The 55,901-nt window shown below is 71.4% G+C and carries 52 protein-coding genes and 1 tRNA gene (2 of these 53 cut by a window edge); 32 read left to right on the forward strand and 21 right to left on the reverse strand.

All coding sequences use genetic code 11. The annotated features are described in order from the left end of the window. The 6 genes from ACFVYL_RS05880 to ACFVYL_RS05905 all read left to right on the forward strand — a co-directional run. On the forward strand, window positions 1-162 hold the 3' portion of the coding sequence (locus ACFVYL_RS05880) for a CGNR zinc finger domain-containing protein (RefSeq protein WP_389713149.1). Its footprint begins 432 nt before the window's first position; the window shows 162 of its 594 coding nt (coding positions 433-594); its start codon lies beyond the left edge, outside the window; the stop codon is at window positions 160-162. A 223-nt stretch (window positions 163-385) separates the two neighbouring features. Then, window positions 386-967, forward strand: coding sequence for a sigma-70 family RNA polymerase sigma factor (locus ACFVYL_RS05885; RefSeq protein ID WP_361723814.1), 582 nt, complete (start codon window positions 386-388; stop codon window positions 965-967). Further along, window positions 964-1,755, forward strand: coding sequence for an anti-sigma factor family protein (locus ACFVYL_RS05890; protein WP_389713150.1), 792 nt, complete (start codon window positions 964-966; stop codon window positions 1,753-1,755). The genes ACFVYL_RS05885 and ACFVYL_RS05890 overlap by 4 nt, the downstream gene beginning before the upstream one ends. Before the next feature lie 109 nt (window positions 1,756-1,864). After that, window positions 1,865-4,270 carry a HelD family protein gene (locus ACFVYL_RS05895; protein ID WP_389713494.1) on the forward strand — a complete coding sequence of 802 codons (2,406 nt, stop codon included), beginning with the start codon at window positions 1,865-1,867 and terminating at the stop codon, window positions 4,268-4,270. Window positions 4,271-4,674: 404 nt separating this feature from the next. After that, window positions 4,675-6,105 (forward strand): NAD-dependent malic enzyme, encoded by a 1,431-nt coding sequence (locus tag ACFVYL_RS05900; protein WP_389713152.1) that lies wholly within the window; start codon window positions 4,675-4,677, stop codon window positions 6,103-6,105. A 297-nt stretch (window positions 6,106-6,402) separates the two neighbouring features. Continuing rightward, a complete protein-coding gene (locus tag ACFVYL_RS05905) occupies window positions 6,403-6,684 on the forward strand; it encodes an HU family DNA-binding protein (protein WP_016645140.1) in 282 nt (93 codons plus the stop codon). Window positions 6,685-6,778: 94 nt separating this feature from the next. On the opposite strand, the gene murA is transcribed toward ACFVYL_RS05905, so the two are convergent. Then, on the reverse strand, window positions 6,779-8,125 hold the full coding sequence (gene murA / locus ACFVYL_RS05910; protein ID WP_389713153.1) for a UDP-N-acetylglucosamine 1-carboxyvinyltransferase: 1,347 nt from the start codon (window positions 8,123-8,125) through the stop codon (window positions 6,779-6,781). 253 nt (window positions 8,126-8,378) lie between these two features. Here murA and ACFVYL_RS05915 point away from each other — a divergent pair, with 253 nt between their 5' ends. Then, the gene (locus ACFVYL_RS05915) at window positions 8,379-8,978 is read left to right on the forward strand and encodes a YqgE/AlgH family protein (RefSeq protein ID WP_389713154.1); all 600 of its coding nucleotides are present in this window, start codon (window positions 8,379-8,381) and stop codon (window positions 8,976-8,978) included. Here the strand turns inward: ACFVYL_RS05915 and ACFVYL_RS05920 are convergent. Beyond that, window positions 8,951-9,847, reverse strand: coding sequence for a LysR family transcriptional regulator (locus tag ACFVYL_RS05920; protein ID WP_389713155.1), 897 nt, complete (start codon window positions 9,845-9,847; stop codon window positions 8,951-8,953). The genes ACFVYL_RS05915 and ACFVYL_RS05920 overlap by 28 nt on opposite strands. Window positions 9,848-9,976: 129 nt before the next feature. On the opposite strand from ACFVYL_RS05920, the gene ACFVYL_RS05925 reads away from it, so the two are divergent. From ACFVYL_RS05925 to ACFVYL_RS05950, 6 genes are all read left to right on the forward strand, one after another. Beyond that, window positions 9,977-11,173, forward strand: coding sequence for an MFS transporter (locus ACFVYL_RS05925; RefSeq protein WP_389713156.1), 1,197 nt, complete (start codon window positions 9,977-9,979; stop codon window positions 11,171-11,173). 15 nt (window positions 11,174-11,188) lie between these two features. Then, entirely contained in the window at window positions 11,189-11,485 is a 297-nt protein-coding gene (locus ACFVYL_RS05930; protein WP_389713157.1) for a DUF3039 domain-containing protein, read from the forward strand. 99 nt (window positions 11,486-11,584) lie between these two features. Beyond that, window positions 11,585-13,210 carry a beta-N-acetylhexosaminidase gene (locus ACFVYL_RS05935; protein ID WP_389713158.1) on the forward strand — a complete coding sequence of 542 codons (1,626 nt, stop codon included), beginning with the start codon at window positions 11,585-11,587 and terminating at the stop codon, window positions 13,208-13,210. 354 nt (window positions 13,211-13,564) lie between these two features. After that, window positions 13,565-14,470: an FAD binding domain-containing protein gene (locus tag ACFVYL_RS05940; RefSeq protein WP_389713159.1), complete on the forward strand. Its 906-nt coding sequence runs from the start codon at window positions 13,565-13,567 to the stop codon at window positions 14,468-14,470. Next, window positions 14,467-16,359, forward strand: coding sequence for a 2Fe-2S iron-sulfur cluster-binding protein (locus ACFVYL_RS05945; RefSeq protein ID WP_389713161.1), 1,893 nt, complete (start codon window positions 14,467-14,469; stop codon window positions 16,357-16,359). The genes ACFVYL_RS05940 and ACFVYL_RS05945 overlap by 4 nt, the downstream gene beginning before the upstream one ends. Then, window positions 16,356-18,653 (forward strand): xanthine dehydrogenase family protein molybdopterin-binding subunit, encoded by a 2,298-nt coding sequence (locus ACFVYL_RS05950; RefSeq protein ID WP_389713162.1) that lies wholly within the window; start codon window positions 16,356-16,358, stop codon window positions 18,651-18,653. Before ACFVYL_RS05945 ends, ACFVYL_RS05950 begins: the two co-directional genes overlap by 4 nt. Before the next feature lie 72 nt (window positions 18,654-18,725). Here the strand turns inward: ACFVYL_RS05950 and ACFVYL_RS05955 are convergent, their stop codons facing one another. The 5 genes from ACFVYL_RS05955 to ACFVYL_RS05975 all read right to left on the reverse strand — a co-directional run bounded on the left by ACFVYL_RS05955 (window position 18,726) and on the right by ACFVYL_RS05975 (window position 24,070). After that, on the reverse strand, window positions 18,726-19,409 hold the full coding sequence (locus ACFVYL_RS05955; RefSeq protein ID WP_389713163.1) for a hypothetical protein: 684 nt from the start codon (window positions 19,407-19,409) through the stop codon (window positions 18,726-18,728). After that, on the reverse strand, window positions 19,406-19,975 hold the full coding sequence (locus tag ACFVYL_RS05960) for an RNA polymerase sigma factor (protein WP_389713164.1): 570 nt from the start codon (window positions 19,973-19,975) through the stop codon (window positions 19,406-19,408). The genes ACFVYL_RS05955 and ACFVYL_RS05960 overlap by 4 nt, the downstream gene beginning before the upstream one ends. Next, complete coding sequence (locus ACFVYL_RS05965) at window positions 19,972-20,211, reverse strand: hypothetical protein (RefSeq protein WP_389713165.1); 240 nt, start codon at window positions 20,209-20,211, stop codon at window positions 19,972-19,974. The genes ACFVYL_RS05960 and ACFVYL_RS05965 overlap by 4 nt, the downstream gene beginning before the upstream one ends. Window positions 20,212-20,362: 151 nt before the next feature. Continuing rightward, complete coding sequence (locus tag ACFVYL_RS05970) at window positions 20,363-23,698, reverse strand: S8 family serine peptidase (RefSeq protein WP_389713166.1); 3,336 nt, start codon at window positions 23,696-23,698, stop codon at window positions 20,363-20,365. 300 nt (window positions 23,699-23,998) lie between these two features. Beyond that, window positions 23,999-24,070 (reverse strand) — tRNA-Cys (locus tag ACFVYL_RS05975). Window positions 24,071-24,356: 286 nt separating this feature from the next. Here ACFVYL_RS05975 and ACFVYL_RS05980 point away from each other — a divergent pair. Then, on the forward strand, window positions 24,357-24,842 hold the full coding sequence (locus ACFVYL_RS05980) for a nitroreductase family deazaflavin-dependent oxidoreductase (RefSeq protein WP_389713167.1): 486 nt from the start codon (window positions 24,357-24,359) through the stop codon (window positions 24,840-24,842). 196 nt (window positions 24,843-25,038) lie between these two features. Then, window positions 25,039-26,052: an NADPH:quinone reductase gene (locus ACFVYL_RS05985; RefSeq protein WP_389713169.1), complete on the forward strand. Its 1,014-nt coding sequence runs from the start codon at window positions 25,039-25,041 to the stop codon at window positions 26,050-26,052. A 130-nt stretch (window positions 26,053-26,182) separates the two neighbouring features. Here ACFVYL_RS05985 and ACFVYL_RS05990 read toward each other — a convergent pair whose 3' ends face one another. Beyond that, window positions 26,183-26,935: a VOC family protein gene (locus ACFVYL_RS05990; protein WP_389713170.1), complete on the reverse strand. Its 753-nt coding sequence runs from the start codon at window positions 26,933-26,935 to the stop codon at window positions 26,183-26,185. 1,286 nt (window positions 26,936-28,221) lie between these two features. Continuing rightward, window positions 28,222-28,671, reverse strand: a complete 450-nt coding sequence (locus tag ACFVYL_RS05995; protein WP_389713171.1) for an ATP-binding protein — start codon at window positions 28,669-28,671, stop codon at window positions 28,222-28,224. 157 nt (window positions 28,672-28,828) lie between these two features. Between ACFVYL_RS05995 and ACFVYL_RS06000 the strand changes: the two genes are divergently transcribed. The 6 genes from ACFVYL_RS06000 (at window position 28,829) to ACFVYL_RS06025 (ending at window position 35,460) form a co-directional block, all read left to right on the forward strand. After that, on the forward strand, window positions 28,829-29,680 hold the full coding sequence (locus ACFVYL_RS06000; protein WP_389713173.1) for a helix-turn-helix transcriptional regulator: 852 nt from the start codon (window positions 28,829-28,831) through the stop codon (window positions 29,678-29,680). Then, window positions 29,677-29,895 (forward strand): DUF397 domain-containing protein, encoded by a 219-nt coding sequence (locus ACFVYL_RS06005; protein WP_389713175.1) that lies wholly within the window; start codon window positions 29,677-29,679, stop codon window positions 29,893-29,895. Before ACFVYL_RS06000 ends, ACFVYL_RS06005 begins: the two co-directional genes overlap by 4 nt. 71 nt (window positions 29,896-29,966) lie before the next feature. Next, window positions 29,967-31,472, forward strand: coding sequence for an MFS transporter (locus ACFVYL_RS06010; RefSeq protein WP_389713177.1), 1,506 nt, complete (start codon window positions 29,967-29,969; stop codon window positions 31,470-31,472). 213 nt (window positions 31,473-31,685) lie between these two features. After that, on the forward strand, window positions 31,686-33,485 hold the full coding sequence (locus ACFVYL_RS06015) for a DEAD/DEAH box helicase (RefSeq protein WP_389713178.1): 1,800 nt from the start codon (window positions 31,686-31,688) through the stop codon (window positions 33,483-33,485). A gap of 338 nt (window positions 33,486-33,823) precedes the next feature. Further along, window positions 33,824-34,465 carry an IclR family transcriptional regulator gene (locus ACFVYL_RS06020; RefSeq protein WP_389713179.1) on the forward strand — a complete coding sequence of 214 codons (642 nt, stop codon included), beginning with the start codon at window positions 33,824-33,826 and terminating at the stop codon, window positions 34,463-34,465. A 188-nt stretch (window positions 34,466-34,653) separates the two neighbouring features. After that, entirely contained in the window at window positions 34,654-35,460 is an 807-nt protein-coding gene (locus ACFVYL_RS06025) for a S16 family serine protease (RefSeq protein ID WP_389713180.1), read from the forward strand. Window positions 35,461-35,608: 148 nt separating this feature from the next. Here ACFVYL_RS06025 and ACFVYL_RS06030 read toward each other — a convergent pair whose 3' ends face one another. The 6 genes from ACFVYL_RS06030 to ACFVYL_RS06055 all read right to left on the reverse strand — a co-directional run bounded on the left by ACFVYL_RS06030 (window position 35,609) and on the right by ACFVYL_RS06055 (window position 40,614). Continuing rightward, window positions 35,609-36,199, reverse strand: a complete 591-nt coding sequence (locus ACFVYL_RS06030; protein ID WP_389713182.1) for an ArsR/SmtB family transcription factor — start codon at window positions 36,197-36,199, stop codon at window positions 35,609-35,611. 74 nt (window positions 36,200-36,273) lie between these two features. Next, on the reverse strand, window positions 36,274-37,239 hold the full coding sequence (locus ACFVYL_RS06035) for a glycine betaine ABC transporter substrate-binding protein (RefSeq protein ID WP_389713183.1): 966 nt from the start codon (window positions 37,237-37,239) through the stop codon (window positions 36,274-36,276). Further along, complete coding sequence (locus ACFVYL_RS06040) at window positions 37,236-38,108, reverse strand: ABC transporter permease (protein WP_389713495.1); 873 nt, start codon at window positions 38,106-38,108, stop codon at window positions 37,236-37,238. The genes ACFVYL_RS06035 and ACFVYL_RS06040 overlap by 4 nt, the downstream gene beginning before the upstream one ends. A gap of 26 nt (window positions 38,109-38,134) precedes the next feature. Next, window positions 38,135-39,439, reverse strand: a complete 1,305-nt coding sequence (locus ACFVYL_RS06045) for a betaine/proline/choline family ABC transporter ATP-binding protein (protein ID WP_389713184.1) — start codon at window positions 39,437-39,439, stop codon at window positions 38,135-38,137. After that, window positions 39,432-40,079 (reverse strand): ABC transporter permease, encoded by a 648-nt coding sequence (locus ACFVYL_RS06050; protein ID WP_389713497.1) that lies wholly within the window; start codon window positions 40,077-40,079, stop codon window positions 39,432-39,434. Before ACFVYL_RS06050 ends, ACFVYL_RS06045 begins: the two co-directional genes overlap by 8 nt. A gap of 64 nt (window positions 40,080-40,143) precedes the next feature. Then, window positions 40,144-40,614: an Lrp/AsnC family transcriptional regulator gene (locus tag ACFVYL_RS06055; RefSeq protein ID WP_361723912.1), complete on the reverse strand. Its 471-nt coding sequence runs from the start codon at window positions 40,612-40,614 to the stop codon at window positions 40,144-40,146. A 121-nt stretch (window positions 40,615-40,735) separates the two neighbouring features. On the opposite strand from ACFVYL_RS06055, the gene hppD reads away from it, so the two are divergent. Then, entirely contained in the window at window positions 40,736-41,884 is a 1,149-nt protein-coding gene (gene hppD / locus ACFVYL_RS06060) for a 4-hydroxyphenylpyruvate dioxygenase (RefSeq protein WP_389713185.1), read from the forward strand. Between the two features lie 118 nt (window positions 41,885-42,002). Here hppD and ACFVYL_RS06065 read toward each other — a convergent pair whose 3' ends face one another. Then, a complete protein-coding gene (locus tag ACFVYL_RS06065) occupies window positions 42,003-42,884 on the reverse strand; it encodes an NAD(P)-dependent oxidoreductase (protein ID WP_389713186.1) in 882 nt (293 codons plus the stop codon). Between the two features lie 49 nt (window positions 42,885-42,933). Here ACFVYL_RS06065 and ACFVYL_RS06070 point away from each other — a divergent pair, with 49 nt between their 5' ends. The 4 genes from ACFVYL_RS06070 (at window position 42,934) to nthA (ending at window position 44,666) form a co-directional block, all read left to right on the forward strand. Next, window positions 42,934-43,338, forward strand: coding sequence for a MerR family transcriptional regulator (locus ACFVYL_RS06070; RefSeq protein WP_389713188.1), 405 nt, complete (start codon window positions 42,934-42,936; stop codon window positions 43,336-43,338). A gap of 185 nt (window positions 43,339-43,523) precedes the next feature. Next, window positions 43,524-43,805, forward strand: coding sequence for a hypothetical protein (locus ACFVYL_RS06075; protein WP_389713190.1), 282 nt, complete (start codon window positions 43,524-43,526; stop codon window positions 43,803-43,805). Beyond that, the gene (locus ACFVYL_RS06080) at window positions 43,798-44,082 is read left to right on the forward strand and encodes an SH3-like domain-containing protein (protein ID WP_389713191.1); all 285 of its coding nucleotides are present in this window, start codon (window positions 43,798-43,800) and stop codon (window positions 44,080-44,082) included. The genes ACFVYL_RS06075 and ACFVYL_RS06080 overlap by 8 nt, the downstream gene beginning before the upstream one ends. Further along, window positions 44,079-44,666 (forward strand): nitrile hydratase subunit alpha, encoded by a 588-nt coding sequence (gene nthA / locus ACFVYL_RS06085; RefSeq protein WP_389713193.1) that lies wholly within the window; start codon window positions 44,079-44,081, stop codon window positions 44,664-44,666. The genes ACFVYL_RS06080 and nthA overlap by 4 nt, the downstream gene beginning before the upstream one ends. A gap of 14 nt (window positions 44,667-44,680) precedes the next feature. On the opposite strand, the gene ACFVYL_RS06090 is transcribed toward nthA, so the two are convergent. Then, a complete protein-coding gene (locus ACFVYL_RS06090) occupies window positions 44,681-45,244 on the reverse strand; it encodes a quercetin 2,3-dioxygenase (protein WP_389713194.1) in 564 nt (187 codons plus the stop codon). 36 nt (window positions 45,245-45,280) lie between these two features. Between ACFVYL_RS06090 and ACFVYL_RS06095 the strand changes: the two genes are divergently transcribed. Beyond that, window positions 45,281-45,757, forward strand: coding sequence for a MarR family winged helix-turn-helix transcriptional regulator (locus ACFVYL_RS06095; RefSeq protein ID WP_389713195.1), 477 nt, complete (start codon window positions 45,281-45,283; stop codon window positions 45,755-45,757). 110 nt (window positions 45,758-45,867) lie between these two features. Here the strand turns inward: ACFVYL_RS06095 and ACFVYL_RS06100 are convergent, their stop codons facing one another. Beyond that, on the reverse strand, window positions 45,868-47,370 hold the full coding sequence (locus ACFVYL_RS06100) for a tetratricopeptide repeat protein (RefSeq protein ID WP_389713197.1): 1,503 nt from the start codon (window positions 47,368-47,370) through the stop codon (window positions 45,868-45,870). A 98-nt stretch (window positions 47,371-47,468) separates the two neighbouring features. On the opposite strand from ACFVYL_RS06100, the gene ACFVYL_RS06105 reads away from it, so the two are divergent. Further along, window positions 47,469-48,839: an FAD-binding oxidoreductase gene (locus ACFVYL_RS06105; RefSeq protein ID WP_389713199.1), complete on the forward strand. Its 1,371-nt coding sequence runs from the start codon at window positions 47,469-47,471 to the stop codon at window positions 48,837-48,839. Between the two features lie 34 nt (window positions 48,840-48,873). On the opposite strand, the gene ACFVYL_RS06110 is transcribed toward ACFVYL_RS06105, so the two are convergent. Then, window positions 48,874-49,353 carry an SsgA family sporulation/cell division regulator gene (locus tag ACFVYL_RS06110; RefSeq protein WP_389713200.1) on the reverse strand — a complete coding sequence of 160 codons (480 nt, stop codon included), beginning with the start codon at window positions 49,351-49,353 and terminating at the stop codon, window positions 48,874-48,876. A 269-nt stretch (window positions 49,354-49,622) separates the two neighbouring features. Between ACFVYL_RS06110 and ACFVYL_RS06115 the strand changes: the two genes are divergently transcribed. Both ACFVYL_RS06115 and ACFVYL_RS06120 read left to right on the forward strand, forming a co-directional pair. Next, window positions 49,623-51,137, forward strand: a complete 1,515-nt coding sequence (locus ACFVYL_RS06115) for an RDD family protein (RefSeq protein WP_389713201.1) — start codon at window positions 49,623-49,625, stop codon at window positions 51,135-51,137. An 89-nt stretch (window positions 51,138-51,226) separates the two neighbouring features. Beyond that, window positions 51,227-51,913: an RDD family protein gene (locus ACFVYL_RS06120; protein ID WP_389713202.1), complete on the forward strand. Its 687-nt coding sequence runs from the start codon at window positions 51,227-51,229 to the stop codon at window positions 51,911-51,913. An 80-nt stretch (window positions 51,914-51,993) separates the two neighbouring features. Here ACFVYL_RS06120 and ACFVYL_RS06125 read toward each other — a convergent pair whose 3' ends face one another. Then, window positions 51,994-52,287 (reverse strand): hypothetical protein, encoded by a 294-nt coding sequence (locus ACFVYL_RS06125; protein WP_389713204.1) that lies wholly within the window; start codon window positions 52,285-52,287, stop codon window positions 51,994-51,996. A 489-nt stretch (window positions 52,288-52,776) separates the two neighbouring features. On the opposite strand from ACFVYL_RS06125, the gene ACFVYL_RS06130 reads away from it, so the two are divergent. Then, window positions 52,777-55,188, forward strand: coding sequence for an immune inhibitor A domain-containing protein (locus ACFVYL_RS06130; protein ID WP_389713205.1), 2,412 nt, complete (start codon window positions 52,777-52,779; stop codon window positions 55,186-55,188). A 147-nt stretch (window positions 55,189-55,335) separates the two neighbouring features. Next, window positions 55,336-55,659 (forward strand): hypothetical protein, encoded by a 324-nt coding sequence (locus tag ACFVYL_RS06135; RefSeq protein WP_389713206.1) that lies wholly within the window; start codon window positions 55,336-55,338, stop codon window positions 55,657-55,659. Between the two features lie 181 nt (window positions 55,660-55,840). On the opposite strand, the gene ACFVYL_RS06140 is transcribed toward ACFVYL_RS06135, so the two are convergent. Next, window positions 55,841-55,901: the 3' end of an isochorismatase family protein gene (locus tag ACFVYL_RS06140; RefSeq protein WP_389713207.1), read on the reverse strand. 524 nt of this gene lie beyond the right edge of the window; only the last 61 of its 585 coding nucleotides appear in the window; its start codon lies off the right edge, out of view; its stop codon occupies window positions 55,841-55,843.

Here is a 55,901-nt window from a genome sequence, read left to right on the forward strand (position 1 = left end):
GTGGCCCGCGCCCTGCTCCGCCAGTGCGAGGGCGACACCTGCCCCCTCGTCTATCTCGACACCTCCCGCGGCCGCCGTCGCCGCTGGTGCTCCAGCGAGGTGTGCGGCAACCGCGAACGGGTGGCCAGACACCGCCGAAGGGCCGCGCTCGCCCGTACGTGACCCCGTACGTGACCCCGTACGTGAGCCCCGTACGTGGTCCCCGTACGTGAGCAGGGCCCCGGACGGGACAGGCGAGGCGGACGGGACACGCGAGGCGGGCGGGACAGGCGGGGCGGGGCGACCTCGCGACCAGGAACGTACACGGGCGTTGAACGCCCGTCGCCCCTCGTACGTACCTCCGACGTGAGACCCGCCCGACCGCGCCAAAGCGCGGACACCGGAGGTGCGCGTGCGCAAGGATTCCGCCGTGGCCGATGAGCGCCCACAGCCGCACCGGCATCGCCTCGGCCGGCCCCCGGGCCCGGACGAGGAGCTGATGCGCGCCCTCTACCGCGAGCACGCGGGGCCCCTCCTCGCCTATGTGCTCCGGCTGGTGGCGGGTGACCGCCAGCGCGCCGAGGACGTCGTGCAGGAGACGCTCATCCGTGCCTGGAAGAACGCCGGTCAGCTCAACAGGGCGACCGGTTCGGTACGCCCCTGGCTGGTGACGGTCGCACGGCGCATCGTCATCGACGGCCACCGCAGCCGGCAGGCCCGGCCGCAGGAGGTCGACCCGTCGCCACTGGAGGTCATTCCCGCGGAGGACGAGATCGACAGGGCGCTGTGGCTGATGACTCTCTCGGACGCACTGGAGGACCTGACTCCCGCGCACCGGGAGGTACTTGTCGAAACCTATTTCAAAGGGCGTACGGTCAATGAGGCGGCCCAGACGCTGGGTATACCCAGCGGGACGGTGCGTTCACGGGTGTTCTACGCACTTCGCTCGATGAAGCTGGCGCTGGAGGAGCGGGGGGTGACGACATGACCGGGGCCCACGGCCACCACGACGCGCGCCGGGACGACGAACTCCATGAGACCGTCGGCGCCTACGCCCTCGGGATCCTGGACCAGGCGGACGCCACCCGGTTCGAGGAGCACCTCGCCGGGTGCGGCGCCTGCAGGCACCAGCTGGAGGAGTTCTCCGGCATGGAACCGATGCTGGCGGCGCTCGCGGCGGGCCCGCCCGGCGTACCGGCGCCCGCCGAGCCGCTCGGCACCCGGCCCGGCCCCCGCCTCGCCGAACGCCTCGCCGACGAGGTGGCGGGCCACCGGGAGCGCCGGCGCAGGCGCGGCCTGTACCTGGTCGCGGCGGCGGCCGTACTGATCGTCGGCGGCCCGCTCACCGTTCTCGCGCTGACCGGCGACGGCGGCGGCTCGAAGGACGCGGTGGCCGATCCGCACCCCACCAGCCCCGCCGAGGACGCCTTCTTCCACCACATGTCGCGAAAATCGCGCGGCACGGACCCGTCGACGAAGGTCAGCGCCACGGTCGGCACGGAGGAGAAGGCGTGGGGCACGCACGCCGTCCTGGAGCTGAAGAACGTCAAGGGGCCGCTCAAGTGCTCGCTGATCGCGGTCGGCAAGGACGGCGAGAAGGAGACGGTCACCAGCTGGTCGGTGCCCGAGTGGGGGTACGGCATCAAGGACAGTCCGAACAAATGGGCGCGCGGCCCGCTGTACGTCCACGGGGGCGCCGCCATGGACCGCAACGACATCGACCACTTCGAGGTGACCACGTTCGACGGCAAGCGCCTGGTCGAGGTGGCGGTGTAGCGGGCGACAAGTGCACAGGAGGGGCCCCTTTCGCCTAAGGTGGACGGCTGCTCGGTACGGGCAGCAGCACGGTGCGAAAGGGGCCTCGGTGGCCGACGTCAACGCAGTAATGCCGTCAGGCACACGCGACCGCGAGATCAGCGTCGAACAGGACCATCTCGACCAGGTCTACCGGCGCCTCGAGGAGAAGATCCACGAGGCCGAGTTCCTGATGAACGACGCCGCCAAGCGCTCCCAGGTGGGCACGCCGGGCGCGCTCGCCGAGCGCGACGCGCAGGTCTTCCGGGCGGGTGTCCATCTCAACCGGCTCAACAACGAGTTCGAGGACTTCCTCTTCGGCCGCATCGACCTGCTCCAGGGCAAGGACGGCAAGAAGGGCCCCGACGGCGCCTACACGGCGGTGGAGCCCGCCGAGGGCGCCGTCCGCGAGGACGAGAGCGGCAAGTACGCGGACATCGCGGAGACGCTGCACATCGGCCGGATCGGCGTCCTCGACGCGGACTACTCGCCGCTGGTCATCGACTGGCGTGCGCCCGCCGCCGCGCCCTTCTACCGCTCGACCCCCGTCGACCCCGGCCGCGTCGTGCGCCGCCGCGTCATCCGCTCCAAGGGCCGCACGGTCCTCGGCGTCGAGGACGACCTGATGCGCCCGGAGCTCACCGCCCGCCTCGACGGCGAGGAGCTCCCGGTGGTCGGCGACGGCGCCCTGATGGCCGCGCTCGGCCAGGCCCGCAGCCACTCGATGCGGGACATCGTGGCGTCGATCCAGGCCGAGCAGGACATGGTGATCCGGGCGCCCGCCGCTTCGGTGACGTACGTGGAGGGCGGCCCCGGCACCGGCAAGACGGCGGTGGCCCTGCACCGCGCCGCGTACCTGCTCTACCAGGACCGCCGCCGGTACGCGGGCGGCATCCTCATCGTCTCCCCGACCCCGCTCCTGGTCGCCTACACGGAGGGCGTCCTGCCGTCCCTCGGCGAGGAGGGCCAGGTCGCGATCCGCGCGGTCGGCTCCCTGGTCGACGGGGTGGAGGCCGATGTGTACGACTCTCCGGCGGTGGCCCGCGTCAAGGGTTCGTCCCGGATGCTGAAGGTGCTGAGGAAGGCGGCGCGCGGCGCGCTGGAGAGCGGGTCGGTACCGGCCCCGCGGGGGCGCTCGCGCGAGTCCGAGGGGCAGCTGTCCTTCGGCGACGTGAGCGATGCGGGCGATGAGGGCGACGAGGGTGACGACACGGACGAGGCCGGTACGGGGCGGACGCAGGCCCACGGCACCCCCACCCGCCTGCGCGTCGTCGCCTTCGGGCGCCGCCTGGAACTCGACGCGGGGCAGCTGAACCGTATCCGCGGCAACGCCCTCGGCGGCACCGCCCCCGTCAACCTCCTGCGCCCGCGCGCCCGCAAGCTCCTCCTGGACGCCCTGTGGTCCCAGTCCGGCGCGGCGGGCCGCCACACGGACCCCGAACTCGCCGCCGAACTCCGCTCCTCCTTCGACGACGACGTCTCGTCCGAGGACGACTTCATCCGCTTCCTGGACGCCTGGTGGCCGGAGCTCACCCCGCGCGGGGTGCTCGCCGCGATGGGCGACGAGCGGCGCCTCGGCCGCTGGGCCCGCCGCGTCCTGAACCCCGGCGAGGTCCGCAAGGTCGCCCGCTCCCTCAAGCGCGACGCCCTGTCCGTGCACGACGTGGCGCTCCTCGACGAGCTCCAGGCGATCCTCGGCACCCCGCACCGGCCCAGGAAGAAGCGCGAACTCGACCCCCTCGACCTGCTCACCGGCCTGGAAGAGCTGATGCCGCAGCGCGAGGAGTCCCAGCGCGAGCGCGCCGAGCGCCTCGCGGCGGAGCGCACCGAGTACGCCCACGTCATCGTCGACGAGGCGCAGGACCTCACCCCCATGCAGTGGCGGATGGTGGGCCGCCGCGGCCGGCACGCCACCTGGACGGTCGTCGGCGACCCGGCCCAGTCGTCCTGGTCGGATCCGGACGAGGCGGCCGAGGCCCGCGACGAGGCGCTCGGCACCCGCCCGCGCCGCCGCTTCACGCTCACCGTCAACTACCGCAACCCGGCCGAGATCGCGGAGGTGGCCGCCAGGGTCCTGGCCCTGGCGATGCCGGGCGCCGAGTCCCCGTCGGCGGTGCGTTCGACCGGGGTGGAGCCGCGTTTCTGCGTCGTACGGGACGGGGACCTCGGCGCGTCCGTGCGCGAGGAGGCGGCCCGGCTCCTGGAGCGGGTCGACGGCACGGTCGGCGTCGTGGTGGCGATGAACCGGCGCGAACAGGCGGCCCGCTGGCTCGCGGGGCTCGGGGGGCGCGTGGTGGCGCTCGGCAGTCTGGAGGCCAAGGGCCTGGAGTACGACGCGACGCTCGTCGTCTCGCCCGCGGAGATCGCCGACGAGTCCCCGGCGGGCCTGCGGGTCCTGTACGTGGCGCTGACGCGGGCGACGCAGCAGCTCACGGTCCTGTCGGGGGAGCGGGACGACCCGGACGCGAACGGGGTCGCGGATCTGCTCAGGGACTGATCCCGGAGCGGCTCCGATGCCGGGTCGTGGAGTCGCCGCGAGATTGACCGGAGCGGCTTTACGGGACGGGAATTGCCTTACGGGGATCGTTTGTTACCTTGGATGTGGCACCGGCCCGATCCAAGCCCCCGGGCCCAACCTTCGTCGCTACGAGCGACCACTTGCCGCGAGGCGAGCATGGCGGGTCGGTGTCATGAACGTATGAGAGAGGCCCACGTCACCGAGTGACGTGGGCCTCTTTCTGTTTCGTTCAACTTCTCGTATGGTGGAAACAGGTTTCCGAAAACGCAGCGCACTGGCCGGTGAACACAACGTTCTCAATCCGGGGCGACTACCACGTACTCGGCGGTAGGTGCGACCATCGGACGGCAAGAGCTACAAGGTGAAAGCAGAGGAAGTCGGCCATGGCAACGGCGCCCAGCGTCTCCTACTCGATGACGGTCCGGCTGGAGGTGCCCGCGAGCGGAACAGCGGTCTCCCAGCTCACCACGGCCGTCGAGTCTTCCGGGGGCTCGGTCACCGGCCTCGACGTCACGGCCTCCGGCCACGAGATGCTGCGGATCGACGTGACGATCGCGGCGTCCTCCACCACGCACGCCGACGAGATCGTCGAGCAGCTGCGCACCATCGAGGGTGTCACCCTCGGCAAGGTCTCCGACCGTACGTTCCTGATGCACCTCGGCGGCAAGATCGAGATGCAGTCCAAGCACCCCATCAGGAACCGTGACGACCTCTCCATGATCTACACCCCGGGCGTCGCCCGGGTCTGCATGGCGATCGCCGAGAACCCCGAGGACGCGCGCCGCCTCACCATCAAGCGCAATTCCGTTGCGGTCGTAACGGACGGCTCGGCCGTGCTCGGTCTCGGCAACATCGGCCCGAAGGCCGCGCTGCCGGTCATGGAGGGCAAGGCGGCCCTCTTCAAGCGCTTCGCGGGCATCGACGCCTGGCCGCTCTGCCTGGACACCCAGGACACCGACGCCATCGTCGAGATCGTCAAGGCCATCGCCCCCGGCTTCGCGGGCATCAACCTGGAGGACATCTCGGCGCCCCGCTGCTTCGAGATCGAGGCCCGGCTGCGCGAGGCCCTCGACATCCCGGTCTTCCACGACGACCAGCACGGCACGGCCATCGTCGTCCTCGCCGCCCTCACCAACGCCCTGCGCGTGGTCGGCAAGAACATCGGCGACGTGCGCGTGGTCATGTCGGGCGCCGGCGCGGCCGGCACGGCCATCCTCAAGCTGCTGCTCGCCGCCGGTGTGAAGAACGCCGTGGTGGCCGACATCCACGGCGTCGTGCACGCCGACCGCGAGGACCTGGTCTCCCACGAGGCCGACTCGCCGCTGCGCTGGATCGCCGACAACACCAACCCCGAGGGCCTCACCGGCACGCTCAAGGAGGCCGTCGTCGGCGCCGACGTCTTCATCGGCGTGTCGGCCCCGAACGTGCTGAACGGCGACGACGTCGCCGCCATGGCCGAGGGCGCCATCGTGTTCGCGCTCGCGAACCCGGACCCCGAGGTCGACCCGGCCATCGCGCGCCAGACGGCGGAAGTTGTGGCCACCGGACGCTCGGACTTCCCGAACCAGATCAACAACGTGCTGGTCTTCCCCGGCGTCTTCCGCGGCCTCCTGGACGCCCAGTCGCGTACGGTCAACACCGAGATGATGCTGGCCGCCGCGGGCGCCCTCGCGGACGTCGTCGCCGAGGACGAGCTGAACCGGAACTACATCATCCCCAGCGTCTTCAACGACAAGGTCGCGGGCGCCGTGGCCGGTGCCGTGCGCACCGCCGCGAAGGCCGCGGGAGCCGCTGTGACGGGTGCCACGGCCTAGCGGCACGGCGCGTCGCTGAACCCGGGCCCGAAAGGCCCCTCTAGGGTGGCTTGGCAGCAAGCCCCCGGCCCCCCGCCATTCAGGGGCGGCGGACGCTTTTCGTGTGCCCCCCAAGGGCGCCGGATTGGCTTTCCCGCCGCAGGTGGGGGCAGGATGCGTAATCGGGCGCGAGGGTCTGACGTCAGACCCGGGTCCGGGGACTGTCCGAGGACCCTGGCAGCATCGTCTTCGCTGTGCCCATCATGCGGCCCTGCCGCGTGGCACGCCTCAACGGCAAAAGAACACGGGAGTACAAACATGAACCGCAGTGAGCTGGTGGCCGCGCTGGCCGACCGCGCAGAGGTGACCCGCAAGGACGCCGACGCCGTGCTGGCCGCGTTCGCCGAGACCGTCGGCGAGATCGTTGCCAAGGGCGACGAGAAGGTCACCATCCCCGGCTTCCTGACCTTCGAGCGCACCCACCGTGCCGCTCGCACCGCCCGCAACCCGCAGACCGGTGAGCCGATCAACATCCCGGCCGGTTACAGCGTCAAGGTTTCGGCTGGTTCCAAGCTGAAGGAAGCGGCGAAGGGAAAGTAACCCTTTAGCAGCTGAAAGGGGCGCCACCCGGTTCGGGTGGCGCCCCTTTCGTACACCGCTGAAAGATGGCCTCAAACGCCGGCCGGGCTGGAAACTAGAGCGCCGCCCTGCCCGGGAGCTCGACCTTCGCGCCGAGCTCCTGGAGCTTCTCCATGAAGTTCTCGTAGCCGCGGTTGATCAGGTCGATGCCGTGGACGCGGGACGTGCCCTGCGCCGCGAGGGCCGCGATGAGGTACGAGAAGCCGCCGCGCAGGTCGGGGATGACCAGATCGGCGCCCTGCAGCTTCGTGGGGCCGCTGACGACCGCCGAGTGCAGGAAGTTGCGCTGGCCGAAGCGGCAGTCGGAGCCGCCCAGGCACTCGCGGTAGAGCTGGATGTGCGCGCCCATCTGGTTGAGCGCGGAGGTGAAGCCGAGGCGCGACTCGTAGACCGTCTCGTGGACGATGGACAGGCCCGCGGCCTGCGTCAGGGCCACGACGAGCGGCTGCTGCCAGTCGGTCTGGAAACCGGGGTGCACGTCCGTCTCCAGGGCGATCGCGTTGAGCGAGCCGCCCGGGTGCCAGAAGCGGATGCCCTCGTCGTCGATCTCGAAGGCACCGCCCACCTTCCGGTAGGTGTTCAGGAACGTCATCATCGAGCGCTGCTGGGCGCCGCGGACGTAGACGTTGCCTTCGGTCGCCAGGGCCGCGGAAGCCCACGAGGCGGCCTCCAGGCGGTCCGAGAGGGCGTGGTGGGTGTAGCCGCCGAGGCTGTCGACACCGGTGACCCTTATGGTCCTGTCGGTGTCCATGGCGATGATCGCGCCCATTTTCTGCAGGACGCAGATCAGGTCCTCGATCTCCGGCTCGACCGCGGCGTTCGAGAGCTCGGTCACACCCTCCGCGAGGACGGCGGTGAGCAGCACCTGCTCGGTGGCGCCGACGGAGGGGTACGGCAGCTTGATCTTCGTGCCGCGGAGCCGCTGCGGGGCCTCCAGGTACTGGCCGCCCTCGCGCTTCTCGATGGTCGCGCCGAACTGGCGGAGCACCTCGAAGTGGAAGTCGATCGGCCGGCCGCCGATGTCGCAGCCGCCGAGGCCGGGGATGAAGGCGTGGCCCAGCCGGTGCAGCAGGGGGCCGCAGAAGAGGATCGGAATGCGCGACGAGCCCGCGTGGGCGTCGATGTCGGCGACATTCGCGCTCTCGACGTGCGACGGGTCCATGATGAGCTCGCCCGGCTCCTCACCGGGGCGGACCGTCACGCCGTGCAGCTGCAGCAGGCCGCGTACGACGCGGACGTCCCGGATGTCGGGGACGTTGCGCAGCCGGCTCGGGGCGCTGCCGAGCAGCGCGGCGACCATGGCCTTTGGCACGAGGTTCTTCGCGCCGCGGACACGGATCTCGCCCTCCAGCGGGGTTCCGCCATGGACAAGCAGTACGTCTTCGGTGCCGGTGACGGTCATGAATCTCGCGTTCCGATTGGATGGACAGGGGACCAAAGGGCCAAGCGTAATGGCCGTGTACCCCCCTTCCGTAAGGCCAAGGGCGCCTGGAACGGGTCATGAGTTCGCCACAACACGAACCGTGCGGAACCGGACACTCCGGGTCACTGCCCTTTCCATGCGCTCCACCTGCCCCTCCGGCCCCTGAGCTGCATTCACTCCGGTATGCCCATTGGCTCCCCGCGCAGGGCAAAGATGCGGGATCATGTGCACCATGACCGAGGTGTCCTCGCTCACAGGGCGGCTGCTCGTGGCCACACCGGCCCTGGCGGACCCCAACTTCGACCGCGCGGTGGTGCTGCTCCTCGACCACGACGAGGAGGGCTCGCTCGGCGTGGTCCTGAACCGTCCGACCCCGGTGGGCGTGGGCGACATCCTGGAGGGCTGGGGAGACCTGGCGGGCGCGCCCGGCGTCGTCTTCCAGGGCGGGCCCGTCTCGCTGGACTCGGCGCTCGGGATCGCGGTGATCCCGGGCGACGAGGGGGCCGCGCAGGGCGCCCGCTCGCGCGCGGGACGGGAGGACCCGGTCGGTTTCCGGCGCGTGCACGGCGCGATCGGCCTCGTCGACCTGGAGGCCCCGCCGGAGCTCCTCGCCGCGGCCCTCGGCTCCTTGCGGATCTTCGCGGGCTATTCGGGCTGGGGCCCGGGCCAGCTGGAGGACGAGCTGGTGGACGGCGCCTGGTACGTGGTCGAGTCCGAGCCCGGCGACGTCTCGTCCCCGGACCCGGAGCGGCTGTGGCGCGCGGTGCTCAGGCGTCAGCGCAGCGAGCTCGCGATGGTCGCCACCTATCCGGACGACCCGTCGCTGAACTGATCGGCCTCCCGCAGGTACCGCTCGGCGAGCGGGTGGGCGTCGCGCGTGGGGACGGCCAGGTGCACGGCGACGGGCGGGGCGTTCTTCAGGCGTACGCGGCGCAGCGCGGGGTGGGAGTGTCTGCGGGCCACTGGTTCGGGGGCCACGCCGATCCCGTGCCCCGCCGCGACCGCCTCCAGCCACTCGTCGAAGTTGTCGGCGGTGCAGGCGAGCCGGGGGCGGCGGTCCGGGGGCCACAGGTCGGGGCGGGTCGTGCCGGTGACGGTGTTCACGACCAGGGGGAACTCCGCCAGCTCCGACCAGTCCACGACGCGGCGGCCCGCGAGCTCCGCCGCGCCGCGCGCGACGACCGCGATGCGCGGCTCGTGCAGCAGCAGCCGTGAGCGGACCGCGGTGCCGGGCGGGGGGTCGCCCCGGACGACCGCGACGTCGCACGCGCCCGACGCGAGCCCGGCCAGGGGCGCGTCGCGCCGCACCAGACGCACGCCCGCGCCGGTCGCCGCCTTGAACGCGGCGGTGAGGCCGACGCAGGCCTCGGGCAGTACGGAGGTGAAGCCGAGCCGGAGCAGGGGCGGCTCGGCGCGGGTCGCGCGCAGGGTGGCGTCCAGGCGGGTCAGCAGCGGGGTGAGGTCGTCGCGCAGCCGGCGGCCCGCGTCGGTGAGGGTGACGCGGCGCGTGGTGCGCTCCAGGAGCCGGGTGCCGACGGCCTCCTCCAGGGCGCGCACCGTCCGGGTGAGCGCGGGCTGGCCGATGCGGAGCCGGTCGGCGGCGTGCGTGAAGCTCAGCTCGTCGGCGACGGCGGCGAATCCCCGCAGATGCCGCAGCTCGACGGCGTCGAGGAGTGGCGCCGGGGCGCGTTCGTGATCCATGCCGCCCCAGCATAAATGGGCGCCGGAGGCATTTCCCCCGCGATACGGAGGCTCCCTACGTTTCCCCTCTCCGGTTCCTGTTCCTGCCGGTCAAGAGGCGTGACGCAAGAGGCACGACGTACGAGGGAGATGAGTGGCGTGCGCAAGGTGTGGCTGCTGATGTTGGGGGCCTTCACATTGGGGCTCGATGCCTATGTGATGGCCGGACTGCTGCCGGTCGTCGCCGGGGACCTGGGGACGACCGTGTCCCTCGCGGGGCAGATGGTCACCGTCTTCACCCTCGCCTACGCGGTGAGCGCGCCTCTCGTCGCGGGGCTGGCCTCGGGCGTACGCCCCCGCGCGCTCATCATCGGCGCGCTCGGCGTCTTCACGCTCGGCAACGCCCTGACCGCCCTCGCGCCGGGCCTCGCCGTGCTGCTCCTGTCCCGGGCCGTCGCGGGAGCGGGGGCCGGCGTCTACTCCGCGCTGTCCACCGCGGCAGCCGCCGCCCTCGTGCCCGGGGAGCGCCGCGGCCGTGCGCTCGCCCTGGTGATGGGCGGCATGAGCTCGGGCACGGTGCTCGGGGTGCCGATCGGCGTGCTGCTCGCCGAGCACGCCGGGTGGCGCGCCACGATGTGGGGCGTGACCGGACTCGGGGCGCTCGCGCTCGCCGGACTCGCCGCGTGGCTGCCGGACGTGCCCGCCGACCCGCCGGTGCCCGCGCGGGCCAGGCTCGCCGCGCTCACCGACCGGGGCGTCCTCCCCGTCGTCGGCGTCTCCTTCCTCGGGGCGATCGCGAGCCTCGGCCTGTACACCTATCTCGCGCCGGTCCTGGACTCCGCGGGCGGCGTGGGCGAGGGCGGCGTCGCCCCCTACCTCTGGGCCTGGGGCATCGGCGGGGTCATCGGCAGCGTCCTCGCGGGACCACTCGTGGACCGTACGGGCAAGGCGGTCGCCCTGGTCGGCGGGCTCATGGCGGCCCTGGTCCTCGCCGTCGGCGCGCTCCCGCTGCTCGGCGCCGCCGCCTTCCCCGCGCTCGTCCTGTGGGGCGCCGCGGGCTGGGCGCTCCAAGTCCCGCAGCAGCACCGCCTCCTGGCCCTGCGCGCCGAGCGCGGCACGGTCGCCCTCGCGCTCAACAACTCGGCGCTCTATCTGGGCAGCGCGGTCGGGTCGGCGGTGGCCGGGCTCGCCCTCTCCGCGGGCCTCGCGCCGCGCGATCTGCCGTGGGCGGCGGCCGCGGTGGCGGGGGCGGGACTCGTGCTGCACCTGTGCGCAACGCGGGGCGGGCGCGCCGGGCGCGGGCCGGGGCATCGTGAGCCTGCCGCTGCCGGGGCGCGGCGCGCGTGAGTACCCTTGACCCTTATGAGCACTCTAGAGCCCGAGCCCGAGCGCGGGGCAGGTACGGGGACCCTCGTAGAGCCGACGCCGCAGGTGTCGCACGGTGACGGCGACCACGAGCGCTATGCGCACTATGTCCAGAAGGACAAGATCATGGCGAGCGCGCTCGACGGCACGCCCGTCGTCGCGCTCTGCGGCAAGGTGTGGGTCCCCGGCCGCGATCCGAAGAAGTACCCCGTCTGTCCCATGTGCAAGGAGATCTACGAGTCCATGAACGCCGGCGGCGACAAGGACAAGGGCGGCAAGGACGGCAACAAGTAGTCCCTTTCGACACCCTGTGAGACCTCTTCGCCCAAGGGGCGTTGCGCGTGCCGCAACGCCCCTTTTGCGTTGTGCAATCGCGTGACAGCCTACGGTTCCATGACCTTTGAGCACCTCATCCCGGCGCCCGCACGCGCCGAGGCCACGCAGAGCTCCTCCTTCGTCATCGACGCCTCCACCACCCTCCACGGCGGCCCCGGCACCGAGTCCACCGAGCGGTGGCTGCGCGCCGCCCTCGGCCCCGCGCTCGGCCTGCCGCTCACCGGCGGCGCCGAGGGCGCGGCCAACTCCCTCTCCCTGCGCGTCGACGACTCCCTGGAGCCGGAGGCGTACAGGCTCACCGTCGACAGCGACCGCGTCGAGATCCGGGGCGGCGCGAGCGCCGGTGTCTTCTGGGGCGCCCAGACGCTGCGCCAGCTCCTCGGCCCCGACGCGTACCGCCGCTCGCAACTGCGGCCCGGCGCCGAGCACTCCGTCCCGGCGGGCGTCATCGAGGATGCCCCCCGCTTCGGATGGCGCGGCATGATGCTCGACGTGTCGCGGCACTTCATGCCGAAGGACGGGGTCCTGCGCTACCTCGACCTGCTCGCCGCGCACAAGCTCAACGTCTTCCACTTCCACCTCACCGACGACCAGGGCTGGCGCGTGGAGATCAAGCGCCACCCGAAGCTCACCGAGGTCGGCTCGTGGCGGGCCCGCTCCAAGTGGGGCCACCGCGCGTCCCCGCTCTGGGAGGAGCGCCCGCACGGCGGGTACTACACGCAGGACGACATCCGCGAGATCGTCGCGTACGCCGACTCCCTGCACATCGCCGTCGTTCCGGAGATCGACCTGCCGGGCCACTCGCAGGCCGCCATCAGCGCGTATCCGCACCTCGGCAACGCCGACGTCATCGACACCGAGGCGCTCACCGTCTGGGACACCTGGGGCGTCAGCCCGAACGTGCTCGCCCCGACCGAGGACGTACTCCGGTTCTACGAAGGGGTCTTCGAGGAGATCCTCGACCTCTTCCCCTCCACCTTCATCCATGTGGGCGGCGACGAGTGCCCCAAGGACCAGTGGAAGGCGTCGGCCACCGCGCAGGCCCGCATCAAGGAGCTGGGCGTCGAGGGCGAGGACGGCCTGCAGAGCTGGTTCATCCGGCACTTCGACAGCTGGCTCACCGCCCGCGGCCGCCGCCTCATCGGCTGGGACGAGATCCTGGAGGGCGGCCTCGCCGAGGGCGCGACCGTGGCGTCCTGGCGCGGCTACCGGGGCGGTGTCGCCGCGGCCAAATCCGGCCACGACGTCGTCATGTGCCCCGAGCAGCAGGTGTACTTCGACCACCGCCAGCACGGCGGCCCCGACGAGCCGATGCCCATCGGGTTCATCCGCACCCTGGAGGACGTCTACCGCTTCGAGCCCATTCCGGCCGAGCTCACCGAGGAGGAGGCGGCCCACGTCCTGGGCACCCAGGCCAACGTCTGGACCGAGGTGATGGAGCACCAAGGGCGCGTCGACTACCAGGTGTTCCCGCGCCTCGCCGCGTTCTGCGAGGTGGCGTGGCGCCAGCTGCCCGCACCGGCCGAGCGGGACTTCGCGGAGTTCGAGCGCCGAATGACCACGCATTACGCGCGACTTGACGCCCTGGGCGTCGACTACCGCCCGCCGAGCGGTCCTTTGCCGCGACAGCAGCGACCGGGCGTGCTCGGACGCCCGATCGAAGGGGCGCCCCCGAACGTGTGAGACACCCCCCGGGTGGGTGCTTCCGGCGGCCCGCGCCACGAGCGCGGGCCGCCGGCGAGGCCGTGGGTCGCCCGGCGGGCGAAGCCGCCCGAGCAGCGGCGGACCGGGGCAATTCCCGCCCACCGGTGAGGGCCTGCGAAACCGGCACATCCCCCCGGACTACGGACGAATGCCTCCTAGCGGACCCCCGCGTCGGGGCCCGGCGAAGATGTGCCAGAGTTGCCACGTCCGGGTTGTGAGCACGTACCGTACGGCGGAACAGGCGTAACGGTGACACGTCGCGAAACGGCGAGCACTTCACATACACGTCGTACGTGGAGCAGGCGGCCGGACATCGGGAAGGGGCAGCCGGTTTTGAGCACGCACGCACCGCAGGCGGCACAGACACCGCATTCGGTGAAGCTGCCCGCCACGCTGGACGAGGCCGTGGCGGCGCTCACCGCCATGCCCGCCGCCGTGCCCGTCGCCGGCGGCACGGACCTGATGGCCTCGGTCAACTCGGGACAGCTGCGCCCCACCGCCCTCGTCGGCCTCGGCCGCATCAGCGAGATCCGCGGCTGGCAGTACCAGGACGGCCACGCCCTGCTCGGCGCCGGTCTCACGCACGCGCGCATGGGCCGCCCCGACTTCGCCGCGCTGATCCCTGCCCTGGCCGCCGCCGCGCGCGCCGCGGGACCGCCCCAGATCCGCAACGCGGGCACCCTCGGCGGCAACATCGCGTCGGCCGCGCCCACCGGTGACGCGCTGCCCGTCCTCGCCGCCCTCGAAGCCGTCCTGATCATCGCGGGACCCGGCGGCGCGCGCCGCGAGATCCCCGTCTCGCACCTCCTCGCCGGCCGGGAGATGCTCCGTCCCGGCGAGCTCATCGGATTCGTGCGGGTGCCGCTCCTGCACGCCCCCCAGGTCTTCCTCAAGGCGACCGGACGCACCGGCCCCGGCCGGGCGACGGCCTCCGTCGCGCTGGTCCTCGACCCGGCACGGCGCGGCGTGCGCTGCGCGGTCGGCGCCATCGCGCCGATGCCGCTGCGGCCCCTGGAGGCCGAGGAGTGGGTCGCCTCCCTCATCGACTGGGACGGCGGGCGGGGCAGCCTCGTCCCGGAGGCGGTCACCGCCTTCGGCGAGTACGTGGCCTCCGCCTGCATCCCCGAGCAGCCCCCGGCGGCCGACGGCACCGAACGCCCGCTGTCGCCCGCCGTACTGCACCTGCGGCGCACCGTAGCCGCGCTGGCCCGACGAGCACTGGGGAGGGCGCTGTCGTGAGCGACGACCAGAACACCCACAACGGCGGCGGCTGGCAGCCGCATCCGCAGGGCGAGTACGACTCCGACGCCACGGCGTTCGTGCAGCTCCCCGAAGGGATGCTGGACGCCCCGCTCGCCGCGCCGGGACACGGCTACGTGCCGCCGCAGATAACGGTCAGCCCCACCACCGCGGACGCCACCGACCCGGCGGCCACCGGCGCGTGGGTCATGCCGCCCGAGGTGACGGGTACGCCCGGCGGCGGACACGCGGTGCGCTGGCCCCAGGCGGGCACGGCCGCCCCCGAGCAGAGCCACGGGGCGGAGAGCCACGGGTACGACCCGCGGGCGACCGGCCAGTGGGACTTCGCCGAGGCGGAAGCGGCGCAGCCGCCGATGTACGGGCAGGGGTACGAGCAGGGGCAGGGGCAGGGGTACGAGCAGGGCGAGGCGTACGAGCGGGGTCAGGCGTACGAGCAGGACTACGGCCACCAGTACGGGCAGCAGGCGCAGCAGCACGAGCCGCAGCAGCACGAGCTGCATCAGAATGATCCGCAGTCGCACGAGCCGCAGCACTCCGACGTCACCGGCCAGTGGTCGATCCCGGTCGCTGAGGGTGATCTTCCGGACGAGTCGGGTGAGTTCACCGCCTCGTCGCTCGCTTCCCAGTGGGGCGGCACGCCTCCCGCTACCCTGCCGGGCGGCGCGCCCGCGCCGTGGGCGACGGCTGCGGGGGCCGGTGCGCCCTGGGGGGCGCAGGCGCAGGAAGCCCTGCATACGGCTCCGGCGGCTCCGGCGGTTCCGGAGGTGCTTCAGGCCGCGCACGACGCGCAGCACGCCACCCAGCACGCCACGCACGACACGCTGCAGGCGCCTGCGGAGACCCCTTCACCGGAGTCCTCCGAGCCGGAAAGCCGGTTCGAGAAGACGCAGTTGCTGCGGGCGATCCGGATTCCTTCCGAGGACGCGCCCGCCGCCGAGCCGGTCCAGGAGCCGGTCCACGAGGCGATCCAGGAGCCCGTGGAGGAGCCCGTCGCGGAGGCTGAGCCTTCGGACGAGCCTGCCGAGGCAGTCGAGGTCGAAGCGGCCCCCGAGACCGCAGAGGTCGAAGAGACCGATGGGGCCGATGAGGCTCCCGGGGTGACCGAGACCGCTGAGGCTGCCGAGGCCGCCGAGGTCCCCGAGACCGCCGACGCCGAGCCGGTCGTCGCCGACACCGACACCGACACCGTCACCGCCGAACCCGGCGACCCCGCCCCCACCACCCTCACCCCCCTCCACGACGACCACCCCCTCGTCTCCTACGTCCTGCGTGTGAACGGCACCGACCGTCCCGTCACCGACGCCTGGATCGGCGAGTCCCTGCTCTACGTCCTGCGGGAGCGGCTCGGTCTCGCGGGCGCCAAGGACGGCTGTTCGCAGGGCGAGTGCGGGGCCTGCAACGTCCAGGTGGACGGCAGGCTCGTCGCGTCCTGCCTGGTCCCGGCCGCGACCACCGCGGGCAGCGAGGTCCGTACCGTCGAAGGCCTTGCCGCCGACGGCGAGCCCTCCGACGTGCAGCGCGCGCTCGCCGCGTGCGGCGCGGTGCAGTGCGGCTTCTGCGTACCGGGCATGGCCATGACCGTGCACGACCTCCTTGAGGGCAATCCCGCCCCCAGCGACCTGGAGGCCCGCCGCGCGCTGTGCGGCAACCTCTGCCGCTGCTCCGGCTACCGCGGCGTGCTCGACGCCGTGCGCGAGGTGGTCGCCGAGCGCGAGGCGTCCGCGACCGCGGCCGAGCCCGCCGAGCCTGCCGCGCATGAGGAGCACGGCGCCACGGCCCGCATCCCGCACCAGGCGGGCCCGTACGACGCACCAGGACCCGAAGGACCGCAGGGCCCCTACGGCGGCCAGGACGGAGGCCACGCGTGAGCACCGAAGCCACCACCGCGACCACGCCCGCCGCCCTTGAGGGGACCGAGCCGCCGCACGGTGTCGGCTCGTCGCTGCCGTCCGCGGAGTCCCGGGTGAAGACCGAGGGCACCTTCCCCTATGCGGCCGACCTGTGGGCCGAGGGCCTGCTGTGGGCGGCGGTGCTGCGTTCCCCGCACGCGCACGCCCGCATCGTCTCCATCGACACCAGCCACGCCCTCGACATGCCGGGGGTGCGCGCGGTCGTCACGCACGAGGACGTCCCTGGCGAGGCGTTCCACGGTCGCCGGACGGCCGACCGGCCGGTCTTTGCCTCCGATGTCGTACGCCACCACGGCGAGGCCATCGCCGCCGTCGCCGCCGACCACCCCGACACCGCGCGGATGGCCGCCGCCGCCGTCATCGTCGAGTACGAGATCCTCGAACCGGTCACCGACCCGGAGAAGGCCTTCGAGGCCGAACCCCTGCACCCCGACGGCAACTTGATCCGTCACATCCCGCTGCGGCACGGCGACCCGGAGGCGGCGGGCGAGATCGTCGTCGAGGGCCTGTACCGCATCGGGCGTCAGGACCCGGCGCCGATCGGCGCGGAGGCTGGCCTCGCGGTGCCGCGCCCGGACGGGGGCGTGGAGCTGTACATCGCCTCCACCGACCCGCACGCCGACCGCGACCGGGCCGCCGCCTGCTACGGCATCGCCCCGGAGCACGTGAAGGTCGTCGTCACGGGCGTGCCGGGCGCGACCGCCGACCGCGAGGACGCGAGCTTCCAACTTCCCCTTGGTCTCCTCGCGTTGCGGACCGGCTGCCCGGTCAAGCTCACCGCGACCCGCGAGGAGTCCTTCCTCGGCCACGCCCACCGCCACCCCACGCTCCTGCGCTACCGCCACCACGCGGACGCCGAGGGACGCCTGGTCAAGGTGGAGGCGCAGCTCCTGCTCGACGCGGGCGCGTACGCGGACACGTCGTCGGAGGCGCTCGCCGCGGCCGTCTCCTTCGCCTGTGGCCCGTACGTCGTGCCGAACGCCTTCATCGAGGGCTGGGCGGTCCGTACGAACAACCCCCCGTCCGGGCACGTCCGGGGCGAGGGCGCCCTCCAGGTGTGCGCCGCGTACGAGGCCCAGATGGACAAGATCGCCAAGAAGCTGGGGGTCGACCCCGCGGAGCTGCGGCTGCGCAACGCCATGGCGACCGGCGACATCCTGCCCACCGGCCAGACGGTGACCTGCCCGGCCCCGGTGGCCGAACTCCTCGCCGCCGTACGGGACTTCCCACTGCCCGACCTGCCCAAGGACACCCCCGAGGACGAGTGGCTGCTGCCCGGCGGCCCGGAGGGCGCGGGTGATCCGGCCGCGGTGCGCCGTGGCGTCGGCTACGGCCTCGGCATGGTCCAGCTCCTCGGCGCCGAGGGCACCGACGAGGTCTCCACGGCCACGGTGAAGGTGCACGGCGGCACGGCGACGGTGATCTGCGCGGCCGTCGAGACCGGCCAGGGCTTCACTACGCTGGCCCGCCAGATCGTCCAGGAGACGCTCGGCATCGACGACGTGCGGGTCGCCCCCGTCGACACCGACCAGCCGCCGGCGGGCCCGAGCTGCCGGGGCCGCCACACCTGGGTGTCGGGCGGCGCGGTCGAGCGGGCCGCGAAGATGGTCCGCACCCAGCTCCTCCAGCCCCTCGCCCACAAGTTCGGCATGTCCACGGAGCTGCTCCAGATCACCGACGGCAAGATCACCTCGTACGACGGCGTGCTCTCCACGACCGTGACCGAGGCCCTGGAGGGCAAGGAGCTCTGGGCCACGGCCCAGTGCCGCCCCCACCCGACCGAGCCGCTCGACGAGGCCGGGCAGGGCGACGCCTTCGTCGGCATGGCGTTCTGCGCGATCCGCGCGGTCGTGGACGTCGACATCGAGATCGGTTCCGTGCGGGTCGTGGAACTGGCCGTCGCCCAGGACGTGGGCCGCGTCCTCAACCCCGCCCAGCTGCGGGCCCGCATCGAGGCGGGCGTCACCCAGGGCGTGGGCGCGGCGCTCACGGAGAACCTCCGCACCCCGCGCGGCATCGTCCGCCACCCCGACCTGACCGGTTACGCGCTGCCGACGGCCCTGGACACCCCCGACATCCGCATCGTGAAGCTGGTCGAGGAGCGGGACGTCGTGGCCCCCTTCGGCGCGAAGGCGGCCGGTGCGGCCCCGGTCGTGGCGTCCCCCGCGGCCATCGCCTCGGCGGTCCGCGCGGCGACGGGCCGCCCGGTCAACCGCCTCCCGATCCGCCCGCAGGCGGCCGTCGCGACGTGACGCGGGCGGCTCCTGCTCCGGCCCCCGCTCCCGGCCCTCGAATGAGACCGGGAGCAGGGGAGGCGACGGCGCCTAGCGGCGCGTACTCGTCGCCGACACCTCGCTCGCCCCGGCCGCGTCCGCCGCACGGCCACCGGAGCCGGTACCGGTACCGGACCCGCCTGTGCCGGTCGGCGCCTCGAAGGACTCCAGGGCTTCCAGTACGTCCTGGACGCGGCTGATCTCGGAGTCGATGTCCTCGCGGCGCCGCGTCACCACGGCGAGCTCCTGCACGGCCCCTTGCAGGGCCTTGTATGCCTGGTCCGCCTTCCGCCGGACTTCGGCGGCCTCTGCGTGCGCCTCCTTGAGCATGACCTCCTTCTCCTGCTCGACCGCCGCGAGCAGCTGCTCGGCCTTCTTCAGCGCGGCGTCCCGGATCGCCGCGGCCTCCTTCTCGGCAGGCGCCGGAGACGGCCGCTCGATGTCGACGTCCCGGTCGCGGAGGAGGTCGTCGAGGACACGCCCGGCGCTGGTCACGCCGCGTCGGCTCGCCTTCTCCAGCCAGTCCAGTGCCTTCCCGCGTGTCCCGCGGGCCAGGTGCTCCATGCCCAGTTCGTACGCGGAGAGGCCGATCTCCACTCGCTCGGCCTCAAGTGCGAGCGCGTCGAGCTCGTGGGCGGACGCACGGTCGAGGTCGGCCATGACCGCGTCGAAGCCCGCGGTGAGATCCGACGGCGTCGGGGCCTCGTGGTCGTGCAGTTCACGGTTGCGCTTCACTTGCCCACCTCCTGGCGCTCGACGGGGGTCGCCGGCCGGTAGGAGTCCAAGCAGGGTGTGCGGTTCAGTCCGTCCAGCGCCCGCCGCAGGAGCCCTTTGATCCCATCCCCTGTGATGCCCATCATCTCGGCGGCCTCGCCGACCGTGAGGTCGTCGACGAAGCGGAGATGGAGCGCCTCGCGCTGGCGCTGGGTCAGCGTGGCGAGCGCCTTCTCCAGGTCCACCCTGCGATCGGCGTCGTGCTGACCGTCGGGCCCGGTGTCCATGCAGTGGGCCAGCGTCGTCAGGTCTTCGCCCTCCATGGGGGCCGGGAGTCTGCCGCGCCGCTCGCAGAAGTCCCGCGCCTTGTTGTTGGCGATGGCGAAGAGCACGCCCACCGGTTTCTCCCACGGGCCGCGGCGGTGCAGCCCCACGAAGTACGCCTTCCACGCCTCCTGGCAGACGTCCTGCGCCTGTTCGGCGTCCCCGATGCGGCGGGCCACGAACGTCAGGAGCTTGGGCTGCTGCCTGTCGTAGAAGGCGCGGGCACCGGCCGCCCCGTCCTCGGCCGGCCCGCCGCCGCTCATTCGCGGTCCAGGTCGAGGGACCACTGGTCGCCGCGCATCTCCTGGCGCACCCGCGCGGGGCCGCCGCCCGCCGAGAACGCCTTGGCGACCTCGGCCATCGCCCGGCGCCGCTCCCTGGCCTGGGCGACCCGGCCACGGACCACCGTCGCGCAGAGCCCCGCCAGCGCGGCCACCGCGGCAGCGGCCTCGCCGGGGCCCACCGATTCCAGCACCTGGAACCACCATCCTCGTCTCACGCCCAACTCCGTCACCCTGTACGTCCCCCGGCGCGCCGGAAACGGGTACTACCCGTACGGGTTTCTTTTCACGGACGCGCGGCGCGAAGAGGCGCACGGCCCGCCGGAACCGGAGTTCCGACGGGCCGCACGAGAGGGGCCGGGCGCAGGGCTACTTGCCGCGGTACGCGTCGTACACGGACAGCGTCGACTTGTTGCCGTCCTTGTCCGTGATCCTGGCGCGGAGGGCGATGCCCTTGTCCTTCGCCGGGTTCCGCACGGCGACCTTTCCGTCCCGGACCTGGGTCTTGTGCCAGGTCCGGCCGTCGTCGTAGGAGACGGACACGGCAAGGGACTTGAGGTTGCCGGGGCCCGCCGCCGAGCCCTGGACCTTCACCGGGAACGTCTGGGTGGCGTTTGCGGGGGCGCGGCCCGAGAGGTCCAGTTCCGGGGCGAAGCGGGCGGTGGAGGCGGGCAGTCGGCTCTGGCCCGGGCCCGTGTTCCTGGAGCGGAACGTCCAGCTCGCGTCGACCCGCGACGAGGTCCCGGCCACCTTCGGGTCGCGCCGCACGGACGTCGTCAGGCGGTACTCGGCGTCCGCCGCCGGGACCGTGAAGGTCTCGGAGCCGGTCACCGGGTCGCTGTTCTCGGCGATCTTCGTGCCGTCGCGGTACAGGGCGGACTTCGCCGAGGAGTACGCGCTCCAGCCCGGGTGGCCCTTGCCGTCGGCGACGACGGGGAGGCGGCCGCCGATCCTGTCGCCCTCGCGGAAGAGGCCCGTGTCCTTGCCGAGGGCGGGGCCGAAGACGCCGGTGTTGAACGTCCTGGCGTAGGTGCGGCCCGCCTTGAAGGTCGCAGGAGGCATCGAGTAGGAGCCCTCCAGGACCGGGTCGCCGTCCGCGTCCTCGTCGCCGAACTGCTGGAAGTCGACGCCCCACCGGGTGCCGTCGAGCGCGGAGACGTGCACGGTCTGGGTGCGCGGCAGCTTCCGCGCGGGAAGGATCGGTGAGATGCCGCCGGCCAGCGGCAGGTATCCGGCGACGCTCAGGGAGCCCGAGCGGCCGGGCGACGAGGCGCCCATGCCGACCTTCAGGGTGGCGAAGTCGCCGCGCTTCAGGTGCCGCGTGTAGCCGGTCGCGAGCTTCTTCACGCTGCCGCCGACGAGCATGTCGTAGCGGGTGTCCGCGCCCTTCAGCCAGGTGCCGAGCCACTGCTGGCCGAGGCCTTGGGGCACCTCCGGGCCGAGGTGGGCGGTGCGCATGCTCTGGAAGGAGGTGACGTTGAGGGCGCCGAGCTCGTACCCCGCGTAGGTGTAACGGCCGTCCATGAAGCCCAGCTCGGCGGCCGGGTCGGGGCCTGTGATGTCGACCGGCTTCGTCGTGCGGGCGTCGACGGTCACCGTCATGTCCTTGTCGACGGCCAGCTTCGGCCCTGCGAGCCAGTCGACGCCCTTGTCGCCGTCCTCGGGGTCGACGTAGATCGCCGAATCGAGCAGGTAACTTCCCTTGGCGACACGGGCCTTGAAGGTTCCCGCCGATCCGTCCGGAAAGAGGTTGAGGCCCTTGTCGGCCCCGGTGATGGCCGAGAACGACGAGGAATGGTTCCGCGCGGGCCTCCCGTCGCGGCCGATGAACTTCAGCGTCACGTCGTACCGCTCGATCTCGCGCTCGATCACGGCGGCGGCGCGCACGGACTGCTTCCCGCCGTTGGCCACGACGTACGCGGAGTACGCGCCGTCGACCGTGCCGCCCAGCTTGGAGTCGGCGGTCAGGTCCACGGAGGCGGTGCCGCCCGCCGGGACGGTGACCTTCTTCGCGCCGAGCGTGAAGAAGCCTACCGGTGCCGGACGGCCCTTGGGGTCGGTGGCGGTCGCCGTCAGGTCGAGGGTGACGTCGTCCTTGCCGAGGTTGCGGTACGTCACCTTCTTGGTGACCGGCTTGTCGTCGGTGTGCGGCCACTGCTGCGTACCGAAGCTCACCGACACCGGGTCGGCGATGACGGTCTGCTTGATGGCCTTGTCGACGGCGATCCGGCCCGAACCCTGCTGGAACGCCGTGTACGCGCCGCCCTTGGTGGAGCCGGTGAGGGCGCCCTTGAGTTCGGGCTGCTTCCAGTCGGGGTGCTGCTGCTTGAGCAGGGCGGCGGCGCCGGCGACGTGCGGGGTCGCCATCGACGTACCGGAGATCGTCAGATAGCCCTCCGGGTTCTGGCCGACCTCCTTCTCGATGACGGAGCCGGGCGCAGCGGCGGCCGTGATGTCCACGCCGGGCGCGGTCACGTCGGGCTTGACGGCGCCGTCGCCGACGCGCGGGCCCTGGCTGGAGAAGTCCGCCAGCTTGTCGTTGTCGTCGACCGCGCCGACGGTCAGGGCGGCGTCCGCGCTGCCGGGCGAGCCGACGGAGCCGGGCCTGCCGTCGTTGCCCGCCGAGACGGCGAAGAGGATGCCCTTGTCCTTGGAGAGCCTGTCGACGGCGGCTTCGAGGGGGTCGACACCGGGGGCGTCGCCGCCGCCGAGGCTGAGGTTGACGACGTCGGCGCCCTCGGCCGCCGCCCACTCCATGCCCGCGACGATCCCGGAGTCGTCGCCGAGTCCGTCGTCGTCGAGGACCTTGCCGTTGAGGAGCTCGGCGCCGGGTGCGACGCCCTTGAGCTTGCCGCCGGACCTGGCGCCGGTGCCCGCCGCGGTGGACGCGACGTGGGTGCCGTGGCCGACGCGGTCCTTCGTGTCGGGGGAGGCGGAGAAGTTCTTCTCGGCGACGACCTGGTCCTTGAGGTCCTGGTGGGTGGAGTCGACGCCCGTGTCCAGCACGGCGATCCTGACGCCCTTGCCGTCGTGACCCGCGTCCCACGCCTTGTCGGCGCCGATCTGCTTGACGCTCTTGTCGAGGGTGGCCTTGCGGGTGCCGTCGAGCCAGACGCGGTCGACGTCCTTCTGACCGGAGCCACCGGTCAGGGCCTTCCACAGGTCGGCCGCGTCCTGCGTCGGGGTGGTGACGGCGTCGGCGTTCAGGGTCTTGAGGGACCGGCGGACGGTGGTGTCACCGGCGGCGCGGACGTCGGCCCTGGCGCGGGCGGCGGTGCCCTTGTAGCCGATGATCAGCTTGAGGCCCTTCCGCTGGGCCGTACGGTTGCGCTTCTTGTTCAACTCCGTGACGTCGAACAGCCGTTGGTCGATCCGGCCGTCGGCTATCAGACGCTGCGCGTCCGCGGGGAGTACGAGGGTGTGGCCGCTCGGGGAGCGGTGCGTACGGACGGGCACGCTCTCGCGGCCCTTCGCCGGGGCGAAGCCCGTGACGCGTCCTTTGGTGTCGACGGTGACGTGGTCGCCGGTGACGAGGGTGAGCCGGTGGTGCGTCCGGCCCTGTGCGGTGGCGTCGGAGCCGCTGGAGCCGGGGCGTAACGGCCCGGTCCGCTGGGCCGCCGCGGGGCCTGTCATGCCCGCCGTGAGGGCCATGGCGGCGGCCGTGGCGACGGTCGCCGCGCAGGCTCTCTTCACGTGGTCGCGCAAGTTTCCTCCCTGGAACCGTGTGGAACGTGTGGAGCGGGTGGACTCGTGGGGCAGAGCCCTGTTCCGGGAGTATGTTGGCGCAACTGGTCATGAATAGAGCTTTGTTACAAGAATCGAACCCGAAGTGCGGTGCGCTGTACGGCGATTGGGGCCGGGTGGGTTATCGGATGCCGTCGCCGTCCGCGAAGTCCCCGCCGTGGTGTCGCATGTGTCGTCGGCCGACTCACCGTACTGGCGCGGGGCATGCGAGAGGGGTGGTCCTCGTGAGGACCACCCCTTCGGTTCGCGTCTTTCGGCAAGAGGCCGTGGCGGGATTCGAACCCGCGTTACTGGATTTGCAGTCCAGCCCCTGAGCCTCTCGGGCACACGGCCAAGTCGTCGACCTGACTTCTCGAACGTAGCGGGGGCCCCGCGGCGGCCTCAAGCGATCAGGAGGTGCCGCAACGGGACTGCCATACGGCGTTCATGAAGCATGTGGCGCACCACGGCCCTCGACGAGCCGACGATCACCGGCGAGCGCCCGCAGCATGGGGGGCTGACTCACTGGGGGGCGTGGCAGTCCATTTCCGGCCGGAAGCCCGCCTTCGGCCTCCCCTTCGCGCGCGGCTTGTGCTGCACTGGCCCGACGTGATCCGTACACGGCAATGGGGTGGGCGCGATGCCTCTTGAGGGCGAGTACGAGCCGAGTCCGGCGCAGTGGGTGCGCGAACAGGTCGAGCAGTACGAGAGTTCGGGTGGCACCCGGGGCACCACGCTCTGGGACACGGGCCTGCCGGTCGTCATCGTCACGATGCGCGGCGCGAAGAGCGGCAGGATCCGCAAGATTCCGCTGATGCGCGTGGAGCACGAGGGGCGGTACGCGGCGGTGGCCTCGAAGGGCGGCTTCCCGCGCCACCCGGTCTGGTACTTCAACCTCAGGGCCGACCCGAAGGTGGATCTTCAGGACGGCCCCGAACGCCGGGGCATGGTGGCCCGTGAGGTCACCGGGGACGAGAAGGCCCAGTGGTGGCAGCGCGCGGTCGCCGCGTATCCGCCGTACGCCGAGTACCAGGAGAAGACCCGGCGCGTGATCCCGGTCTTCGTACTCGAACCCGAGCACCCGGCCGCCGGGCCGCCGAAAACCCCGGCGCCGACGGGGGACTGAGCTGAGACGCACGACGGGCTGCTGTCTCCGGCGCGTGTCATTTCCTCAGGTCGAAACCTGAAGATCGTTGTTCGCGAGCCTTTTTGGAATACCGGTTCTGCAGGGGGAGTTCGTAAGGAGTGCCCCGTGCAGGGTCGCGTGCCTCTCCGGGCGCCGGCCGACCGTTCCCCAGGGGCGAGCGAAAGACAGGTGAGAGATGAAGTCCGTCATCCGGGCGGCTGCCGGCGGTCCCGAGGTCCTGCGGCTCGTCGAGCGGCCGGTTCCCGAGCCGGGCCCGGGCGAGGTACGCGTGCGTGTGCACGTCTCGGGCGTCAATCCGACCGACTGGCGCAGCCGCAGACGCGCGCTGCCGCCGGGCATGGACGAGCAGGTGCCCCACCAGGACGGTGCCGGTGTGATCGTCGCCGTCGGACCGCGGGTCGACCCGGCTCGGGTCGGACAGCGGGTGTGGCTCTGGGAGGCCGCGTGGGAACGGCCCTGGGGAACGGCACAGCAGTACACGCTCGTCCTCGACCAGCATGCCGTTGCCCTGCCCGATCACGCTCCGTTCGAGCTCGGCGCGGCCTTGGGCATCCCGGCCCTGACCGCTCACCGCGCGCTGACCGTTCATGACGGCGGACCGGGGCGCATTGCGCCCGGCTCCCTGCGGGACGCGACCGTGCTGGTGGCAGGCGGCGCCGGCGCGGTCGGCAACGCGGCCATTCAGCTCGCCCGCTGGGCCGGGGCGCGTGTGGTCACTACGGTCAGCAGCCCCGCAAAGGCCGCGCTGGCGCGCGCGGCCGGTGCCCACGAGGTGGTCAACTACCGCACGCACGATGCGGCAGCCGAGATCCTGGCGTTCGCCCCCGAGGGCGTCGACATCGTCGTGGAGGTCGCACCGGGCATCAACGCCGCTCTCGATATCGCGGTGGCCGCGCCGGGAGCTGTGGTGGCCTACTACGCGGGTGGCGAGGGCGAGCGGCTATCCGTCCCGGTGCTCTCCTCGCTGCCGGCGAACCTGCGCTGGCAGAGCGTCTTCGTCTACTCCGTGCCGCCCGCGGCGAAGCAGCAGGCGCTCACCGACGTCACGGCAGCCGTGAGCGCGGGCGCGCTGCGGGTGGGCGAGGGGGCCGGACTGCCGTTGCACCGCTTCACGCTGGAGCGCACCGCTGACGCCCACGCCGCGCTCGAACAGGGCGTTGTAGGGAAGGTTCTGCTCGATATCCCGTGAGGGCCGCATCCCGTGACTCCCAGTTGCCGATGGTCTTCCGTCGGCTCTTCAGGGCTTCCCTGCGAGGTCGCCCAAGACGGCCTGGTCGCCGAAAGTCGCCGAACAGACCGAGCCCCGGGCAACGCAGGCGTCAGGACGGGGTGAGGACGCAGAACTCGTTGCCCTCCGGGTCTGCGAGGCAGGTCCACGGGGCGTCGCCCTGGCCGAAGTCGATGCCGGTGGCGCCCAGTTGCCGCAGCCGGGTCGCCTCCGCCTCGTGGTCGCCGCCACGGTAGGGGCGGAGGTCGAGGTGGATGCGCGGGCGGGCCGACCTGTCCCACTCGGTCTTCAGTCCCGGCGTACGGAGGAATTCGAGATAGGGCCCGACACCGGCGGCCGAGCGCAGCCGTGCGTGGTCGTCGGTCACCTCGTGCAGGGTCCAGTCCGTTGCCTCGTCCCAGAAACGGGCCATGGCGCGCGGGTCGGCGCAGTCGACCACCACGGCGGCCATCGGGCCGGTGTCCCGGTAGAGCTCGCGGGGTTCCAGCACGCAGAACTCGTTGCCCTCCGGGTCGGCCAGGACCTGCCACGGGACGTCGCCCTGGCCCACGTCGACGGGCGTCGCGCCGAGGTCCCGGAGGCGTGCGACCAGGTCCGCCTGATGGGCGGTGGAGGTCGTGGCCAGGTCGACGTGCACGTGGTTCTTGGCCGTCTTGGGCTGTGGGTCGGTGACGACGTCGATGACGACGGCGGTGGGGTCGGGGTAGGTGAAGCCCTCGGGTTCGAGGTTGGTCACGCCGGGGCCCTCGCTGTCGACGCCCCAGCCGAGCGCCTGAGCCCAGAAACGGCCGAGTGCCGCGTCGTTCCGGGCCTTGAGGTGAATTTGAACGAGTCGCGTCGTCATGGCGACGATCCTAGGTCCATGATCCTTCCTCTGGTTCGAGTCCGGTGTAGTCGGCCAGCTGGGCCTGGGCCTGTGTCGTTGATGGTTGCCGGGGCCGCCCGGTTTTTTGCGGAGTGTGGCGGTTCCGGGCCGGGAGTAAAGGGCGCTCCCTGCGGTCGCGTCGGCTGCGCCGATTCCGCTGCGCTCCACCCTTGACTCCCGTCCCTCCACCGCACGTTGACTTTGACCCGGACGGCCAGGGGTGGGGCCGACGGGGTGCGCTGCTCGGGTCATCGGCTGTCGCTGCCGGGTGCGGACCGGTCCATCGTGGGCGGATGCCACGGTTTGCGCCTCGGCCAGCCGCGCGGCCCAGCCGCTCGGGTCATCGGCTCTCGCTGCCGGGTGCGGTCCGGCCCATCGTCGGTGGCCGTCACCGTTGCGGCTCGGTCAGCCGCTCGGCTCATCGAGTCACATCTCCGGGGGGGGGGACCGGGTATCAACTTTTTGAAAGTTGCGAAGGGGGTCGCCGTGCGCCCCCCAGGTCACGCCCCGCGCGCCCCCGCAGACCCCGCCCACCACGAGGTGTTGGGCGATCGGGCTCGCACAACTGGCGGCGCATGGAGCATGACGGGGGGCGCGCGACACACCCCTTCGCAACTTTGGAAAAGTTGATGACCCGGAGCCCAGGGTGCCAGTGACTTGCGGCCGCGCACGGCGCACGGCGCCCGGCGCATTCGCCATAACGGGGGGCGCGCGACGGGTCCCTTCGCAACTTTCAAAAAGTTGATGACCCATACCCCCTCCCCCCCGAGTGAAGGGTCCGTGGTCCGGTCCGGGTGCCTGCCGGCGTGCACCGGCCGTGGCGCCTGCCCACGATGGACCGATCCGCACCCGGCAGCGAAAGCCGATGACCCGAGCGCGCAGCCGGGCGCCTGACCGCGCTCGGACTATGGCAGAGACACACGATGGGCCGGTCCGCACCCGGCCGCGAGAGGGGATGGCCCGAGCGGCGTGGCCGCGCGGCTGGCCGAGCCCGAACCGTGACGTCTGCCCACGATGGACCGGTCCGCACCCGGCAGTGAAAGGGGATGACCCTCCTAGGCCAGCCCGCCGCCCCACCCCTGGCCGTCCGGGTCAAAGTCAACGTGCGGTGGAGGGACGGGAGTCAAGGGTGGAGCGGAGCGGAATCGGCGCAGCCGACGCCCGCAGGGCGCCCTTTACTCCCGGCCCGGAACCGCCACACTCCGCAAAAATCCGGGCGGCCCCGGGAACCATCAACGTCCCCGGCCCACCGAAGGCCCCGCCCGTCAGAGCGTCAGCTGCGGTGCGTCGACCTCCGCCCAGATCGTCTTACAGGGACTGAGCGGCAACGCCCCCAAATCCGTACCCCACCGCGCCGCCAACGCCTCGACAAGGAGCAGCCCCCTGCCCGACTCCGCCGCGGGCGACGGATGCCGGGGGTGCAACGGCGGGCTCCGGTCGGCCCGCGCGTCCGTCACCTCGATACGGAGCGTGTTCGCTGCGCTGAGCGTCAGGGCCAGGCGGAAGCTCCGGCCAGGTACGTGGCCGTGCAGCACCGCGTTGTTCGCCAGCTCCGCGACGATCTGCTCCGCCGTCTCGGACGGGTGCTCCCAGCTGTGCAGTTGCTCCCTCGTCAGGAGCCGGGCGAGTCGGGCACCTCTCCGCGTCGCCGAGAGCAGGATCGTGAACTGGTGCGTGGGGGTGAGGGCTTGGGCCCGGGTGGTTTCTTGGTTCACGTCACTCAGCGTGGCGGGGTGTGCGTAGCGTGGATAGCGGTGCGCGCCCTGCGTACCGCTTTTGTCCCGCGCTTGTCCCGGCCTGTCCTGGCTGTCCCGGGTGACGTACGGGTACGAGTGCGCGTTGGGCTTGGACGGTACGTCGGAGGTGGGCGCGGTGGAGCGTAACGACGGTGTGGATGAACCCGGTTGGGATGTCGACCCCGAGGATGAGATCAGTGCCGTCGTGGAGATGGTCGGCCAGCACTTGAAGCTGCGGCGGGAGACGGCGGGCCTGCGGGTCGCCGAGTTCGCGGAGGCCATCGGGTACGGGGAGGACTTGATCCGCAAGATCGAGCGCGGGGCGCGGATCCCTCGCCCCGAATACCTGGACAGGGTCGACGAAGCGCTGGGTGCGGGTGGGCTCGTCTCGGCGCTGAAGAAGGAGATGCGGGAGGCTCGGTACCCGAAGAAGGTACGAGAGCTGGCGAAGTTGGAGGAGCGGGCCGTTGAGTTGGGGATGTACAGCAACCACAACATCCACGGCCTGTTGCAGACGGAGGAGTACGCACGAGCGCTGCTAGGGACGCGGCGCCCCGCGTACACGGATGGCGTGCTGGAGCGCTTGGTGGCGGCACGTATGGCGCGGCGGTCGGTCTTCGAGCAGTTGCCTGCACCTGAGTTCAGCTTCGTCCAGGAAGAGGTGACATTGCGGCGCCCTGTCGGGGGAACAATGGTCCTGCGCCGCCAGCTCGAACGCCTTCTGGAAGTGGGGGAGTTGCGGAACGTTGAGATTCAGGTGATGCCGACGTCCTGTGGCGATCATCCCGGGACGGGCGGCCGAATCCAGGTGCTGAAGTTCGGGGACGGTACGGCGATGGGGCGCACTGACGACGAGTTTGCAGGTCGTCCGGTTTCTGATCCGAGGCAGATCCGTATCCTCGAACTACGGTATGGCATCATCCGGGCCCGGGCTCTCACGCCACGGGAGTCACGGGCCTTTATTGAGCAAGTGCTGGGAGAGACATGATCCGCAGGGCTTCCACCGGGGACTCCGCCGGGCTGGAGTGGCGCAAGAGCAGCTACAGCGACAGCAGCAACGGCGAGGACTGCGTCGAGATAGCCACCACCCCCCGCACCATCCACATCCGCGACTCCAAAACCCCCCGAGCCCCCCACCTCACCCTCGCCCCCTCCACCTGGTCCGCCTTCCTCACGCACGCCTCACAGAGCTCAGAGGCGTAAGACCAAGGGACGAGCAAGACCCCGCCCCGGGACAGGGGTGAAGGAGGGCGACGCCTCTTACGCTGGCGGGCATGACCGACACCGACGGCGTCCTGCGGAAGCCTTACCGCGCACTGAGCATCGGCATCGTCTCCGTAGTACTGCTGATCGCCTTCGAGGCGACGGCCGTGGGGACGGCGATGCCCGTGGCGGCCCGCGAGCTGGACGGCGTCTCCCTGTACGCCTTCGCGTTCTCCGGGTACTTCACGACCAGCCTCTTCGGCATGGTGCTCAGCGGCCAGTGGGCCGACCGGCGAGGACCGCTGGGACCGGTCGCCACCGGCATCTCGCTGTTCGCGGCGGGGCTGCTGCTGAGTGGGACCGCCGGGTCGATGTGGCTGTTCATCGCGGGGCGGGCCGTGCAGGGGCTCGGCGGCGGCCTGGTCATCGTCGGGCTGTACGTGATCGTCAGCCGCGCCTACCCCGAGCACCTGCGGCCGTCGATCATGGCGGCGTTCGCGGCGAGCTGGGTCGTGCCGTCCGTGGTGGGGCCGCTGATCGCGGGGACGGTCACCGAGCACCTCGGCTGGCGCTGGGTCTTCGTCGGCATCCCGGTCCTCGTGGCCGTGCCGCTCGCCCTCGCGCTGCCCGCGATACGGCGGACGGCGTCCGGGCCCGTCGACCCGGACGCGCCGGTCGCCGCGTTCGACCGGCGGCGCATCCGGCTCGCGCTCGGGATCTCGCTGGGGGCGGGACTCCTCCAGTACGCGGGGCAGGACCTGCGCTGGCTCTCGCTGCTGCCCGCCGCGGCCGGCGCCGCCGTCCTCGTGCCCGCCGTCCTCGGGCTGCTGCCCAAGGGGACGTACCGGGCCGCGCGCGGGCTGCCGTCCGTGGTGCTGCTGCGCGGCGTCGCGGCGGGCTCGTTCATCGCGGCCGAATCCTTCGTACCGCTGATGCTCGTCACCCAGCGCGGTCTTAGCCCCACCATGGCGGGACTGTCGCTGGCGGTGGGCGGGGCGACCTGGGCGCTCGGATCGTACGTCCAGGCGCGGCCGGGCATGGAGCCGTACCGGTCGCGGCTCGTGGCCCTTGGGATGGTGCTCGTCGCGGCCGCGATACTCGCCGCGCCGACCGTCCTGATCGAGGCCGTGCCCGTATGGGTCGTGGGTGTCGCGTGGGGCTTCGGATGCTTCGGGATGGGCGTGGTCATCGCCTCGACCAGTGTGCTGCTGCTCCGGCTCTCCGCGCCCGCGGACGCCGGGTCGAACTCGGCAGCGCTGCAGATCTCCGACGGCCTCTCGAACGTCGTCCTGCTCGCCGCGGGCGGCGCGGCGTTCGCGGCGCTCGGCGGCGGTTCGGTGGGCGGCGCCGCCCACGGGGCGGGGGAGAGCGCGGGCTCGCATCCGGCGGCCTTCGTCGCCGTCTTCCTGCCGATGGCGGCGGTCGCCCTGGCCGGGGCGTGGGTGGGGACGAGGCTGCACGGGGGGCAGGTCCCGGAGGTGTCCGTGACGGAGGAGGCGGGGGTGCGGGAGACGCCGGGGGTGGCGGATGTGACGGCGGTCGCGCTGACGGACGTACGGCCCGACAGCGTGGGGTGAGCCCCAGCCGCCCCGTCCCGCCACCTCTGTGTGCGACCCGTCGCCCCGCCCCCGGCACCTCCGGGCGAGACCCGTCGCCCCGCCCCCGGCATCTCCGTGTGAGACCCGTCCCACCCACCCCCGGCACCGCCTCGCCGCCAGTGGAACGCCCCCGCATCACCGGTAAGGTGGCCCGGTTGTCATACGTGCCGCCGACCTGCGAACCCGGAGACCGTGACTACTACCAGCGCCGCCGCCAACTCCTCCCACCACCTCTCGCCCGCGTTCCCCGGGCGTGCGCCATGGGGCACCGCCAACAAGCTGCGTGCCTGGCAGCAGGGTGCGATGGACCGGTACATCCAGGAGCAGCCGCGAGACTTCCTCGCCGTCGCCACCCCCGGCGCCGGCAAGACGACGTTCGCGCTCACGCTCGCGTCCTGGCTGCTGCACCACCACGTCGTCCAGCAGGTCACCGTGGTCGCGCCCACCGAGCACCTGAAGAAGCAGTGGGCCGAGGCCGCCGCCCGTATAGGCATCAAACTGGACCCCGAGTACAGCGCGGGACCGCTCAGCAAGGAGTACCACGGCGTCGCCGTGACGTACGCGGGCGTCGGCGTACGCCCGATGCTGCACCGCAACCGCTCCGAGCAGCGCAAGACCCTCGTCATCCTCGACGAGATCCACCACGCCGGTGACTCGAAGTCCTGGGGCGAGGCGTGCCTGGAGGCCTTCGAGCCCGCCACGCGGCGGCTCGCGCTCACCGGTACGCCGTTCCGGTCCGACACGAACCCCATCCCCTTCGTGCAGTACGAGGAGGGCAACGACGGTATCCGGCGCTCCTCCGCCGACTACACCTACGGCTACGGCAGCGCGCTCGGCGACGGCGTCGTGCGGCCCGTCATCTTCCTCTCGTACTCCGGCAACATGCGCTGGCGCACCAAGGCGGGCGACGAGATCGCCGCGCGGCTCGGCGAGCCCATGACCAAGGACGCCGTCTCGCAGGCCTGGCGCACCGCCCTCGACCCCCGCGGCGAGTGGATGCCGAACGTCCTCAAGGCCGCCGACAAGCGGCTCAGCGAGGTCAGGAAGGCAATCCCCGACGCGGGCGGCCTCGTCATCGCCTCCGACCAGGACTCCGCACGCGCCTACGCCAAGCTGATCCGCGAGATCACCGGGACCAAGGCCACCGTCGTCCTCTCCGACGACACCGGCGCCTCCCAGCGCATCGACGACTTCGCCGCGAGCACCGACCGGTGGATGGTCGCCGTCCGCATGGTGTCCGAAGGCGTCGACGTGCCGCGCCTCGCCGTGGGCGTGTACGCGACCACGATCTCCACGCCGCTCTTCTTCGCGCAGGCCGTCGGCCGTTTCGTACGGTCCAGGCGGCGCGGTGAGACCGCCTCCGTCTTCCTGCCGACCGTCCCCGACCTCCTCACCTTCGCCAACGAGATGGAGGTCGAGCGCGACCACGTCCTCGACAAGCCGAAGAAGGAGGGCGAGGAGGACCCCTACGCCGAGTCCGAGGCGGAGATGGACGAGGCGAACAAGGAGCAGGACGAGGACACCGGCGAGCAGGAACAGTTCTCCTTCGAGGCCCTGGAGTCCGAGGCCGTCTTCGACCGGGTGCTGTTCGACGGCGCCGAGTTCGGCATGCAGGCGCATCCCGGGAGCGAGGAGGAGCAGGACTACCTCGGCATCCCCGGGCTCCTCGAACCCGACCAGGTGCAGATGCTGCTCCAGAAGCGGCAGGCCCGGCAGATCGCCCACAGCAAGAAGAAGCCGGACGACGAGGCCGACCTCCTCGAACTGCCCGCCGAGCGGCGCCCGGTGGTCTCCCACAAGGAACTCCTCGGGCTCAGGAAGCAGCTCAACACGATGGTCGGCGCGTACGTCCACCAGAGCGGGAAGCCGCACGGCGTGATCCACACCGAGCTGCGGCGCACGTGCGGCGGGCCGCCGAGCGCGGAGGCCACCGCCGGGCAGCTGCGCCAGCGCATCGAGAAGGTCCAGGAGTGGGCCACCCGCATGAAGTGACGCCCGTCGGTTCATGAAGTGACGTTCGAGTAAGGAGCCGGAGGTTCCGAGTGGGGAGGTCGTGTGCGGAGGTCGTGCGCACGCCCTGCCGGGCGGCCGCCGCGTAACGGGGCAATGGGGGGCGCTAGGGGCGCCACGGTGCCCGGATTCTGGACGAAGTCTTCCGCTGAGCGGGACGGCCTCGCTAATGTCCCCGCAAAGCACACGCCCCGTGGCAGCGCCGCCGCGGAGCGCAGCCGGTGTTCCGACCGGCGGCCTCTGACGCGCGTCGCCCACGGGACCGGCGACGCAACCGCCGCGTAGGGGGGCCGCCGACCCTCACCTAAGGAGTGGGCGTCGTGACCGCGGAGACTTCCCAGACGCTCGACCGAGGACTGCGCGTCCTCAAGCTGCTGGCCGACACCGACCACGGACTCACCGTCACCGAGCTGTCCACCAAGCTCGGCGTGAACCGCACCGTGGTCTACCGCCTGCTCGCCACGCTCGAACAGCACGCCCTCGTACGACGGGACCTGGGCGGCCGCGCCCGCGTCGGACTCGGCGTGCTCAGGCTCGGCCGCCAGGTGCATCCGCTGGTGCGCGAGGCCGCACTGCCCGCGCTGCGCTCGCTGGCCGAGGACATCGGGGCGACGGCACACCTCACCCTCGTCGACGGCACGGAGGCCCTCGCGGTCGCGGTCGTCGAACCCACCTGGACGGACTACCACGTCGCCTACCGCACCGGCTTCCGCCACCCGCTGGACCGCGGCGCCGCGGGCCGCGCGATACTCGCCGCCCGCCAGAACCTGATCACCGACCCCGGTTACGCGCTCACCCACGGCGAGCTGGAGGCGGGTGCGAGCGGCGCGGCGGCTCCCCTGGTCGGGGTGACCGGCCTTGAAGGCAGCGTGGGTGTGGTGATGCTGGCGGATTCGGTGCCGGAGAGGGTGGGGCCGCGGGTGGTGGACGCGGCGCGGGAAGTCGCCGACGCGTTGCGCTGAGGCCGCGCGGGCAGTTGGTCGCGCGGGCAGCTGGTCGCACGGGGCTCGGTCCGTCGCCGGCTGCGCCGAGCTCGTCCTCAAACGCCGGACGGGCTTGAACCCTCTCCCTCAAAGGCCGGACGGGCTTGAACCCTCTCCCTCAAAGGCGGGACGGGCTTGAACCCTCTCCCCTCACGTAGATTGATCCAGTGTTCTCGTTCTCTCGGTTTACGCGCCCCCAGGCCCTCGCCGTCTGCGCCCTCCCCGTCGCGGCCCTGCTCGCCGTCACCGCGTTCGCGCCGCTGCCGTTCGCCGTGGCCCAGCCCGGCAGTACGGCGAACGTGCTGGGGGAACACGAGGGGAAGCCGGTCCTCACGGTCTCCGGCGTCCCCACGCGCAGGACGAGCGGCGAGCTGCGCATGACGACGATCGTGGCGACGGGGCCCCAGACGGACAACTATCTGGGCGACGTCATCGACGGGTGGTTCCGTACGGACCGTGCGGTGATGCCCAAGGACTCCGTGTACCCCGTCGGCGACGACGTGAAGGAAGTCGAGAAGCACAACCTCGGCGACATGAAGAAGTCGCAGGACGAGGCCACGGAAGCGGCGCTGCGGTATCTGAAGGCGAACGGCGTCGCCGACACCGACAAGGTGAGGGTCAAGGCCGACCTCGGCAAGATCGGCGGGCCCAGCGCGGGTCTGTTCCTCTCGCTCGGGATCATCGACAAGCTGGACGGCGACGGCAGCGGCGGCGACCTCACGGGCGGTCGCAAGATCGCGGGCACCGGCACGATCGAGGCCGACGGCGAGGTCGGCCCGGTCGGCGGCGTGGCCCTGAAGACGCAGGCCGCGCGGCGCGACGGCGCGAGCGTCTTCCTGGTCCCCGAGGACGAGTGCGCGGACGCTCAGGCGGAGCTGCCGAAGGGCCTGCGCCTGGTGCCGATCACGACACTGAAGGGTACGGTCGAATCGCTGCGGGCCCTGGAGAAGGGCGGGAAGGTCCCGAGCTGCTGACGAGGCGGAGCCCCAACTCGACGAGGGTCCAGCCCAGTTGAGTGCGGAGTCTTGGCCGGGGGTCTCGTGCGGGGGCGGCTCGGTGTAACTCCGCGGCGCGGGCGTTGTGCAGGATCAGGTGGATGTCGGGGTGCATGGCCGGGCTCTCCTAATCGGTCGGACGGGTCGGGAAGAGGGCGGAGTGGACGCGAACTTTCATCGCGTCCGCGGTGCCTTCCTGCGGCGCCAACAGGCGGTAGGACTCCATGAGTTCGTGGACCTTGTCGCGCAGCTCCAAGGCTTGGTCGGGGGTCAGGTCCAGGCTGAAGTCGCTCAGGTCCGAGGCCTCCACCCACCCCTGTGACCACTCGTGCCGCGTGGCGATCCAGGTGGACACCTCCTGCGCGCGCAGCGTCGCGTATTCGTGCAGGAGGATGCTCAGTGCCCCGCGCACCTCCGGGGTCCGGTCGTTCATGAGGTCCGCGTCGGTGTGGATGCCCTGCTGGGCGGGGCGCCACCAGCGCTCTCGCCCCTTGCCGCGCTCGGGGTCGTCCTCCACGAACCCGTACTCCGCGAGCTGGCGCAGGTGGTAGCTGGTGGCCCCGCTCGACTCGCCCAGGCGGGCGGCGAGTTGGGAGGCGGTCGCCGGGCCGTCGCGGCTCAGTGAGGTGAGCAACCGCATCCGCAGCGGGTGCGCGAGCCCGCGCAGTGTGCGTGGGTCGAGCTCGCGGACTTTGTGGGGCTTCGGCTGTTCCGTCATGTCCCCACCATAGAGACGCAAAGACTCCGTTGCAACGGTTTCTTTGCAACGGAGTCTTTGTAAGTGAGGCCGGTCTACTCCTTGACGAAGCCCTCCTGGATCAGCCAGTCCTTCGCCACCTCGTGCGGGTCCTGACCCTCCACGTCCACCTTGGAGTTGAGGTCCCGGGCCACCTTGTTGTTCAGCTTCTTCGTGATGGGGTCCAGGATCTGCGCCATCTCCGGGTGCTTCTCGAGGGACTTGCTGTTGATCTCCGGTGCCGCGTTGTAGTTGGGGAAGAAGTGCCGGTCGTCGTCCATCGTCGTCAGGTTCATCGCCTTGATGCGGCCGTCGGTCGTGAAGACCTCGCCGTACGTGCACGACCCCTTGGACGCCTGCGTGTAGATGATCCCGGTGTCCATCTTGGTGATGCTGGACGAGGGGACCTTCATCCCGTACGCCTTCTGCATGCCCGGCAGGCCGTCCTCCCGGGAGGCGAACTCGCTCTCCACGCACAGCGAGACGGCCTTCGGGTCGGACTTGGAGAGGGCGGCCACGTCGGAGAGCGTCCTGGTCTTGTACTTCGCCGCGTTCTTCTCGTTCATGGCCAGCGCGTACGTGTTGTTGAGCGCGGCCGGCGTGAGCCAGGTGACACCGTTCGCGCGGTCCGCGTCCCGCACCGCCTGCCACTGCTTCTGCGGGTCGGTGATCGGCTTGGTGTTGCCCTGGTACGTGATCCAGGCGGTGCCCGTGTACTCGTACATGGCGTCCGCGTCACCGCCCTTGACGGCCTCGCGGGCGCCGATCGAACCCTGGATGCCGGTGCGGTCGAGCACGTCCGCACCGGCCGCCTCGAACGCGATGCCCATGATCGCGCCGAGGATCAGCTGCTCGGTGAACTCCTTGGACGTGACGGTGAGATCGGCGCCCTTCAGGGGCAGGCCCCGGCCGATGGAGCCGGGCTTGACGTCGTCCACCATCGGACTGCCGCTGGTGAGCCCGCACCCCGCGAGCAGCGCGCCGCCCAGGGCAAGGGCGAGGGCCTTCCGTGCCGTCCTCATGAGCTCACCTCCAACCCGCGCGGACGCAGGAGCAGTTCGGCCAGCGAGGCCAGCCAGTCGACGAGCAGGGCCAGCGCGATCGTCAGGATCGAGCCGAGCATGAGGACCGGCATGCGCTGGTTGGTCATGCCCGTCGTGATCAGGTCGCCGAGGCCGCCGCCCCCGCCGAACGTGGCGAGGGTCGCCGTGCCGACGTTGAGGACGAGCGCCGTGCGCACGCCCGCGAGGATCAGCGGTACGGCGAGGGGGAGTTCGACCTTGCCGAGGACGCCGAGCGGCGACATGCCGATGCCGCGGGCCGCTTCGAGGAGGGTCGGGTCGTTCGCCTTCAGGCCCGCGATGGTGTTGGAGAGGACCGGCAGGACGGCGTAGATGATGATGCCGATCAGGGCGGCCTTCTCGCCGATGCCGAGCCGGATCACCAGGAGCGCGAGGAGGCCGATGGCGGGAGTGGCCTGGCCGATGTTGGCCAGGGCCATCGCGACCGGGGCGCCTTTGCGCAGCTTCTTGCGGGTCAGCAGGATGCCGAGCGGGATGGCGATGATGAGGACGAAGAAGGTCGAGATCGCCGTGAGCTCGATGTGCTGGCGCAGCCTGAGCCAGACGTTCCCGTTCGCCAGCGCGTTCTTGGAGATCGAGTCGAGGTCGGTCTGCTGGAACCACCACCAGGTGGCGAGCAGGACCACCGCGAGGACGGCGGGCAGGAAGGTCAGCTTCTGCCAGGTGACCTTGCGCGGCTGCCTGGGGGCGAGCACCGTGGGAGGCGCTTCGAGTTCGGCCTCTCCCTCGTCACGGAAGGCGAGGCCCTTGACCTCGTGCTCGCCCTCGGGGCGCCGCTCCTCCTTGGGGGAGGGCTTGTGGTCCGGGATCCGGGGCGTGCCCCCGGCGGCGCCGCTCACGCCTGCGCCTCCCCGCCGCGGCCCTCCTGCTCGAAGTGGGTCAGCCGGGACCGTTGCTCCTCCAGTTCGTGCTGGTGCTCCACGGCTTCGAGGCGGTCGGCCTCCAGCATCTCGTGGACGGAGTTCATCAGCGTCTCCATGTCGACGACGCCCGTGTACTCGCCGCGCCGCCCGGTGACCGCGACCCGGCCCGCGTTGTCGGTGAGGACGGCTTCGAGCGCGTCCCGCAGGGTGGCGTCGCGGGTCACGGTGTCGTGGACGAGGGTGCCCGCGCGGGCCAGCGAGCCCTTGGCGCGCATGAGGTCGCCGCGCCGCAGCCACTTGTAGGGGCGGCGGCGCTTGTCGAGCAGGAGCAGTTCGTTGGTGCCGCTGCCGCGGAGCTTGTCGAAGATGTCCTGCAGCGGGTCGTCGACAGTCACCGTCGGGATGTCGGCGATCTCCACGTCCCGTACGCGGGTGAGGTTGAGGCGTTTGAGGGCCGCGCCCGCGCCGACGAAGCCGGAGACGAAGTCGTCGGCGGGGTTGGTGAGGATGGCCTCGGGGGTGTCGAACTGCGCGATGTGCGAGCGCTCCCGCAGGACCGCGATGCGGTCGCCGAGCTTGATGGCCTCGTCGAAGTCGTGCGTGACGAAGACGATGGTCTTGTGCAGCTCGTGCTGGAGCCGGATCAGCTCGTCCTGGAGGTGGTCGCGGGTGATCGGGTCGACCGCGCCGAACGGTTCGTCCATGAGCAGCACGGGCGGGTCGGCCGCCAACGCCCGTGCCACGCCGACGCGTTGCTGCTGGCCGCCGGAGAGCTGGCGGGGGTAGCGGTGGTGGAACTCGGCCGGGTCGAGCCCGACGAGGTCGAGCATCTCCTCGACCCGCGACTTGATCCTCGACTTCCCCCAGCCGACCATCTTCGGCACGAGGGCGATGTTCTGGGCGACGGTCATGTGCGGGAAGAGCCCGGAGGACTGGATCGCGTAGCCGACCTTGCGGCGCAGCTTCACCGGATCGATGTCGGTGACGTCCTCGCCGTCGATGCGGATGCGGCCGCTGGTCGGCTCGATGAGCCGGTTGATCATCTTCAGGGTGGTCGACTTGCCGCAGCCGGAGGGCCCCACGAAGATCACGATCTCGCCGGCCTTGATCTCCATGTTGACGCTGTCCACGGCGGGGTCGCTGCTGCCCGCGTAGCGCTTGGTGAGGTTCTCCAGCTCGATGGTCGCCCCGGAGGTGGTGGCGGACCGCCCGGCCCTCGCGCCCTCGGCCGTCGCGCCCCCGTGCGGCGCGCTCCCGCTGGTGGTGGTGTCAGACACGGATCCCCCTCGAAATGGTCAACCGGCCGATCAGGACGTACGCGGCGTCGAAGAGCAGCGCCAGGACGATGATCCCGAGCGTGCCCGCGAGTACCTGGTTGAGCGCGTTCTTGGAGCCGAGCGAGCCGATTCCGCGGAAGATCTCGTTGCCGAGCCCGGGACCGGACGCGTACGCGGCGATCGCGGCGATGCCCATCAGCATCTGCGTGGAGACGCGGATGCCGGTCAGGATCGGCGGCCAGGCGATGGGCAGCTCCACCCGGAAGAGCCGGGCGAGCCGGGACATCCCGATGCCCTTCGCGGCGTCGACCAGCGAGGGGTCGACGCCGCGCAGGCCGACGATGGCGTTGCGCACGATCGGAAGGAGCCCGTACAGGGTCAGCGCGATGACGGTCGGCGCGACGCCGAGCCCGACGACCGGGATCAGCAGGCCGATCATGGCCAGGGACGGCACGGTGAGGATGGTGGAGGTAAGGGTCGTGGCGAGATTGCCCGCCCACTCGCTGCGATACGTGAGGACGCCGATCAGTACGCCGATGAGGGTGGCGACGACCATGCACTGGAAGACGGCGCTCGCGTGCTGGAACGCGTCCGTCAGCAGTTGCTGGTGGCGGTTGCCGAGGTAGTCCCAGAAATTCACTGAAGTGCTCACCTCGCCTTTCCGAAGGTACTCACAGGTCGGTGACGTGACTCGGGTCGGTGACTCAGGGGTCTTCGGACGCCTGCTCCACCAGCGGGATGATCCGCAGCGGAACGGGGTTTTCCATGACGATCGCCGTGGAAGCCCGGACGATGCCATCAAAGCCGACGACCCGGTCGATCACACGTTGGAGATCCGCGTTGGACCGGGCCACGAGGCGGCAGAGCATATCGCCGTGGCCGGTAATCGTATGTAGTTCGAGCACCTCGGCGACGGTCGCCAAATGCGCCCGTACATCGGCCCCCTGGCCCTGTTTGATCTCCAGGGTCGCGAAGGCCGTGACGGGGTAGCCGAGCGCCGCGGGGTCGACCTCGGGGCCGAAGCCGCGGATGACTCCATTGGACTGAAGCCGGTCCATCCGCGCCTGCACCGTGCCGCGCGCCACCCCGAGCCTGCGCGACGCCTCCAGGACCCCGATACGGGGCTCGCGCGCCAGGAGCACGATGAGCCGGCCGTCCAGATGATCGATCGACATGACGCCTCCGTGATGGTCATGATGTACAGATAGCCCGTTCATACTGGCCAGTGACTGTGCAGATTGACCACTGAAAACGCGAACTATTGCGCACCTTGCTGTTCGGCGGGAGCCTCAGGTCATGACTGAGACCACCACCCACACCACCCCGGACACCGCGCGCGAGGCCGACCCCTTCCCGGTCAAGGGAATGGACGCGGTCGTCTTCGCCGTGGGCAACGCCAAGCAGGCCGCGCACTACTACTCCACCGCCTTCGGTATGAAGCTGGTCGCCTACTCCGGACCGGAGAACGGCAGCCGCGAGACCGCGAGTTACGTGCTCACGAACGGCGGTGCGCGCTTCGTCTTCACCTCCGTCATCAAGCCCTCCACGGACTGGGGACACTTCCTCACCTCCCATGTGGCCGAGCACGGCGACGGCGTCGTCGACCTCGCCATCGAGGTTCCGGACGCGCGCGCCGCGTACGCCTACGCCGTCGAGAACGGGGCCCGTGGGATCACGGAGCCGTACGAGGTCAAGGACGAGAACGGCACGGTGGTGCTCGCCGCCATCGCCACGTACGGCAAGACCCGCCACACGCTGGTGCAGCGCACCGACTACGACGGGCCGTACCTGCCCGGTTTCGTGGCCGCGAACCCGATCGTCGAGCCGCCGGCCAAGCGCACCTTCCAGGCCATCGACCACTGCGTGGGCAACGTCGAGCTCGGCAAGATGAACGAGTGGGTCGGCTTCTACAACAAGGTCATGGGCTTCACGAACATGAAGGAGTTCGTGGGCGACGACATCGCGACCGAGTACAGCGCGCTGATGTCGAAGGTGGTCGCGGACGGCACCCTCAAGGTGAAGTTCCCCATCAACGAGCCGGCCATCGCCAAGAAGAAGTCCCAGATCGACGAGTACCTGGAGTTCTACGGCGGCGCGGGCGTCCAGCACATCGCGCTCGCCACGAACGACATCGTCGAGACCGTGCGCACGATGCGCGCGGCGGGCGTGCAGTTCCTGGACACCCCCGACTCGTACTACGACACGCTCGGCGAGTGGGCCGGTGAGACCCGGGTCCCCGTCGACACCCTGCGCGAGCTGAAGATCCTCGTCGACCGCGACGAGGACGGCTACCTGCTGCAGATCTTCACCAAGCCGGTGCAGGACCGGCCGACCGTGTTCTTCGAGATGATCGAGCGGCACGGGTCGATGGGCTTCGGCAAGGGGAACTTCAAGGCGCTGTTCGAGGCGATCGAGCGGGAGCAGGAGAAGCGGGGCAATCTCTGAGCGGCGCGATCCCTGAGCGAGGTTGATCGCGGGCTGCGCCCGGCTCGTCCTCAATCGCCGGACGGGCTTTGACCTCCGTCGCCGGACAGGCTCCCCCCTGTCCGGCGATCGGTGTTTGTTAGGGCGTGGGCTTCGTGAACTCCTCGATCAGGACGGGGTACTGCTCGGCGCCGTGGCCCGCGGCTATCGCCCGGTCGGCCATCGCCTTGAACAAGCGGGGGAGTTCGGCGTTGACACCGACCGCCTCGCTCTCCTCGATCAGGTGCGCCATCGAGCGCGCGTCGGTCTCCAGGGCGGACACCTCGGCCGGGAAGGAGCCCCTGTCGATCTGCTCGGCGTAGCCGGGCAGCCACGCGGCCACCCCGGTGGCGATCTGCTGGGCGAACGGCGCGTACGCCGCGGCGTCGACACTGGCCGTGCCGAGCAGGGCGGTGCCCTGGAGCCAGGCGTTCAGGACGCTCCACATCATGGCCAGCCCCGCCACGTCGTACAGGGCCGCGAGGCCGTGGTCGGCGCCGAGGTGGACGGCGGTGCCGAGCGCGTCCAGCGTCGGCTTGTGCGCGGCGAAGTCCGGCTCGGGTCCGCTGTGCAGGATCACCGCTTCGGCGGTCCCGATCCCCGAGGGGACGGCCATGATGGCGCCGTCCAGATACCGGGCGCCGCGTCGCTCGGCCCACCGGGCGGCTTCCCGGGCCTGGGCCGAGTCACCCGAGGTGAGATTGATCAACGTCCTGCCGTTCAGGTCGACGTCGCCCGGGTCGAGCAGCGCGTGCAGGGCGTCGTAGTCGGTGAGACAGACGATCGTCAGGGGTGCCGCCGCGAGGGCTGCGCCGACGTCGGGGGCCAGCCGGGCTCCCCTGGCGACCAGTTGGCCGGCCTTGGCGGGTGTGCGGTTCCATACGGTGGTCGGGTGGCCGGCCTTCAGGAAGGCGCCGGCGAGCGCCCGGCCCATGAGTCCGAGTCCGATGACGGCAACGGGTGTATCGGTCTTGTTGGTCATGACAGGATCGTCAACGTTGATGCCGGTATGAAGGTCAAGCGAGGTTGCGATGCGCATCGGGGAACTCAGTCGCCGCACGGGTGTCAACGCCCACCAGCTGCGCTACTACGAGGCCCACGGCCTGCTGGAGGCGGAGCGCCGGGCGAACGGCTACCGCGAGTACGACGAGAGCGCCGTGCAGCGGGTGAGGCAGATCCGGCATCTGCTCGGCGCCGGACTCTCCTCCGAGGACATCGCGTACGTGCTGCCCTGCGCGGTGGGGGACGCCCCCGAACTGCCCGGCTGTCCCGAGCTGTTGGCTGCCATGCGCGACCGGCTGCGGCGCCTCGACGAGCAGATGAACAAGCTCGCCCAGTCCCGCGACGCCCTCGCCGTCTACATCGGCGCGGCCGAGCGGATGGGCGGAGACAATTACCCGCCGTTCGAGGATGCCGGGCTGGCGCCCGCGCTCTAGGATCTGTCGTCAAACTCGCGTCGTTCGCCCGGAGGGCGGCCTCGCGGCGTCTGGTGCGTGCGATCGCAAGGCGGAGGGTCATCCCGGTACTGGGCGTACCGGGATGAGCCCGACAACGCGGCGAGCGTGCGTGCCAGGCGTCGCGAGGCAGACGGGAGTTTGACGACAGGGCCTAGGGTGCGGGCATGGCCAGGATCAATGACGTCGGTGGCATGCAGGGCTTCGGGCCGCTCGACACCACCGACGACACGGAGCCCTTCCGCGCCGACTGGGAAGCACGCGTCTTCGCGCTCAACAGTGCGCTCGTGCGCGAAGGCGTCTACAACCTCGACGAGTTCAGGGACGCCGTCGAGACGATGCCGCCCGCCGAGTACCTGGCGGCCTCGTACTACGAGCGCTGGTTCCACGCCATCCGCACGCTCCTGGAACGCAAGGGCGTACTCGAACCCGGCGCCCTCGATGAGTGACCGCTTCGGACCCGGCGCCCGCGTCCGCACCGTGGCACACGACCCGCCCCACCACACCCGCCTGCCGCGCTACGCCCGCGGCAAGCACGGCGTGGTCGTCGAGCCCGAGGGCGCCCACCCGCTGGCCGACGTGCGCTCGCAGGGGCGGGCCGACGCGCCCGTCGAGCAGGTCTACGCCGTGCGCTTCGCCGCCCGGGACCTGTGGGGCGAGGGCGACCATCACGTCGTGCTCGACCTGTGGGAAAGCTATCTGGAGCCGGAGGACGACACCCCATGAGCGGTACGCATACGGACGCGCGGATCTCCCGCCAAGTACGGCGCCTGGAAACCCTGTTGGAGGAGCGCGGCATCGTCCTCGGCGCCGCCCTCGACGAGATGCTGGACGCGTTCCTCAGCGGCGCGACCCCGCTGAACGGGGCCCGGGTCGTCGCGCGGGCCTGGACCGACCCGGCGTACAAGGAGCGGCTGCTCGCCGACGGCACCGCCGCTGTCGCCGAACTCGGCTACGTTGCCGGGGGAGTCCAGCCCCAGCGGCTGCGCGTCGTCGAGAACACCGGGGCCACGCACAACGTCGTCGTGTGCACCCTCTGCTCCTGCTACCCGGTCCGGCTGCTCGGCCCCTCGCCCAGCTGGTACAAGAGCGAGGCCTACCGCTCGCGCGTGGTGCGCGAACCCCGCGCCGTACTGGCGGAGTTCGGCCTGCGCGTACCGGACGGCACGGACATCACCGTCTGGGACTCCAGCGCGGAGACCCGCTATCTGGTCCTGCCGCGCCGCCCCGCGGACAGCGACGCGCTGACCGAGGAGCAGCTGGCGGCGCGGGTCACGCGCAACGGTCTGATCGGAACGGCCGCAGTCTAGATGTATTGGCCCCCTTAGGGCGCCTGCGTGCGCCATTCGTGGTCGGGCAGGAAGGTCACGTCGTACTGCTCGGGGACGCGTCCGAACTTCTGGGGTTCGGGGATGAGCGGCCGGTGCGGCAGGCCGTGCCGCTCGGTGGGCGCGCCGAGCGTCTCGAAGAACCGCTCGAAGGTGGTGCCGGGCCCCGCGGCGACGCCGACGACCTGGCTGTGGTGGCGCTCCATGCGGTAGGCGTGCCGGCAGTTCTTGGGCACGAAGCCGAAGTCGCCGGGTGTGAGCAGCTTCTCCTGCTGTACGCCCTCGGTGTCCTCGACGAAGAGCCGGACCGCGCCCTGGGTGATGTAGAAGACCTCGTGGGTGTCGGCGTGCACGTGGGCCGGTATGAGGTCGCCCCTGGGGCCCTCGACGGTGAAGAAGTTGAAGGTGTTCTCGGTCTGCTCGCCGCCCGCGTAGACGGTGATGAGGTCGCCGAAGAGATGGGCACGGTCGCCCTCGCCCTTCTCGATGAAGTAGGGCTTGCCCGGCTCCGGGGGGATGCGGGAGGCGCGGCGGTAGCGGGTGGCGTACTCGATGGTCATGGGGCTCCTCCATTAATGTCAGGTACCCTGACATTAATGACCGACAAGCCCGCCCACCGCAACCTCCCGCAACTCCTCGGCGAAGCCCGCCGCTGGTTCGAGGAGGGACTCCTCGCCGCCATGGATGCCGCGGGCGCCACCCCCGTGTCCCCGACGCAGGTCCAGCTCTTCGCCGTCCTCGACGACGAGGGCACCACCGTCTCCGAACTGGCCCGCCGCATGGGCGTCACCCGCCAGACCGCCCACCAGGCCGTGCACGGCCTCGTCGGCGCCGGGCTCCTGGAACAGGCCCCCGACCCCGCCTCCGCCCGGCAGCGCCTGATCCGGCGCACGGCGGACGGCGAACGCGCCCATCGCGAGGCCACGGCCGTCCTGACCCGAATGGAGGAAACCCTGGCCGACCGCATCGGCACGGCCCTCCTCCACACCCTGCGCACCGCCCTGGAAACCCCATGGGGCCCACCACCCGAGCCCGCTCAAGGGGCGCGGGGAACTGCGCGACAAGCCCGATAGGGCCAGCAGAACTCGACGCACAGCAACCCCACCAAGGGGCGCGGGGAACTGCGCGACAAGCCACAACGAACCCGCACCCGAATCACCCCAGCACCCCACCCCACTCCACCTCACTCGCCCCCTGACACCGCCCGCCGCTGCGCCTGCCCCCGCCGCACCTGCCGAGGCGCGGACACCCCCGGCCCCCGCCCACCCGCGCCCCGCGCGACAGGCGCGACAGGCGCGACCGGCGCGACCGGTTCCGGCGCATACACCTCCTCCGGCCCACCCTCCGCCGGCTCCCCCAGCTCCTCCAGCGCCGCCTTCGCCACACGCACACCCAACGGCGAGAAGAACGGATTGATCCGCAGCGCCTCGCCCAGGTGGCGCCGGGCCGCGCCCTCCCAGCCCAACTCCCGCTCGATCCGCCCCCGGTGGAAGGCGAACAGCGCGCTGCGCGGCCCCTTGTCCATCGCCTTCGTGACCAGCTTCAGGCCCTTCTCGCTCTCCCCGGACCGGTGCAGCGCCCAGCCCAGCGCGTCCGCCGCCTCCGGACTGCCGTGCCGCTTGTACTCCGCGGTGAGCCGCTTCACCGCCGCGTCCGCGTCGCCGTGGTCCGCTTCGAAGAGGCCCAGGATCCGCTCGTTGTTGACGCCGCCCGCCTCCTCCTGCTTCACGTGCACCCGCAGCGCCTCGTACTGCGCCCGCGCCGCCGGCTTCAGCTTCAACGCCGCGTACAGCTCGCCCAGTTCGAGGTCGTACTCGGGCAGCGGCTGCCTGGCGATCGCCGAGCGGTAGGCCTGCATCGCCTCCGCGTAGCGGCCCAGCGCGGCCAGGGCGCGGCCCCGGCCCGCCATCGCGGGGTGGTGGTCGGCGTCGGCGGCGAGCGCCGCGTCGTCGTAGCGCAGCGCCTGGGCCGGTTCGCCCCGCTCCCACGCGAGCTCCGCGACCCGGTGCAGGCAGGCCGCCTTCTCCGCCGGGGCCTCGGCGAGCGCCGCCGCGTCGGCAAGCGCGGCGTTCGCGTCCTCGCGCCAGCCGCGGTTGCGGTAGACCTGTCCGGTCCGGGCCCGCACGGCGGAGCCCGACCCCAACTCCCGCAGGGCTTCAAGGGCCTTGCCGACACCCTTCGCATCACCGAGCCCGGTGTACGCGTCGATCAGCGCGGGGTACGAGGTCCACCGCTTCGGCGCCTGCCTCGCGGCGAGCTCACCCCACTTCTTGGCGGCGCGGAAGTCGTGCCGCGCATTCGCGAGCGCGGCGAGCCCCGTCAGGGCCTCCGGGTTCCGCTCGGGCTTCGTGCGGAGCGACGTGTTCAGTGCCGTCTCGGCCTTCGGGAAGTTCGCGACGTCGGACGTGCGCACACCCCGCGCCACGTACGCCGAGCCAAGCACCGCCCAGGAGTGGTCGTCACCGGGGTGTGCCCGCAGATGCGCCTCGCGTTCGCCGATGAGCGCCGCCAGATCCGGCAGCGCGGCGGGCACCCCCGCCCCGACGGCCGCCATCGCCCGCCCGGCGGGCCCAAGGGCGGGCGGCGCCGCCTCCTCCCTGTCCGGGGGCAGCAGCACGAGCACGCCGCCGAGCACCACGCTCCCCGCGACGGAGGCGATGAGCACACGCTTCACCGAAGGCTTCATGACGTTCACTGTGCGTCAATACGAAGAGCACATCCCGGCATGTGGAACGGCGCCGCACACGGGTTCACACCGATGGCCCCGGGTGCAAGGCTGTGATCATGAGCCGCACCCTGATCGAACTCCTCCAGGAGGGACTGCCGGCCGAGGCGGTCCTCGCCGACCCGGACGTCACCTCCGCGTACGCGCACGACATGGCGAGCTTCTGCGACGCGGGCGCACCGGCCGTGGTGGTCCTGCCGCGCACCGTCGAGCAGGTCCAGCACGTCATGCGCACCGCCACCGAACTGCGCGTCCCGGTGGTCCCGCAGGGCGCCCGCACCGGCCTGTCCGGGGCCGCGAACGCGAGCGAGGGCTGCGTCGTCCTGTCCCTCGTCAAGATGGACCGCATCCTGGAGATCAGCCCCGTCGACCGCATCGCGGTCGTCGAACCGGGCGTCGTCAACGCCACGCTCTCCCGCGCCGTCGGCGAACACGGCCTGTACTACCCGCCGGATCCCTCAAGTTGGGAGATGTGCACCATCGGCGGGAACATCGGCACGGCCGCCGGGGGCCTGTGCTGCGTGAAGTACGGGGTGACCGCCGAGTACGTCCTCGGCCTCGACGTCGTCCTCGCCGACGGGCGGCTCATGAGCACCGGACGGCGCACTGCCAAGGGCGTCGCGGGGTACGACCTCACCCGGCTCTTCGTCGGCTCCGAGGGCAGCCTCGGCATCGTCGTCCGCGCCGTCCTCGCGCTCAAGCCCGAGCCGCCCCGACAGCTGGTGCTCGCCGCCGAGTTCCCCTCGACGCAGGCCGCGTGCGACGCCGTCTGCACGATCATGGAGGGCGGCCACGTCCCGTCGCTCCTCGAACTGATGGACCGTACGACGGTGAAGGCCGTCAACGACCTGGCCCACATGGGCCTGCCGGAGACGACCGAGGCGCTGCTGCTCGCCGCCTTCGACACCGCCGACCCCGTCTCCGACCTGGCCGCCGTCGGCGCGCTCTGCGAGGCCGCCGGGGCCAGCCAGGTCGTTCCGGCCGAGGATGCCGCCGAGTCGGAACTCCTGCTCCAGGCGCGGCGGTTGTCCCTCAGCGCGCTCGAAGCCGTCAAGGGCAGCACGATGATCGACGACGTGTGCGTGCCGCGCTCGCGCCTCGCGGACATGCTCGACGGCGTCGAGCGCATCGCCGAGAAGTACGGCCTGACCATCGGGGTCTGCGCGCACGCGGGCGACGGCAACACGCATCCCACCGTCTGCTTCGACGCGGCGGACCCCGACGAGAGCAGGCGCGCCCGCGAGTCCTTCGACGAGATCATGGCGCTGGGTCTCGAACTCGGCGGCACCATCACCGGCGAGCACGGCGTCGGGATCCTGAAGAAGGAGTGGCTGGCGCGCGAGCTCGGCCCCGTGGGCGTGGAGATGCAGCGGGCCATCAAGGCGGCCTTCGACCCGCACGCACTCCTCAACCCGGGCAAGCTGTTCTGATCACGCTCCGCGTTCGCCCCCGTGGCGGCGGGGCTCACTCACCGTCCTTTGACTCGTCCGAGGGCCACGGGTCGCGCAGCCACAGCTCGTCGGAGCGGCCCGATGCGGGTGCGAGCAGCTCGGCGAGGCCGTCGTCGATACCGAGCTGCTCGGCCTCAGAACCCGGCGGGACCACCCTCAGCGTCCGCTCCAGCCACGCGGACACGGCGGTGGCCGGCGCCTCCAGGAGGGCGTCGCCGTCCGGCGAGCTCAGCGCCATCAGGACGACGCTGCGGCCCTCGACCTTCGTCGGCCAGACCCGCACGTCGCCGTGGCCGCACGGCCTGAACACCCCCTCCACCAGGAGCTCGCGGGCGAACGTCCAGTTCACCGGGTGCTCGGAGCCGATGTGGAAGGTGATGTGGACGGCGTAGGGGTCGTCGGTGCGGTAGGCGAGGCGGGCCGGGACGGGGATGGCCCGTTCCGGCGAGAGGACGAGTTTGAGCTCCAGTTCGCGTTCCACCACGGAGTGCATGTCGATGCCCTTCCAATCCCTGTAGGGGCCCTGGGAGCGGACCCGTACGAGTGGAGAGCGCGGGATCCCCGGAGCATTACGCGGGTTCGGAGAACTTTTCTCCGGACGGCGTCGCCGGGGTGTGCGCACGGGGGCGTGGACAGCGCGGGGGATGTGTGGGGACCGTGCCCGGAAAGTGGTCCGTAGGGCGGGAGCCGCCCGGTGGCACACGGAGGTCTGATAGATGTGTAGCCCCCAGAAGACCCCCGAGCAGATACGGGACGACGGACATGAGCGCCCCAACTCCGGCCCCAGGCGACGAACGGCCGCGCGAAGGCTATTACCCCGACCCGTCCATTCCCGGATATGTCCGGTACTGGAACGGTGCCGCCTGGGTGCCCGGTACGAGCCGCCCCGCCCCGTCCGACGGCGAGCCGCTGCCGGCCCCGCCCGGCGCGGGCGCCGACGCGGGTGCGACGCCGCCCGCCGTGGAGGAGACGGGCCCGCACTTCTTCGACGAGGAGCCGCAGGCCGGTCAGGCGGACCCGACCGGCCCCACCGGCCACACCGACCAGGCCGGGCAGCACGGCGCGCGGCCCGAGCCCGCGTCCGCGTGGGGAGCCGACGCGGGACGGCAGGCCGGTCTCGGCGGCGAGCAGGAGCACAAGGTGTCCTGGGGCCACCCGGGTCAGTCCGACCCACGCGTGCCCAGCGAGGCGGCGCCCCCCGCGAAGGCCCCCGGCGGCCCCGAGAGCCCGGGAAGCGTCCGGCCGGAGAAGGGCTCCGAGGCCCCGAAGGCGTCCGACACCCCCCGCACGCCCGAGCCGCCGCACGACGAGAGCAACCCCGGCACGGTCACCATCCGCGCCGTCGAGCCGGGCGCGTCCAAGCCGACCGCGGGGGAGGGCACGGTGACGTTCCGCCGGCCGACGGGGCCGGTGCGGCCCGCCGTGTCGCCCGGCACCGACGGCACCATGTCGATCCGCGCGATCCGCCCCAAGTCCGCGCAGCGGGGCGGCCGGACCGCGGCCGCCGACCAGCCCGCCGTACCGCAGCAGCCCCAGCCGCAGGCTCAAGCCCAGCCCCAGCCGCAGCCCGAGCCCCAGGCTCAAGCTCAGCCGCAGCCCTCCGTGCCGCAGCAGGGCGGCGTCCCCGGACCCGTCACCTCCGGCCCCGGCGGCGGCTCGCCCTCCTGGGCCCAGCAGGTGCACCAGCTCGCGCAGCCCGCGCCGGGCGCCCCGCAGCAGGGCGAGGGAGAGCCCGTCCTGCCGTGGAAGCCGGTCGCGGAGGACCCGTTCGCCGCGCTCGCCCGGACCCAGGCCGCAGCCCGCCCCGCCGGACTCGGCAGGCGACTGGCCGCCCGCCTGATCGACACCGTCGTCCTCGCCGCCGTCACCGGCGCCGTCGCGCTGCCCCTGGGCACCAAGGCCGCCGATCACGTCGACAGCAAGATCGACGCGGCGAAGCTCTCCGGCGAGAAGACCACGGTCTGGCTGCTCGACGGCACCACCGCCGGCTACCTCGGCATCGTCCTCGCCGTCCTGCTGCTCTTCGGCGTCGTCTACGAGGCGCTGCCCACCGCCAAATGGGGCCGCACCCTCGGCAAGAAGGTGTGCGGCATCCAGGTGCGCGACATCGAGGAGCACGAGAGCCCGGCCTTCGGGGCGGCGCTGCGGCGCTGGCTGGTGTACAGCGTGCCGGGCCTGCTGGTGATCGGGGTCGTGGGCGTGCTGTGGTGCGTCTTCGACCGGCCGTGGCGCCAGTGCTGGCACGACAAGGCGGCGAACACCTTCGTCGCGGGGTGAGAGCCCGTCTTTGAGCGGGGCGGCGGCCGGGTAACCCGGTCGGCCGCTCGCCGGATGCGGAGCGGGGGCCGTCGCGGTCGACTCGGGCCATGAGCACCGAACCGCCGCAATACCCGCCGCCGGACGACGACCCGTTCAGGAAACAGCCGCCGCACCAGCCCCCGGAGAGCGGCGGTTCCCCCTACGACCCGCCGCCCCCGGGCGGTGGCGCGCCCTACGGAACTCCGCCGCCCGGTGGCGGCTCGCCCTACGGCGCCCCGCCGCCGCCCTACGGCGGCGACCTGTACGGCGGTGGACCCGGTGGCCACAACGGGCAGGATCCCCTCGCCGGAATGCCCCCGCTCGCCGACAGCGGCAAGCGGGTGCTCGCCCGCATCATCGACATGATTCTGGTGGGCATCGTCGTCTGGCTGCTGTCGTGGGCGTTCGGCACCGCGGAGTACGACATCGACCCGGACAACGTGAACACGGGCAAGTCGTTCGGCCAGTCCCTGCTGGCCGCCGTGCTCTACATCGCGTACGACACCTTCATGATCTCAAGGACCGGGCAGACGCTCGGCAAGAAGTGGCTGGGGATGCGGGTGGCGAACCTCAACGACGGTGCCACGCCGGGCATGCAGACCGCGCTCGCCCGCGCGGCCGTCCTGTGGCTGCCGTTCGCGTTCTGCTGCGCCTGTATCTGGACGGCCATCTGCGGCGGCTGGAGCTTCTTCGACAAGCCCTACAAACAGGGCCTGCACGACAAGGCCGCCAAAACGGTGGTGGTCAGCGTCTGAAGCGTACGGAACTCCCCGGTCACCCGGGGCAGGTGGCGCCCGGTTGCGGCGGCGGCACCCTCATCCGGCGGGCTCGTGACTCACGGGCCCGCCGGTTCGCGTACCGAGTCGGCGAGCACCGGGCGCTGCGCGGGGACGCGCTCGGAGCGTTCCGCCGCCGGGGCGGCCACGGGCACGGAGCGGGCGACGGGCGCCGCGGGCTGTTTGGGCAACGGCACCGTCATGGCGACCAGTAAACCGAGGCCGAGCGCGGCCAGGGCTATCACCGCGATGCCGACTCCCGTACCGGTCTGGGAGAGCAGCAGCATCGCGAGGGTCGAGAAGACGACGGTCACCGAACCGTAGGTGATCTGTGCGGTGGTCGGACGTGGCATGGGACGAGGCATGACGTGATCCGTCCTCGGCGTGATCCCCCCACGTCTTGTGAACCATGGGGGCGGATGCGGATGTGGGAAGGACTTTGCGAATCAAAGGGGGCCCGACGGCGGCGACTTGGGATGTATCGCCTCGCGCGGTGACGCACCGTCGATTGACTCTATTCGGCACCATGCCCGACGGGAACGGCTGGTAAGCGTGACCTAACCCACGGTGCCGGAGCACAGGGGGCGCACGGGTTCATGACGTCCATCAGGTGGACGGTGCGGCGCACCCGTGGGGCTGATCCGTGACGGGGTGCTCCGTGTCCGGATAGCGGTGCCCGGCGTCTGCATAGTGCACTTGGCCTGTCCAAGTCAAGGTCTGTCTTTTCTCCCGTACTTCCGGTCGAATGTCGTCACTTGTGACGCGTACATCGCGCGCGGACCTCCTCCGACCGGGATCTCGGTCCGCCTTATTCGCGCGGACGCGGGGGAGGACAGCATCAAGTGACAGTCAGAACACGGACGTTCAGAGCCACCGCGGTGGCCGTGGCGGTGGCCGCGGCCGCCGCGACGTACTCGGCCACGGCGGCTTCGGCCGAGGACGGCGCCTCGGGCGGGGCGCCGGCCATCGACCGGCAGGACCCGTCGCGGCCCAAGGCACAGGTCGACCACGACCTGGACGGCCCGTTCAGCAAGCAGCAGGCCCAGCAGCGCAAGGCCGCCCTGCAGCAGGTCGTCGCCGGCGACGCCAAGGTCCAGAAGAAGGGCGGCTCCCAGGTCGTCAAGCTCGACGACAAGAAGTACGTCGAGCTCGGCCGGGAGAAGACCGACAAGATCTTCACGATCCTGGTGGAGTTCGGGAACAAGGTCGACGACACGACCATGTACGACCCGGACGGCCCCGAGGGCCCGGAGCAGCCGGTCAAGAAGTACGGCGGCAAGGCCGGCCCGGCGCACAACAAGATAGCCAAGCCGGACCGTGCCAAGGACAACAGCACGGCCTGGCAGAAGGACTACAACAAGAAGCACTTCCAGGACCTGTACTTCGGCAAGGGCAAGGACGCCAAGGGCAAGGCCAAGCACTCGCTGAAGACCTACTACGAGAAGACCTCATCGGGCCGTTACTCGGTCGACGGCGAGGTCTCCGACTGGGTCAAGGTCGACTACAACGAGGCCCGCTACGGCTCGAACTACTGCGGCGACACCAACTGCCCGAACGTCTGGGACGCGGTCAAGGACGGCGTGAGCGCCTGGGCCAAGGACCAGAAGGCCAAGGGCCGCACGGACGCGCAGATCAAGGCGGACCTGGCCAAGTACGACCTCTGGGACCGCTACGACTTCGACGGCGACGGCGACTTCAACGAGCCCGACGGCTACATCGACCACTTCCAGCTCGTGCACGCGGGCGAGGACGAGTCGGCCGGCGGCGGCGCCCAGGGCGAGAACGCCCTGTGGGCGCACCGCTGGTACGCGTACGGCAACGACGCGGGCAAGACCGGCCCGGGCGACAACAAGGCCGGCGGCACCCAGATCGGCGACACGGGCATCTGGGTCGGCGACTACACGATGCAGCCGGAGAACGGCGGCCTCGGCGTCTTCGCCCACGAGTACGGCCACGACCTGGGCCTGCCCGACCTGTACGACACCTCGGGCAAGGGCGACAACTCCGTCGGCTTCTGGTCGCTGATGTCGGCGGGATCCTGGCTCGGCACCGGCAAGGAAGCCATCGGCGACATGCCGGGCGACATGACCGCCTGGGACAAGTTCCAGCTGGGCTGGCTCGACTACGCCAAGGCCAGGGCCGCGACGACGTCCGAGCACAAGCTGGGCGTCTCGGAGTACAACACCCGCCACCGCCAGGCGCTCGTCGTCGACCTGCCGAAGAAGGCCGTCACCACCAACGTCGCCAAGCCCGCCGAGGGCGCCAAGCAGTGGTGGAGCGACCAGGGTGACAACCTCAAGAACACCCTGACGCGCTCCGTCGACCTGACCGGCAAGTCCAAGGCCGAGCTCTCGCTGCAGGGTTGGTGGGACATCGAGGCCAACTACGACTATCTCTACACCGAGGTCTCGACGGACAACGGCGCCAACTGGACGCCGGTGGACGGCACCGCGGACGGCAAGCCGATCACCCGTGACGCCGGCGACAAGCCCGCGTTGACCGGTTCCTCGGCCACGTACAAGAAGCTGGTCTTCCCGCTCGACGCCTACGCGGGCAAGAAGATCGACCTCCGCTTCCGCTACGCCACGGACGGCGGTGCGGGCGGCAAGGGCTTCGCGGCCGACGCGCTCGCGGTCACCGCGGACGGCGCCAAGCTGTTCGAGGACGGCGCCGAGGGCGACGACAACGGCTGGACGGCGAAGGGCTTCTCGCGCATCGGCGAGTCCTTCACCAAGAAGTACGACCAGTACTACCTCGCCGAGAACCGTCAGTACGTCTCGTACGACAAGACCCTTGAGGTCGGCCCGTACAACTTCGGTTCCAAGGTCCGCCCCGGCTGGGTCGAGCACTACCCGTACCAGACCGGCCTGATGGTCTGGCAGTGGGACACCTCGCAGAAGGACAACAACACCAGCGCCCACCCCGGCTCGGGTCTGATCCTTCCGGTCGACGCCCACGCCAAGCCGCTGAAGTGGAAGGACGGCACGGTTCTGCGCAACAAGATCCAGCCGTTCGACGCGCCCTTCAGCACGTACGCGACGGACGCGTTCACGCTCCACAACGCGGACGTCGCGCTGAAGATCAAGTCTCAAAAGGGCGTCCCGGTCTTCGACGACCACAAGGGCACCTACTGGTACAAGGAGAACCCCACCGGAAGTGTGAAGGTCACTGACACCAACACTCGGATCAAGATCATCAAGCAGCCGAAGGATGGCTCCTCGATCACGGTCCAGGTGGGCCCCTCCACGAAGTAATTAGCGTTTTCGCAGGTCAAGCCATGATCGGCCGTCGCCCTCTAGCGGGCGGCGGCCGATCGTGTTTAGGTGCGTGCTGTGGATTTCTTATTGACGCGGGGCCCGGACCGGGGTCTCGTGCGACGTCTCACGGGGGTGTGACCCAGCATGTCCGCAGGAGGTTTCTGCAAGCTGCCGAACGGCAGCGTGGTGGTGGCGCTGACCCTGCCGAGCCCGTCGCCGGGCGGCGGCACGGTCAGGATGATCGTGCACGCCGTGAACCGGGCGAGGGCGCTGACGCGGCTGCGGAATCTCGGCATGCGGGCGGTGTACCTGCGCGGTAACGCGGAGCCACCGACTCCCGACGAGGTGACGGCGGTGCTCCACCATCCGGACGGCCTCATATGGCGTGCGGCGCCGGACACGCTGAACGAGCTGTGGCATCCGATCAGGGCGCTGCGGAGACAGGGCCGCGGCGCGGTGCCGTTCTGACGGCTCTACTGCGTCTGCGGGCCCGTCGTGGCTGGTCGCGCAGTTCCCCGCGCCCCTGGGCGGCGCCTCCGGTCGGGCGGCGATGAGGGCCACCCCAGGGGCGCGGGGAACTGCGCGACCAGCCCCCACCGGGCCGCACCCGTAGAGATACCGGCGAAGGGCCCGTCCAGGGGCCATGGCGCTACACGACCGGCTTGCCGGAAAGCTCCACCCCGGCCGAGTCCAGCTCGGCGATCGCCGCC

The organism is Streptomyces sp. NPDC058308 (genome assembly GCF_042880275.1).
Taxonomy (GTDB): domain Bacteria; phylum Actinomycetota; class Actinomycetes; order Streptomycetales; family Streptomycetaceae; genus Streptomyces.

What these genes read in the sequence shown, in the direction of transcription:
- ACFVYL_RS05980 (WP_389713167.1), top strand. Translation starts at nt 24,357, where the DNA reads ATGCCTCTTGAGGGCGAGTACGAGCCGAGTCCGGCGCAGTGGGTGCGC.
- nthA (WP_389713193.1), top strand. Translation starts at nt 44,079, where the DNA reads ATGAGCGGTACGCATACGGACGCGCGGATCTCCCGCCAAGTACGGCGC.
- ACFVYL_RS06115 (WP_389713201.1), top strand. Translation starts at nt 49,623, where the DNA reads ATGAGCGCCCCAACTCCGGCCCCAGGCGACGAACGGCCGCGCGAAGGC.
- ACFVYL_RS05895 (WP_389713494.1), top strand. Translation starts at nt 1,865, where the DNA reads ATGCCGTCAGGCACACGCGACCGCGAGATCAGCGTCGAACAGGACCAT.
- ACFVYL_RS06030 (WP_389713182.1), bottom strand. Translation starts at nt 36,199, where the DNA reads ATGACGGAACAGCCGAAGCCCCACAAAGTCCGCGAGCTCGACCCACGC.
- ACFVYL_RS06075 (WP_389713190.1), top strand. Translation starts at nt 43,524, where the DNA reads ATGGCCAGGATCAATGACGTCGGTGGCATGCAGGGCTTCGGGCCGCTC.
- ACFVYL_RS06105 (WP_389713199.1), top strand. Translation starts at nt 47,469, where the DNA reads ATGAGCCGCACCCTGATCGAACTCCTCCAGGAGGGACTGCCGGCCGAG.
- ACFVYL_RS06070 (WP_389713188.1), top strand. Translation starts at nt 42,934, where the DNA reads ATGCGCATCGGGGAACTCAGTCGCCGCACGGGTGTCAACGCCCACCAG.
- ACFVYL_RS05985 (WP_389713169.1), top strand. Translation starts at nt 25,039, where the DNA reads ATGAAGTCCGTCATCCGGGCGGCTGCCGGCGGTCCCGAGGTCCTGCGG.
- ACFVYL_RS05905 (WP_016645140.1), top strand. Translation starts at nt 6,403, where the DNA reads ATGAACCGCAGTGAGCTGGTGGCCGCGCTGGCCGACCGCGCAGAGGTG.
- ACFVYL_RS06080 (WP_389713191.1), top strand. Translation starts at nt 43,798, where the DNA reads ATGAGTGACCGCTTCGGACCCGGCGCCCGCGTCCGCACCGTGGCACAC.
- ACFVYL_RS06065 (WP_389713186.1), bottom strand. Translation starts at nt 42,884, where the DNA reads ATGACCAACAAGACCGATACACCCGTTGCCGTCATCGGACTCGGACTC.
- ACFVYL_RS06100 (WP_389713197.1), bottom strand. Translation starts at nt 47,370, where the DNA reads ATGAAGCCTTCGGTGAAGCGTGTGCTCATCGCCTCCGTCGCGGGGAGC.
- ACFVYL_RS06095 (WP_389713195.1), top strand. Translation starts at nt 45,281, where the DNA reads ATGACCGACAAGCCCGCCCACCGCAACCTCCCGCAACTCCTCGGCGAA.
- ACFVYL_RS06010 (WP_389713177.1), top strand. Translation starts at nt 29,967, where the DNA reads ATGACCGACACCGACGGCGTCCTGCGGAAGCCTTACCGCGCACTGAGC.
- murA (WP_389713153.1), bottom strand. Translation starts at nt 8,125, where the DNA reads ATGACCGTCACCGGCACCGAAGACGTACTGCTTGTCCATGGCGGAACC.
- ACFVYL_RS05960 (WP_389713164.1), bottom strand. Translation starts at nt 19,975, where the DNA reads ATGAGCGGCGGCGGGCCGGCCGAGGACGGGGCGGCCGGTGCCCGCGCC.
- ACFVYL_RS05900 (WP_389713152.1), top strand. Translation starts at nt 4,675, where the DNA reads ATGGCAACGGCGCCCAGCGTCTCCTACTCGATGACGGTCCGGCTGGAG.
- ACFVYL_RS05930 (WP_389713157.1), top strand. Translation starts at nt 11,189, where the DNA reads ATGAGCACTCTAGAGCCCGAGCCCGAGCGCGGGGCAGGTACGGGGACC.
- ACFVYL_RS05915 (WP_389713154.1), top strand. Translation starts at nt 8,379, where the DNA reads ATGACCGAGGTGTCCTCGCTCACAGGGCGGCTGCTCGTGGCCACACCG.
- ACFVYL_RS06125 (WP_389713204.1), bottom strand. Translation starts at nt 52,287, where the DNA reads ATGCCACGTCCGACCACCGCACAGATCACCTACGGTTCGGTGACCGTC.
- ACFVYL_RS06055 (WP_361723912.1), bottom strand. Translation starts at nt 40,614, where the DNA reads ATGTCGATCGATCATCTGGACGGCCGGCTCATCGTGCTCCTGGCGCGC.
- ACFVYL_RS05890 (WP_389713150.1), top strand. Translation starts at nt 964, where the DNA reads ATGACCGGGGCCCACGGCCACCACGACGCGCGCCGGGACGACGAACTC.
- ACFVYL_RS06035 (WP_389713183.1), bottom strand. Translation starts at nt 37,239, where the DNA reads ATGAGGACGGCACGGAAGGCCCTCGCCCTTGCCCTGGGCGGCGCGCTG.
- hppD (WP_389713185.1), top strand. Translation starts at nt 40,736, where the DNA reads ATGACTGAGACCACCACCCACACCACCCCGGACACCGCGCGCGAGGCC.
- ACFVYL_RS06005 (WP_389713175.1), top strand. Translation starts at nt 29,677, where the DNA reads ATGATCCGCAGGGCTTCCACCGGGGACTCCGCCGGGCTGGAGTGGCGC.
- ACFVYL_RS05925 (WP_389713156.1), top strand. Translation starts at nt 9,977, where the DNA reads ATGAGTGGCGTGCGCAAGGTGTGGCTGCTGATGTTGGGGGCCTTCACA.
- ACFVYL_RS06135 (WP_389713206.1), top strand. Translation starts at nt 55,336, where the DNA reads ATGTCCGCAGGAGGTTTCTGCAAGCTGCCGAACGGCAGCGTGGTGGTG.
- ACFVYL_RS06120 (WP_389713202.1), top strand. Translation starts at nt 51,227, where the DNA reads ATGAGCACCGAACCGCCGCAATACCCGCCGCCGGACGACGACCCGTTC.
- ACFVYL_RS05935 (WP_389713158.1), top strand. Translation starts at nt 11,585, where the DNA reads ATGACCTTTGAGCACCTCATCCCGGCGCCCGCACGCGCCGAGGCCACG.
- ACFVYL_RS06090 (WP_389713194.1), bottom strand. Translation starts at nt 45,244, where the DNA reads ATGACCATCGAGTACGCCACCCGCTACCGCCGCGCCTCCCGCATCCCC.
- ACFVYL_RS05920 (WP_389713155.1), bottom strand. Translation starts at nt 9,847, where the DNA reads ATGGATCACGAACGCGCCCCGGCGCCACTCCTCGACGCCGTCGAGCTG.
- ACFVYL_RS05990 (WP_389713170.1), bottom strand. Translation starts at nt 26,935, where the DNA reads ATGACGACGCGACTCGTTCAAATTCACCTCAAGGCCCGGAACGACGCG.
- ACFVYL_RS06110 (WP_389713200.1), bottom strand. Translation starts at nt 49,353, where the DNA reads ATGCACTCCGTGGTGGAACGCGAACTGGAGCTCAAACTCGTCCTCTCG.